This is a genomic window from Aquitalea sp. FG25, from assembly GCF_057809375.1.
This window is the reverse complement of the sequence record NZ_JBMDJV010000021.1, coordinates 57,298-98,364: the sequence shown is the minus strand read 5'-3', so window position 1 is coordinate 98,364 and position 41,067 is coordinate 57,298. Positions and strand designations below refer to the sequence as shown.

Below are 41,067 nucleotides of genomic sequence, written 5' to 3'. Positions count from 1 at the left end.
TGAATCCTGGCGTCCCCACGGGGAATCGAACCCCGGCTACCGCCGTGAAAGGGCGGTGTTCTAACCGCTAAACTATAGGGACTTTGGTGCACCCGGAGCGATTCGAACGCCCGACCCTTTGGTTCGTAGCCAAATACTCTATCCAACTGAGCTACGGGTGCAGATTCTGGCGGAGAAAGAGGGATTCGAACCCTCGATACAGGTTTAAGCCCGTATGCTTCCTTAGCAGGGAAGTGCCTTCGACCACTCGGCCATTTCTCCGTTCAGAGAGCGCCATAATAAGTAAGGCGACGCCCTCTGTCAAGCATTTGCACCAAAAATTATGCCGGCTGATCCAGACCAAATACCTTGTGCAGCACGCGTACGCCCAGCTCCAGATATTTTTCGTCAACCAGAACCGATACCTTGATTTCGGAAGTGGAGATCATCTGGATGTTGATGCCCTCTTCGGCCAGGGTACGGAACATGGTGGAAGCCACGCCACAGTGCGAACGCATGCCCACGCCGACGATGGAGATCTTGGCGACTTTTTCGTCCGCATCGATCTTGGCCGCGCCGATATGGGTTTGCACTTCGCGCAGGATGTCCATCGTGTGGTGGAATTCGCCACGCGGCACGGTGAAGGAGAAGTCGGTGGTACCGTTCTCACCCACGTTCTGGATGATCATGTCGACTTCGATGTTGGCATCGGCAATCGGGCCCAGAATCTGGTAGGCAATGCCCGGCTTGTCCGGCACACCTTTCACATTGATGCGCGCTTCATTACGGTCAAATGCAATGCCTGCAACGACGGCCTTTTCCATGTTTTCATCTTCCTCGAACGTAATCAGCGTGCCTTCCCCTTCGTCTTCGAAGCTGGACAGTACACGCAGACGTACCTTGTATTTCCCTGCGAACTCTACCGAACGGATCTGCAGAACCTTGGAACCCAGCGACGCCATCTCGATCATTTCCTCGAAGGTAATGGTCTTCAGGCGACGGGCATCGGGCACCACGCGCGGGTCGGTGGTGTAAACACCGTCCACGTCGGTATAGATCTGACATTCATCCGCCTTCAATGCGGCAGCCAGTGCCACGGCAGAAGTATCGGAACCACCACGACCCAGCGTGGTGATATTGCCGTTTTCATCCACACCCTGGAAGCCGGCCACCACCACTACCGAACCGGCAGCAAGGTCTGTCCGCATGGCGGCTTCGTCGATGGATTGAATGCGTGCCTTGTTGTGAGCGTCGTCAGTGGTAACGCGCACCTGCCAGCCACAATAGCTCTTGGCATTAACGCCAGCGTCCTTGAGCGCCATGGCCAACAGGCCGATGGTAACTTGCTCGCCGGTGGAAATGATCACGTCCAGCTCGCGCGGGTCCGGATAAGCCTGGATCTCTTTGGCAAGGGCAATCAGTCGGTTGGTTTCGCCACTCATGGCAGATACCACCACCACGACATCATGTCCCTGCGCTTTCCATTTGGCGACACGGCGGGCCACGTTCTTGATGCGCTCCGGAGAGCCCATCGAGGTACCGCCGTACTTTTGTACGATGAGTGCCATGCTTGCTTCTTATATAGAAAGGTTGATATGTCGGACTTCGATTCTGACCCGATCTTCGCCACAAAAGCAAGGCCATTGTTCGACAATGCCCACCGTCCTTTGCGCAATGCAACAAATGGCAGGGCTTCAGTGGCTATTGATCAGGAAAAACGAAGCTGAAACGGATACAGATTCAACCGCGTTCATCACACGTTCTGCAGCAGGCGTTGTGGATGCGTGTAGACATTCACTCGCCCTGGCCTGGCAAATCCCAGCAGGGTAAGGCCGTACTGCTCGGCCATCTGCACCGCCAGCGCCGTCGGTGCCGATACTGCCACCAGAATCTCAATGCCCACTGCTGCAGACTTTTGCACCATTTCATAACTGGCGCGGCTGGTCACCAGCGCAGCGCCATCCGCCCAGCCGCAACTGGCCCGACAGCCAATCAACTTATCCAGTGCCACATGCCGGCCCACGTCTTCGCACACCTGCAGCAAGTGACCATCCAAACTCAGCCAGGCTGCGGCATGGGTACAGCCGGTGGCTTGTGACAATAGCTGCTGCACCGGCAGCGCCTGCAAGGCCTGGTTCAGCGCGGGCAGACCCAGGCGAACCGTATCGGGCAGGGAACCCAGCGGACGGAAGACTTCGGCCAGTTGCTCGACACCGCAAAGACCACACCCAGTACGACCGGCCAGTTGACGTCTTCGCTCCTTGAGTGCTGCAAAACATACGCTGGCCAGCTCGACATGTACTTCGATGCCGCTGGCAGCTTCATGCAATTCGATGTCATAGATATCAGCCAGACTGCGGGCAATACCCTCAGCCAGGGTGAAGCCACGGGCAAATTCTTCCAGCTGCTGCGGACTGGCCATCATCACCACATGCGCCAACCCGTTGTAAACCAGAGCGACAGGCACTTCGCAGGCAAGCAGGTCATCACAGGGCTGCAGGGGTTGCGCATCCTGCCATTGCAGGCGCTGTACCGGAAGCTGCGAGGGGAAGACGGGGAACTGGGTGGCGCTCATCAATTTGCATTTTCAATGAATAAATTGGCATCGGCGATTTGAGCTTAGGCAAATAGCTGACGATAATGCATGCAGGCTACAACCGTCTGGTTGGTCAGGCCAGTGTTTCCTGTACCTTCCCCCTTGCCCGGCTTGCTGGCAGGCCAGGGCAGGACATCCGGAAAGACTTTACTTCATTCCCTCATAAGGAGCCCCTCCATGCAGGTTAATCGGCGACAGTTTTTCAAACTGTGTGCCGGGGGTATGACAGGTTCCACCATTGCAACACTGGGCCTCTTGCCGGAAACGGCAATGGCGGATGTGCGCAGCTACAAGCTGATGCGCGCCAGTGAAACGCGCAATACCTGTCCTTACTGCTCGGTAGGCTGTGGCATTCTGATGTACGGCCTGGGCGATGGTGCCAAGAACGCCAAGTCCGAAATTTTCCATATCGAGGGCGACCCGGACCACCCGGTGAACCGAGGTGCACTCTGCCCCAAGGGCGCAGGCCTAGTGGATTTCATCCACAGCCCCAATCGCCTGAAACACCCGGAAGTGCGCGAAGCGGGCAGCAATGAATGGAAACGCATCAGCTGGGATGAGGCTTTTGCGCGTATTGCCAAGCACATCAAACAGGACCGTGACGCCAACTTCATCGCCAAGAACGCCGATGGCGTGACGGTGAACCGCTGGCTGTCCACCGGTTTTCTGGCGGCGTCTGCTTCCAGCAATGAAGCTGGCTGGCTGACCCACAAATTCACCCGCAGCCTGGGCATGCTGGCTGTCGACAATCAGGCGCGTGTATGACACGGACCAACGGTGGCAAGTCTTGCCCCAACATTTGGTCGCGGTGCCATGACAAACCATTGGGTCGACATCAAGAACGCCAATCTGATCGTGGTGATGGGTGGCAATGCCGCCGAAGCACACCCGGTTGGCTTCCGCTGGGCCATTGAGGCCAAGACCCGCAACAAGGCCAAGCTGCTGGTCATCGACCCGCGCTTTACCCGTACTGCCTCGGTGGCAGACTTCTACGCGCCTATTCGTACCGGCACGGACATTACCCTGTTGTCCGGCGTGATCCGCTATTTGCTGGAAACCGGCAAGTACAACAAGGAATACACGCTCGCCTATACCAATGCGGCACTGCTGGTACACCCGGACTTCAGCTTTGAAGACGGCTTGTTCAGCGGCTACGACGCGGAAAAACGCAAGTACGACAAATCCACCTGGGCCTACCAGCTGGACGATAAAGGCATGGCCAAACGCGACGACACGCTGAGTGACCCGCGTTGTGTGATCAACCTGCTGAAACAGCATGTATCGCGCTATACCGCCGACGTGGTGGCCAATATCTGCGGCACGCCCAAAGAGGCCTTCCAGGCCATTTGCGAACATCTGGCGGAAACCAGCGCACCGGACAAAACCACCTCCTTCCTGTATGCACTGGGCTGGACCCAGCATTCCATTGGTGCGCAAAACATCCGCACCATGGCGATGATCCAGCTGCTATTGGGCAATATGGGCATGGCCGGTGGCGGCATCAATGCACTGCGCGGGCATTCCAATATCCAGGGGCTGACCGATCTGGGCCTGCTGTCTACCAATCTGCCTGGCTACATGAACATGCCGTCGGAGAAAGAGCCGACCCTGCAAGCCTATCTGGACAAGTACACCAGCAAGCCGCTGGCCGATGGCCAGATGAACTACTGGCAGAACACCCCCAAGTTCTTTGTTTCCTTGATGAAGGCAATGTGGGGTGACAAGGCCACGGCGGACAATAACTGGGGCTATGACCTGCTGCCCAAGTGGGACAAGGGCTACGACGTACTGCAGTACTTCGAGCTGATGCACCAGGGCAAGGTGAACGGTTACTTCTGCCAGGGCTTCAACCCGGTGGCGTCCTTCCCCAACAAGAACAAGATCGTGGCTTCGCTGTCGCGACTGAAGTTCCTGGTGATCATGGACCCGCTGGTGACGGAAACCTCCACCTTCTGGCAAAACCACGGCGAGCAGAACGATGTGAAGACGGCGGACATCAAGACCGAAGTATTCCGTCTGCCCACCACCTGCTTTGCCGAGGAAGACGGCTCCATCGTCAACTCCGGCCGCTGGCTGCAATGGCACTGGAAGGGTGCGGAAGGCCCTGGCGAGGCGCTGACCGACCCGCAAATCCTGGCGGGCATTTTCCTCAAGCTCAAGGCCATGTATGCCAAGGATGGCGGCACCTTCCCGGATGCCATCAACAGCCTGTCCTGGGCTTATGGTGACCCGCACGAGCCCAAGCCGGAAGAGCTGGCCAAGGAGCTGAACGGCAAGGCGCTGGTTGATTTGCCCGATCCGAAAAACCCCGGCCAGTTTCTGGCGAAAAAGGGCGAGTTGCTGCCCGGCTTTGCCCTGCTGCAAGCAGATGGCAGCACCGCCTCCGGTTGCTGGATTTTTGCCGGTAGCTGGACCCAGGCCGGCAACCAGATGGCGCGGCGTGACAATAGCGACCCGTCCGGTCTTGGCAATACGCTGGGCTGGGCCTGGGCGTGGCCGGCCAACCGCCGCATCCTGTACAACCGCGCCTCCTGCAAGCCCGATGGCACGCCATGGGACAAAAAGCGCACGCTGATCAAGTGGAATGGCGAAAAGTGGGTGGGTGTGGATGTGCCGGACTTCAAGGCCGACGAACCGCCTGGCAGCGCCATGGGCCCCTTCATCATGCAGGCCGAAGGGCTGGGACGCCTGTTTGCGCTGGACAAGATGGCCGAAGGCCCCTTCCCCGAGCACTACGAGCCGTTCGAGACGCCGCTGGGTACCAACCCACTGCACCCGAAGGTAATTTCCAACCCGGCAGCACGGCTGTTCAAGGACGACAAGGCGCAACTGGGCCAGCATCAGCAGTTCCCGTATGCCGCCACCACCTACCGCCTGACCGAGCACTTCCATTACTGGACCAAGCATGCACGGCTGAATGCCATCATGCAGCCGGAACAGTTTGTGGAAATTGGCGAAGAGCTGGCCAAGGAAAAAGGCATTGCCCATGGCGACCTGGTGAAAGTGTCATCCCAGCGCGGCTATATCAAGGCCAAGGCGGTGGTCACCAAGCGTATCAAGGCACTGCAGGTAAACGGCCAGTTGGTACACCATGTTGGCGTGCCGATTCACTGGGGCTTTGAAGGCTTGACCAAGAAAGGCTTCATTGCCAATACGCTGACGCCGTTTGTCGGGGATGCCAATACCCAGACGCCGGAGTTCAAGTCCTTCCTCGTCAACGTAGAAAAAGCCTAAGGAGCGACCATGTCACTGCAATCGCAAGATATCCTGCGCCGCTCCGCCAGCCCCACCCAGCCGCCGATTGCGCGTGAGCACAAGGCGGAAGTGGCCAAGCTGATCGACGTGTCCACGTGTATAGGCTGCAAAGCCTGTCAGGTGGCCTGTTCGGAGTGGAATGACCTGCGCGACGAAGTAGGCAACAACGTCGGGGTGTATGACAACCCGGCCGACCTGACCGCCGAAAGCTGGACGGTGATGCGTTACAGCGAAGTGGAGCAAAACGGCAAGCTGGAATGGCTGATCCGCAAGGATGGCTGCATGCATTGTGCCGACCCCGGCTGTCTGAAAGCCTGCCCGTCGCCCGGTGCCATCATCCAGTACGCCAATGGCATTGTGGATTTCCAGTCCGAGCATTGCATTGGCTGCGGCTACTGCATTGCCGGCTGTCCCTTCAATGTGCCGCGCATCAACCAGAAGGATAACAAGGCCTACAAATGCACCTTGTGTTCCGACCGGGTGAGCGTGGGACAGGAGCCGGCCTGTGTCAAAACCTGTCCCACCGGTGCCATCCACTTTGGCAGCAAGGAGGACATGAAGGAATACGCACAGGAACGGGTGGACGAGCTGAAAACCCGTGGCTATGCCAATGCCGGTCTGTACGATCCGCAAGGCGTGGGCGGCACGCACGTGATGTATGTGCTGCACCATGCCGATCAACCCGAGCTGTATCACGGTCTGAAGAAAGACCCGCAGATCAGCCCGGTGGTCAGCCTGTGGAAGGGCATCCTCAAGCCGCTGTCCACCATTGGTCTGGCGGCCTCGGTGCTGTTTGGCTTCTTCCACTACATCGGCGTTGGCCCCAACAAGGCCGAGGATGAAGACGAGGAGGACAAGGCATGAGCAAGGAAAAGCTGATCAAGCGCTACAGCGCGGCGGAACGCATCAACCACTGGATTGTGGCCGTGTGCTTTCTGCTGCTGGCCATCTCCGGCCTGGCGTTTTTCTACCCGGCCTTCTTCTGGCTCACCGGTGTATTTGGCACGCCACAGCTGGCGCGCATCGTGCACCCCTTTGTGGGCGTGATGATGTTTGTCGGCTTTGCCCGCCAGTTCTTCCGCTACTGGCATCACAATTTCATCGACAAGGAAGACATCAAGTGGATGAAGTCGGTGAAGTCGGTGCTGGCAGGGCAGGAGGTGGGTGATACCGGCAAATACAACGGCGGCCAGAAAGGCATGTTCTGGATGATGACCGGCTGCCTCTTGGTATTGATTTGTACCGGTGTGGTCATCTGGCGGCCCTACTTTGCCTATTCCTTCCCCATTGATGTGGTGCGCATTGCCCTGCTATTGCATGCCTGGAGCGCGCTGGCGCTGATTGCCGGCATCGTGGTGCATGTATACGCGGCCATCTGGGTACGTGGCACCATCCGCGCCATGGTGGAAGGCGTGGTCACCCATGCCTGGGCCAAGAAGCACCATCCGCGCTGGTATCGTGAAATGACAGGAGACAAGCACAAGCCATGAGCATTCGCATTGTTCCGGTCGAGCAATTGGCCGAACGTCAGGCAGCCAGCCTGGACATCACCCCGCTGCTGCTGCCGCAGCCAGCCACGCTGTATCGTCAGCGTGCAGCTAGGCTGCAGCAACTGGCGGCGGGCCATGTGATGGCCGATTACCTGCAACTGGCCAGCCGCATTGCCCAGGCCCAACACCAGCTGGTGCACAGCCAGCCGGTGCAGCTGCCTGCGCGGGAGGACTACTTCCGCCAGTGTGCCGAGCATGGCCTGCCACCACTGGGGGCCATGGCCTGGCAACGCGACGGGCAGTGGCAGCAGATTCTGCAGGCCCTGTGCCAGCAACTGCGCAGCGATGCCAACCCGGCACTGCAGCAGGTGCTGGCACAATTGACGACAGCCACAGCGGAGCAGCATGAACGCGCCGCGCAGGCACTGTTGTCCGGTGATCTGGCAGCGGTAGACAGCGCGCAGGCGCCCTTCATCTGGGCGGCCTTGTCGGTGTATTTCAGCCAGTTGGCCAGTCAGTTGCAGGTGGCCGCCGTGGCCGAGCCGGGCGATGCGCGTCACCTGTGCCCGGTGTGCGCCAGCGCCCCGGTGGCCAGCATCGTGCATCAGGGTAACGAGGCCGGTTTGCGCTATCTGCACTGCAGCCTGTGCGAAAGCGAGTGGCATATGGTGCGCGCCAAGTGCAGTAACTGCGAAGCCACGCGCGACATCTGCTACTGGTCGCTACAGGAGGCGCATGATGCTGTGCGCGGCGAGTCCTGCGGCGATTGCGGCAGCTATCTGAAAATCCTGTCGCTGGACAAGGATCAACAGGCCGAAGCCGTCGCAGATGATCTGGCCAGCCTGGCGCTGGATGCCGCCCTGGAAGAACAGGGCTTTGCCCGCAGCGGCCTCAATCCACTGCTGTTTCCCGGCTAGCCCTCCTGTCCGCACACTCAACCGGCCTCCTGGCCGGTTTTTTATTGCCTGCTCCCTGATGGAATACCGTGCGCGCCGTTTGCATTCAACCCGGCCAGCAACTAGAAAACAAGAACAACAAGCGGATGCTGTAATGACAAAAACGGCTGCCAAGGCCGGATAAATCGCCGTCAGGCCGTCATACGGCTGGTGCAGTGACAAACCTGCACCTGGACGGCAAGCACGGCGAGGGGAAGGCCATGAGCAAGACCATACTGATTGTCGACGATTCGACCAGCCTGCGGCTGGTCGTCAAGATGACGCTGGAAGGTGCCGGACATCATGTTATCCAGGCCGCTGATGGCCAGCAGGCGATGGCCCTGCTGGATGGCCGTCAGATCGACCTGGTGCTCACCGAACTCAACATGCCCGAGCTTGACGGCTTCGGCCTGCTGCACAGCATCCGCCAGCACCCCGTCTACGGACACACTCCCGTCATCATGCTGACCACACAGGATACGTCGTACCTGCAGCAACTGGGACAGCAAAAAGGCGGCTGCAGCTGGATCGTCAAGCCATTCGAACCCACCCACCTGCTGGCTGTCGTTGCCCGGCTCACTCTGGGCTGAGGTTATCCATGCCGTATCTGCTCACCCTGTCTGCCGAACAGACCATCTACCAAGCCCCGGCACTGCAGCAGCAACTGGCCGAGGCGCTGCGCCAGCACCCAGACCTGCTACTGGATCTATCCCAAGTCAGCGATATCGACTGTGCCGGTGTGCAGGTACTGCTATGGCTGCAAGCCGCAATGGACCAACAAGGCCGCCACCTGCGGCTGTGCCAGCCCAGCCAGGCAGTCAGCAACTTCCTTCAGCTGATGGGTTTTACGCAGTTGCAAGCCTGTGTGGAGAGCAGCGATGAATCTTGAACAGGCCATGCAATCCTTCCTGCTGGAATCTGCCGAACTGCTGGAGGAAATGGAAAGCATTCTGCTGGATGCCGAAGCAGACAGCATCACCGCCGAGCAGCTTGGCGCCCTGTTTCGCTGCATGCACACCATCAAGGGCTCAGCCGGGCTGTTCGGGCTGGAAGATATCGTCCACTTCAGCCATCAGGCAGAAAACCTGTTGGACCAGTTACGTGATGGCAAGCTGCAACTGGATGCAGAACTAAGCGGCCTGCTGCTGCGCAGCCACGACCATGTCAAGGCGCAGTTGGCTGCCGTAGAAGCAGGCCAGCCCCTGCCGGGCGGCGAGGAGGCCGCCATCCTTGCCGAGATTGCCCTGCGCCTGCATGCAGACACCGCATCAAGCCCGCTGCCGACTGCCGCCGCAACTGCCGAACCAGCGCCGCCTGACGACTGGCTGCTCACCCTGCGCTTTGGCCCGGATGTGCTGCGCAATGGCATGGACCCGGCATCCTTCATCCGTTATCTGGCCACACTGGGAGAAATCCGCCGCATTGCCAGCTACTGCTGCAACTTGCCCGCCGACGACAGCTTCGACCCCGAGCGTAATTACCTGCGGCTGGAGCTGCAGTTTTACGGTGCCGTGGATGCAGAACAACTGGACAGCGTGTTCGCCTTTGCCAGCGAGGGCAGCCAGTTCATCATCAGCCCGCTGGCACAATGGCAACAACATCTGCAGCAGGCATTGCAACTGGGGGATGCCGCCGAACAGCAACAGGCCAGCCAGTTATGGCAGCAATGGGGGCTATCGCCACAGCAGGCCGCCGCCATGCCTGCTCAACCAGACCAGGATCAGCCCGCCCCACCGCTTATTGCCACAGCAGCAGAGGGCGAGGGAAAAGCCGCCCGGCAGGGCGAAAGCCGTTTCATCAAGGTGGAAGCCAGCAAGCTGGACAACCTGATCAACCTGGTTGGCGAACTGGTGATTGCCGGTGCGGCCAGCAGCCTGTTGGCCCGCAGCCATGGCAATAGCCCGCTACTGGAATCCACCGCCATCCTGTCAGGCCTGATCGAGCAGATTCGCGGCCAGACCCTGGCCATGCGCATGGTTCCCATCGGAGAAACCTTCAGTCGCTTCAGCCGTGTGGTACACGACGTCAGCCATGCCTTGGGCAAGGAAATCCGCCTGCAGATCAGCGGTGCCGATACCGAACTGGACAAATCAATGGTGGACAAGCTGGCAGACCCGCTCACCCACCTGGTGCGCAATGCCATTGATCACGGCATCGAAGACGTGGCGCAGCGCCGCGCCGCTGGTAAGCCGGATGCAGGCCGGGTCTGGCTGGACGCTTATCACGAATCCGGCAGCGTGGTGATAGAAGTGGCCGATGATGGCGGCGGCTTGAGCAAGCAGCGCATTCTGGCCAAGGCCAGGCAGCGTGGCATTCTTGCCGGCGACATGCTGTCAACGGAGCAAGACGTGTTCCGGCTGATCTTTGAAGCCGGCTTTTCCACCGCCGCACAAGTCAGCAACCTGTCTGGCCGGGGTGTCGGGCTGGATGTAGTGAAAAATAACATCGAGCAACTGCGTGGCACGGTAGAGGTGGAAAGCGAAGAGGGCCTGGGCACAACCTTCCGGCTACGCTTGCCACTGACGCTGGCCATCATCGATGGCTTTCTGGTGACGGTGGGCAACGCCACCTTTGTCCTGCCGCTGGACACCGTGGTGGAATGCCTGGCCTTGCCCGAGACGCAGCCAGCCCGCAGCGCAATCAGCCGCTTCAACCTGCGCGGCGAGGTGCTGCCCCTGCTTGAGTTACGGCGCTTTCTGGAACTGGATGGCCAGCCAGGCCCGCGCCGGAACGTGGTGATCATCCAGACGGGTGACTGCAAGGTTGGCCTGGTGGTTGATGCTTTGCACGGCGAATTCCAGACTGTCATCAAACCCCTGAGCCCGCTGTTTCGCCACCTCAAAGCCATTAGCGGCTCCACCATTCTGGGCAATGGCGAAGTCGCCCTCATCCTGGATGTGCTGGCACTGACCCAGCACGCCCGCGCACAAGAGCACATGCAATACCAGACAGGCCAGGAAGCAGCCGTGACGCTGCCAGACAACTGGCCACCATATGACAATAAGCAATCGGGGAAACCAATATGAAAAATTCTGCACCCATGAGCATCACCATGCGGCTGAGCCTGGGCTTTGGCAGCATATTGCTGCTCTTGTTGCTCTGCGTCAGCGTCGCCCTGTACAGCTTTGACAGCACCGGCAGGATGCTGGATGACATGCGTATCAACGACCGGGATGCCACGCGTGTTTCCACCCTGATCGAACAGGCTCAGGAGCTCAGAGTGATGTATCGCAACATCATCATTTATCCAGACCTGCACGCCATCAACCTGGCCATCCAGAAGTACAACGAAGGCCACCAACGCTACCTGGACAGCGAACAGACCATGATGCGCGACATGTTGGCCGAGCCGGCCCTCACCCAGCATGAAAAAGATTTGCTGGGCCAGCTGCGCAAAATCCGCCCACTGGCTTTAGCGCTGGTGGATAAATCGGTAGCCCAAGCGGCCATCAACGAAAAAGAGGCTGCCATCCGGATCATGCAGGTAGAAGTCACACCGGCCATGGAACAGCTGATGGAGACCTTGCGCCAGTTGTACGACACAGAACTGCGGCTGAACGAGCAGGCCCGCCAGCAGAACACGCAGGATCTCCAGCAAGCCTACCGCATCATGCTGCTGCTCTCTGTCGGCGCACTGCTGCTGGGCAGCGTGCTGGCTGGCCTGATCATCCGCTCGCTGCGACGGACCATTGGTGGCGAGCCGCATGCCGTGGCACAGATCATGCAGCAGCTGGCAGCCGGACATCTGAATGGCCAGCTGCCGCTACGCAAGGGCGATAACAGCAGCATGATGTATTCGGTGGCGCGCACGGTCAGCACCCTGACCGGCATCATGGTAGAAGTAAAAAACGGTGCCACCAACCTGGCCTCAGCCGCCCAGCAGCTCAATGCCACCTCGCAGTCCCTATCCCAGTCAGCCAGCGAATCAGCTGCCGGTATCGAGGAAACCACCTCGGCAATCGAAGAGATGTCTGCCGCCATCAACCAGACCAATGACAACGCCCGCATCACCGAAGGCATTGCCGAGCAGGCAGCCCGCGAAGCAAGCGAGGGCGGCGAAGCCGTGCGTCAGACCGCCACCGCCATGCGCCAGATTGCCGATCGCATCGGCATCATCGATGACATTGCCTACCAAACCAATCTGCTGGCCCTGAATGCCGCCATCGAAGCCGCACGGGCCGGGGAGCATGGCAAGGGCTTTGCCGTGGTGGCTGCCGAAGTACGCAAACTGGCAGAACGCAGCCAGGTGGCCGCCCAGGAAATCAGCCAGGTGGCCACCGGCAGCGTGGGGCTGGCCGATCAGGCCGGCAAACTACTGGGAGAAATGGTGCGCTCCAGTGGCCGTACCGCAGATCTGGTACAGGAGATCGCCGCAGCATCCAGCGAACAGGCCAGCGCCGTCAACCAGATCAGCAGTGCCGTGCAACAGCAGAACGGCACTACCCAGCAAAACGCATCGGTGAGTGAAGAGCTGGCGTCCACGGCAGAACAGATGAGCAGTCAGGCCGAGAGCCTGCTGGAGCTGATGAACTACTTCCGCCTTAGCGATGAACCGTCCGGCGGCCCATCCACTCCGCATGAGCATCCGGGGCCGCAAGCAGGCCCCCCTTCTCCGCTGCGGCGCATCGGCGGCAGTCATGCCGATGATTCCGACTTCATCCGCTACTAGGCAGAACAGCATGGGCACACATGCACACTGGCGCAAACAGGCTGATGCGCTATCGCCGCTACCGGCTGCCCCGGCGGCAGCCCAGCGGCAATACCTGCGCTTCAGAACCGGAGAGGAGCAGATGGGCATCACGCTGGATGCCATCCGCGAGCTGCTGGAATACCAGCCACTGACCACCCTGCCCCGCATGTCCCCCCTGCTTGCCGGCGTCCTTAACCTGCGTGGCAACGGGGTGCCTGTGCTTAACCTTGCCCACTGCCTGGGCTTACCTGCCGGCCCGCAGCAACGCCGCAGCTGCATCATTATTCTGCAACTGGCAACGGCAGTGTCGGCCAGTGAAATCGGCATTCTGGTCGATGAAGTACATACGGTGGAAGATATTGCCGACGACACCATCGAAGCCCCACCGCAACTGGGCAAGCTGTTACCGCCCGGCCTGCTGGCTGGCATGGTGCGCGAAGCCCAGGGTTTTACCCTGCTGCTGGATGCCAGCCAGCTGCTGACGCCTGATGTGCTGTCGCAGCTGTGCCAGTCGGCGGCAACTGCAGTGGCTGATGCGCCCGACAGCCTATTGCCGGGAGACCAGCATGACTGAACCCACCGGACAGTATCTGCGCTTCCAGCTGGGTACTGAAACCTTCGCCTGCAACATCCTGCAAATCAGGGAAATCCTGGAATACCACCGCCCAACCACCGTGCCACAGATGCCGGCCTTTGTGCATGGCGTGATGAACCTGCGTGGCAGTGTGGTACCGGTCATCGACCTCGCACAGCGGCTGGGCCGTCCACCTGGCAAGGTATTGCGCCGCAGCTGCATCGTCATCTTGCAGGCAGGCTCGCAGGCACCGCCGGTTGGCATGCTGGTGGATGCTGTGCACGAAGTCGTCAGTCTCAACCATATCGACATCATGCCGCCACCGCCATTCGGCAATCAGCTGCGCACCGATTTCATTGCCGGTCTGGCCTGCCATGCGCACGATTGCCTGATGCTGTTGCAGATGGACAAGGTGCTGTCGATCGAAGAGATGGCCGCACTGGCCAACCCTGCCGCCGTGCAGATTCAGGCGGACAGCAGCAGTGTGTTGAACTAGATTGGGATAAGCAGTTACTTGCAACCATTTTTGTCTGCCGGATGCCTTTGCATCGCAGCAATCCATGAAGAAGCCATGCATAGCGACGCACGCAAAGAGATTTTCCTGCATCCGGGCGAATGGAAGTTTGCCGGTCAGGAATACATCATCAGCACCTTGCTTGGCTCCTGTGTGTCCATCGTGATGTGGCATCCACAGCTGCTGCAAGGTGGCATGTGTCATTACTTGCTGGCAAGGCGCAATGAAAGCAGCGACACCTTGTCAGGCCGCTACGGTGACGAGGCCATGCTGCTGTTGCTGCGCTCCGCTCTGGCTTGTGGCAGGCCGCTACGGGAGTTTCAGGTCAAGCTGCTGGGCGGTGCCACCGTTCTGTCACACCGGGATGGAGAACGCAGCAGCAATGACGTGGCCGCGCGTAATGTCGAGATGGCGCGGCAACTGGCACGCCAGCTGGGACTGAATGTGCAGGCGGAAGATCTGGGTGGGGTCAGCCCCCGCATGGTGGTGTTTGACGTGCAATCCGGCGATGTCTGGGTGCGCCTGTCCCAGGACGGTGACACGCAGAGCAATCTGTCGGCCAAAACAAGGAAAAAAGCATGAGCATCAAAGTCATGATCGTGGACGACTCTGCCGTGGTACGGCAGGTGCTGAGTGAAATCTTCAATGCCAGCAGCGGTATCGAGGTCATGGATGTGGCCACCGACCCCATTGTCGCCATGGAAAAAATGAGGCAGCAGTGGCCGGACGTCATCGTGCTGGATGTGGAAATGCCGCGCATGGACGGCATTACTTTCCTCAAGCAGATCATGGCCAGCCGGCCAACGCCGGTGGTCATCTGCTCCTCGCTCACCCAGAAAGGTGCCGACATCAGCATGCAGGCCATGGCCGCCGGTGCCGTAGAAGTCATTGCCAAGCCACATGCGGGCGTGAAACAGTTTTTGCAGGACAGCAACAACCTGCTGGTTCAGGCGGTAAAAGCCGCTGCGCTGGCCCGCATGAGCCGCATGCGCAGCCTGCCGCCCACGCCGCTGGAAACCCGCCCCAAGCTGTCGGCAGATGCCGTACTGGCCGCCCCCACCGGCCAGCAGATGTTCCAGACCACCGAACGCATCGTTGCCATTGGCACCTCCACCGGTGGCACCCAGGCGCTGGAGGCCATACTGACCAAGCTCCCGCGCACCTGCCCGGGGCTGGCCATCGTGCAGCACATGCCGGAAAAATTCACCGCGTCCTTTGCCGAACGGCTGGACCGGTTATCGGAAATCGAAGTCAAGGAAGCCGCCACCGGGGATCGCATTCTGCCGGGGCGTGCGCTGATCGCCCCCGGTGGCAAGCACATGATGATCAAGCGCAGCGGCGCTTTCTATCAGGTGGAAGTGGTGGACGGCCCACTGGTCAGCCGCCACAAACCCTCAGTCGATGTGCTGTTCCGCTCCGCCGCCAAGTTTGCCGGATGCAATGCACTGGGCATCATCATGACCGGCATGGGCGATGATGGCGCCAAGGGACTGAAGGAAATGCACGATGCCGGAGCCAAAACCATCGCCCAGGATGAAGATAGCTGCGTGGTGTTCGGCATGCCCAAGGAAGCCATCAAACTGGGGGCCGCCGATGAGGTGATGCCGCTGGACACCATTGCCAAGGCCATATGCCGCTAATGGAGACCGACAGCATGCTGCTTGCCGACATGCAGGATGTGTTGATCGTGGAAGACAGCAGCCTGCACCGACAACTGGCCAGCGAAATCTGCCAGGAACTGGGCTTTTCCAGTGTCCGGTTCGCGGCCAACGGCGAGGAAGGCATGGCCAGGGTACGAGAGCGCCTGCCGGATCTGATGCTGCTCGACCTGGAAATGCCACGCATGGATGGCGTGCAGGTGATGCAGCAACTGGCAGCAGAAAAGCTTGCCCCGCACATCGTGCTGACATCCGGCAAAGACTGCATGCTGATTTCCACACTGGAGCTGATGGGAACGGGCTTGGGTTTGCAAGTGCTGGGCGGCCTGAAAAAACCGCTGAACAAAAACCAGTTGCAAGATTTACTGCAACGCTTGTGCCCCCAAGCCAGAAAAAACAGCGAAGACTGCCCCTTGTTTGACCCGGCCAGCGTGCGCCAGGCACTGGAGCAAGGCCAGATCATCCCCTACTACCAACCCAAGATCGACCTGAGCACCGGCCATATCAAGGGAGCGGAAATGCTGGCCCGCTGGCAGCATCCCGAATGCGGGCTGATTGCCCCTGCCCGTTTCATTCCGGTACTTGAACAGAACGACTGGGCTACCGAACTGACGCTCAGCATGCTGGAACAGGGCTTGCGCCAATGGCAGGAGTGGGCACGCCACGGTCTGCGCCTGCCATTGTCCATCAATCTTTCGGCCCGCTCGCTGCAGGGCAACAGCCTGATCACCGCAGTGGAAAGCCGGTTGCAACGCAGCCGGGTACCGGCCCGCTACATTATTTTTGAGATTACCGAGACCGCCATTTCCGACAGCCTGACCGACGCCATCGGTATTGTCGCCCGCCTGCGGCTGGCCGGCATGGGACTGTCGATTGATGACTTTGGTACCGGCTTTGCCACCTTCCAGCAACTCACCCGCTTTCCCTTCACCGAACTAAAAATCGACCAGTCACTGGTGACTTCGATTGCCGACAAGCCTCATCTGCAGGCCATCACCGACAGCATCATCGAACTGGGCTCCCGCATGAAACTATGCACGGTGGCCGAAGGCATAGAAACACAACAGGATCTGGACATCATGCAACAACACGGTTGCCAGCTGGGACAAGGTTATTTCATTGCCCGGCCAATGGACGCCAGCCAGTTTCTGCCCTGGGCCAAGCAACACCAGCCCGGCTTCAGCCCGACTCCCCGCACCGTCAACTAGCACCGGTTAACACAGTTTCCCTGCATCCAGTTCACCGGGCCCTAGGGCAGCCGCCACAACGGTGGCTCATCCATCAGGGCAATCTGCTCGCGCAGCGAGAGAATCTGCTCCTCCCAGAAGCGCGGTTGTGCAAACCAGGGAAACGCCACCGGGAACGCCGGATCATCCCAGCGCCGTGCCAGCCAGGCGGCGTAATGCAGCAAGCGCAGCGTGCGCAGGCCTTCCAGCAGATACAGCTCGCGCAGGTCGAAATCACAGAAGTCCTCGTACCCTGCCAGCACGTCGGCCAACTGCGCCGACTGCTCATCACGCGAGCCAGACAGCAACATCCACAAATCCTGTATTGCCGGGCCCATGCGGCTATCGTCAAAATCGACAAAATGCGGGCCATCATCGGTCCACAGCATATTGCCATTATGACAATCACCATGCAGCCGCAGCTGCCGTACCGTGCCGGCACGTTCAAAGCAACGCCGCACGCCATCCAGCGCCTGGGCGGCCACGCCGCGATAGACTTCGCGCAGATCAGCCGGCAGCACATTGCCATCCAGCAGATAGGCAACCGACTCCTCACCAAAGCTGCGAATAGTCAAGGCGGGGCGGAACTGATACGGCAGAACCTGCCCCAGCGCGTGGATACGCCCCAAAAAGCGGCCTATCCACTCCAGCGTATTGCTGTCCCCCAGCTCCGGCACCCGGCCACCGCGCCGGGCAAACAGGGCAAAGCGGAAACCCTGGTAGTGATGCAGGCTGGCATTGCCAAACAACAAGGGCGGTACTACCGGGATTTCCCGCTCGGCCAGTTCCAGACTGAAAGCATGTTCCTCCATAATCTGCGCATCGCTCCAGCGACCGGGACGGTAAAACTTGGCCACCAGTGGCGGAGCATCCTCCATGCCCAACTGGTAGACACGGTTTTCATAGCTGTTGAGTGCCAGCAGGCTGCCGGAGGCGCGCAGCCCCAGGCTTTCCACTGCATCCAGCAGAACATCCGGCGTCAGGCCGGCAAAGGGGGGCGTGGATTCTTGAGTCATGCTGGCATTATACGTGTACTTCAAACATCACTATCCATTGCAGTCCTCACTCAGCTAGTATCCACATAAGAAGCATCCGCTTCGCAGGAGATTGCCATGCACACCAGCGACCCGCAGCAAAACAGGAAGCTGCTATCCCTGCCCGCCGATATTGCCGAAGCCACCTGGAATGGCTGGCAATGCATCGCCCACACCTTGCACCGTCAACGGTGCGAACCGGCAGCCAGCCGGCGTAGCCAGTTGCTGCACCTGCTGGGCTGGCTGGCCGGTAATGTACTGCTGGTGGGCCTGCTCTACCTGCTGTACCGCTTTTCCCGATTCTGAAAATACATGCCATGCCGCTGAAAAACCTGTACGCCCGCCTGCCCTCGGTAGACCGGCTGCTTAATCATCCCTTGCTGGAAAAAGTACTGGATCGTCATGGCAATGCCGCCCTGGCCGAAGCCGTGCGCCAAACGCTGGATGAGGCCCGCCAGCACATCCGCAGCAACAACAGCCTGCCACGCTGGGCCGAGGACGAATATCAACTGGCCGCGCAGGCCAGTCAGCGGGTGAGTACACGCCAGCAAGTGCAGATTCGCCCGGTATTCAACCTCAGCGGCACCGTGCTGCATACCAATCTGGGGCGGGCACCGATGGCGGAAGAGGCCGTTGCAGCGGTCAGCCGCGCCATGCGCGAAGCGGTCACCCTGGAATACGATCTGGATGGCGCAGGCCGTGGCCACCGCGATACGGCCATCAGCGAACTGCTACAGGAGCTGACCGGGGCTGAAGCCGCCTGTGTGGTCAACAACAATGCGGCAGCCGTGCTGATCATGCTGTCCACCGTAGCGGCCGGGCGTGAAGTGATTGTGTCGCGTGGCGAACTGGTGGAAATCGGCGGCGCGTTCCGCATGCCAGACGTCATGCGCCAGGCGGGCTGCCAGCTGGTGGAGGTGGGAGCCACCAACCGCACCCACTTGCGCGACTACAGCCAGGCCATCAACCCGGCTACCGGTTTGCTGATGAAAGTACACACCAGCAACTACCATATCGAGGGCTTCACCCACAGCGTCAGCGAAGCCGAGCTGGCCGAGCTGGCCCACCACCACGGCTTGCCAGCGGCCACTGACCTGGGCTCTGGTGCGCTGATCGATCTGTCCGCCTACGGCCTGCCGGCTGAACCGATGCCGCAGCAAATGATTGCCCAGGGGGTGGATCTGGTCAGCTTCTCCGGTGACAAGCTGCTGGGTGGCCCACAGGCCGGACTGATTATCGGCAAAAAGAGCTGGATAGACAAAATCCAGCAACATCCACTCAAGCGTGCACTGCGCTGCGACAAAATGACGCTGGCCGCACTAGAAGCCACGCTGCGGCTTTACCTGCAGCCGGACAGGCTGGTACGCCAGCTCCCCACACTACGCCGCCTGGTCCGCCCGCAGGCAGACATGCAGCAGCAAGCCCTGCGCTTGCTGCCGCTGCTACGTGACTTTGCCGGCAGCGATTTTGATACCGCAGACCATCCCTGCCTGTCGCAGATTGGCAGTGGCTCATTACCTGTAGACCGTCTGCCCGGCTGGGCCATTACCTTCAGCCCGCGCGATGGCCGTGGCAGCACGCTGGAAGCGCTGGCCACCCGGCTGCGCAAGCTGCCCGCCCCCGTGATTGGCCGCCTGTACGATAGCAAGCTGTGGCTGGATCTACGCTGCCTGGAGGATGAAACCGCCTTTCTGGCCAATCTGGGCCTGCCAGACTCAAGCAGCAAGCCCGCCTAGCCGTGCCAGCGGCTCCAGCCAAGGATGAGTACAAAGGCCGCCACGCCCCAGCTCAGCGTGGCGGCTGCCAGCGCCCAGGGCAGACGCAGACGGTCCAGCAGGCAATACAGGCTAAACAGGTAGATAAAATAAGGCAGCAAGGACCACATGCCAAACAGCACGGTGGTCTTGAGCGCCAGCGCACCGCGCTCGCTGCCTACAATGTAGTGGGCAATCAAGGCAAAGGTGGGAAACAGTGGCACCAGGCCGGCGATATAGTAATTGCGCGAGCGGGACAGAAGGCTGATCAGTACAACAGCCAGCGCACCCAGCAGGGACTTGAGCAACAGAGCCAAGGTCATTCCGGATCAATATAATTAACAGCTGCTATTTTGACATGATCGGCAGCGAACACCTGCGAAATGCAGATCATTCTTATTATTGTTTTTATTTACCAACCAATAAATTTCAATTAATAAAAACTTAAGCCAGCTGTGGCATACTGCACTCCCCACCCGATCCGGACCGCTTTGCCATGACCATACACACCAGCCATGCTCCACACGAAACGGTAGATGAAGCTGCACGCAATAAAGCCGCGCACCGCAGCACCATGGTTAGCGTCTGGGTCAATATCGTACTGGCCAGCGCCCAGATCCTGATCGGCGTATTTGCCAAGTCGCAAGCGCTGGTGGCCGATGGTGTCCATTCGCTGTCCGACCTGCTGTCCGACTTTGTCGTCCTCTTGGCCGGCCATCACAGCCGCAAGGCACCGGATGATGACCACCAGTATGGCCATCAGCGTTATGAAAACGCCGCCTCCCTGGTGTTGGGCGGCCTGCTGCTGGCCGTCGGCATCGGCATGCTGTGGTCCGCCGCCGTCAAGTTTCACGACCCCTCGTCCATCCCCACTGTGCACAGTATCGCCTTGTGGGTGGCCGTGGTGGCACTCATCGCCAAGGAATTGCTGTTCCGCTTCATGCTGGCGGTGGCACAGCGGGTGCGCTCCAGCATGCTGGTGGCCAATGCCTGGCATGCACGTTCGGATGCGGCATCTTCGCTGGTGGTCGCTATCGGCATCATCGGTAACCTGATGGGCTATCCGATTCTCGACCCGGTTGCCGCTCTTATCGTGGGCTTCATCGTAGGCAAGATGGGCTGGAGCTTTGCCTGGAACTCACTGCACGACCTGATGGACCGCGCTGCCGACACCGAAGAAGCCGATGCCATTCGCCACACCCTGCTGGCCACCAGCGGCGTACGCGCGCTGCATGACCTGCGCACCCGCAAAATGGGTGATTTGATCCTGGTGGATGTCCATCTGGAAGTGGATGGCCACATGAATGTCTTCGATGCCCACACCATTGCCGAGCAGGCACGCGAGCGAGTAATGGCCGCCCACCCGGTATTGAACGTGATGACGCATATCGACCCGGTTGGCCTTGAACACCCGACAGACCATTCTGTTACATGATTTTTGCGACCGCCGGCCATGTCGATCATGGCAAAACCGCCCTGCTCACCGCACTAACCGGCCAGAATGCCGACCGGCTGCCGGAAGAGAAAAAACGCGGCATGACCATAGACCTGGGTTATGTCTATCTGCCGCTGGCAGACGGGCGGGTGGCCGGTTTCATTGATGTACCCGGCCACGAAAAATTTCTCTCCAACATGCTGTGTGGCCTGTCCGGCATTCCACATGCCTTGCTGATCATTGCCGCTGACGACGGCATCATGCCGCAAACCCGGGAACACCTGGCCATCCTGCAGCTTAGCGGCATTGCGCAACTGACTGTGGTCATCAGCAAATGTGATCTGGTTGATTCGGCCCGCCAGCATGCTGTCGCCAGCGCCGCCAGCCAGCTGCTGGCCGACAGCCCGTGGCCTGCAGCACCGGTTTTCTTTGTCTCCAGCCACAACGGCGCAGGCATAGCACCGCTGCGCCAGCACCTGCTGCAACATCTGTCAGCGCCATCAGTGCCACCCGGCCAGCGTTTTCGTCTGGCCATCGACCGTGCCTTCAGCCTCAGCGGAGCCGGTCTGGTCGTTACCGGCACGGCACTGGGCGGCCAGGTAAGCGTTGGCGACCGGCTCTGGCTCAGCAGCAAGGAAACCCCGGTCAGGGTACGCAGCCTGCATGTACAAAATGCCGCAGCACAGTCCGGCCAGGCCGGGCAGCGCATTGCACTGAATCTGGCAGGCGATGTGCAAAAGCAAGACATCCAGCGCGGCGACTGGCTGTTTGATACAGCACCAGTCCCCCCCAGCAGCCGCATCAGCATCAGCGTTCAGGCCATCGCCCCCTTACGCCACTGGCAGGCGGTGCATATTCATCATGCGGCACGCCACATTACCGGACGACTGTCCCTGCTCAACCGCAGCCAACTGAGTGCTGGCGAAACTGCCCTGGCCGAGCTGGTACTGGGTCAACCCTTGTGGATGGCCAACCACGACCGGCTGATACTGCGCGATGCCAGTGCACGCGACACCATCGCTGGCGCACGCCTGCTGGAACTACAGGTTCCCGGCAGAGGCAAGCGTCAGCCCGCCCGGCTGGCCTATCTGCAGCACTTACAAACCACCAGCCTGACACCGGCAGAGCGGCTGCAGCAACAAAGCCAGCAGCAGGCCGTGGTGCTGGAAGACTTTGCCTGGGCCATGCAGTTGCATGAGCACGCCTTGCAGCAGTTGCTTGCACAAAGCCCAGGCCAGCAGGTTGCCGGCCGCTTTTATCACCCGCAACACTGGGCCGCTATGCAGGCAACCCTGCTACAGAAACTGGCCATGCTGCACCAGCAACAGCCAGACCAACTGGGAGCCAGCCGTGGCCGCCTGCGTCGGCTCGCCCTGCCCGGCGAACCCGAAGCCACGGTCAACCTGCTACTGGAACAACTGCTGCAACAAGGCCAGCTGAAACAAACCCGGGGCTGGCTACACCTGCCGCAACATGTACTGGCTTTCACTCTGCAGGAGCAGCAGCAATGGCGGCGCCTGGCACCCTGCTTTGTTGGCAGCGAACCCCACTGGGTACGCGACCTCGCCAACACACTGGGCGAGGATGAAGGAGAGATACGCCGCTTGCTGCACAAGGCAACACGACTGGGTCATGTCATGGCCGTGGTACAGGACCGCTACTTTTCCAGCGCCAATATGCATACAATGGCTGACATCATCCGTCAGCTCTGCCTGCAGCATGGTCACGCAGATGCCGCCGCCTTCCGCAACCAGCTGGGCTGTGGACGCAAGCTTGCCATTCAAATTCTGGAATTTTACGACCGCACTGGCTTCACCCGCCGTCTGGGTGATCGCCATTTGCTGCGCGAGGACCTGCTGTTTGGCAGCGCAGAATCGGCGACCAGGCAGCACACTTTCCCGCCGGGCTGAAATCGGTATAATCAGCCGACATGGAAGAGAGGCATCCCCGGTGGGGTGGCTGGTCTTCAAAACCAGAGGGGGCCGCCAGCGGTCCCGGGTGGGTTCGACTCCCATTCTCTTCCGCCAGTTTTCCTGCTCGCCAAACCAGCGATACCCGCAATAAAAAAACCCGCACACCTGCGGGTTTTGCTGTATTGGTTACCGGAAAATCCTGGCCTGGCGTTTGGACTCCTCAAGCAGCCATCCCCTTCAGTGCGCGGCGATAGTACTCAAGATAAACGCTGTAAAGATGATGCAGCACGCTGGCACTGCGACGTCCTGATTTGGACAGACATGCTTGCCGGGCAGCATTCAGCTCGCGCAACTCATACGGCATCAGCACGATCTCATCGCGGGACTGGAAAACCGAGTAGGCCGATTTCAGATTCTCAATAGCATGCTGAATCAACCTGGCTTCCGGTGAATGCACATTTACATACAGCACATGAAATGCCTTGAGCAAGGCAATCATCTGGATGATCCGGTCACCGTCCGCCTTGCCTGAACAAAGATCTGCACAGCAGGAAGTCAAATTCTGTTTGATGTTTACCATGTTGCCACACTGACCTTCACTGACTATTACCGGATGTCATGCTGCAGTTGGCATCATGATTTCACCCGGATTCACCACCTTATCCAAAACACCCAAGCAGCGGGTAGAAGAATGCATGCCTGCCGCTACGGCGGATGGCTGCCCTAACATGCATAAGCTGCCAAGGATAACACTGTTACCCGGCTTGCCAAGTGAGCGCAGCAAAGCAAAACCGCAGTAATACACAAGTCATTACATATAAGTCATAACAAGTTAGAAATACCAATCCAATTTAACTAAACAAACTAGCAGTCACCTTCCTGGCCGGAATGTGCCAGCCCCCGCTCGTGGTATTGCAAATCAGGGTTCTTTCAACGCTTTCATCATCTTGCGGCCCGCTTCCATAACAAATTATAAAAGCCCATCCGGGTTCGGCGATAAGATAACTATTCCAGCAACACCAGAAACAACAGCTTGCCAGCCTGGAGTGAGCACGTTATGCCAGCACACAGCGGGAAAACACCTTGAATCACGCCACTGCACACATCGGCCTCAGCCCGGAGGCGCTATCACCGATGCCAATCAGAACTTCCTTAACACCATGGGCTGGATCACCCGCCAGGCCAAGCGCGTTGTCGCGGCGGTAAGTCGCGGTGCCGACATCAAAAACCAGTAAAACCAGCGTCATCCCTGACGCACAAGGGTAAATCCGAATTGGCAGCAACAGCATGGACATTATCTAATGCAGGCTGAACCCTGCTCCTGCCTGTCGGAGGCCCCGCGCACCATGAAAATCGGCCTGTTCATTCCCTGCTTCATCAACGAACTGTTTCCCCATGTGGCCATGGCCACGCTCGAACTGCTGGAAAGCCTGGGTTGCGAGGTGGACTATCCGCTGCAGCAATCCTGCTGTGGTCAGCCGCTGGCCAATAACGGCGACAGCAAGGGCGCTTGTGATGCTGCCAAGCGCTTTACCGATGTCTTTCACCAGTATGACTACGTTGTTGCCCCCTCTGGCAGCTGCGTCTCCCATGTAACGCACCACTACGATTGGTATATCCCCGACAACCGCGACTATCAGCAGCTCAAGCCCAAGGTGTATGAAATCATCGAATTTCTGCAGGATGTGCTGAAAGTGGAAAAGCTGCCCAAGCCGGTTTACTTCCCGCACAAGGTATCCATCCACCAGAGCTGCCACGGCCTGCGCGAGCTGCACCACGCCAGCCCGTCCGAACTGATGATGCCCTACCACTCGCGACTGGAAGACATCCTCAAACTGGTTGATGGCGTGGAAGTGCTGCTGCCGGAACGCCGTGACGAATGCTGCGGCTTTGGTGGCACCTTCTGTGTTGACGAGCCGGAGCTATCCACCGCCATGGGCGAGGACCGCATTGCCCAGCATGAGGCCACCGGCGCGGAATATATCGTGGGCGCAGATCCTTCCTGTCTGATGCACATGGGCGGCATCATTCGCCATCAAGGCAAGCAGATCCGCCCGCTGCACATCGTGGAAATCCTCACCGGTCGGGGAGAACGCGCATGAAGGACGACAGCGTAAAACACCCGCAGGCAGCGGCAGAATTTCTCAAGGACCGCGCCCAGGCCAAATGGCACGACAGCGCCATCTGGTGGGTGCGGCAAAAGCGCGATGCCCAAGCCAAGCAACTGCCGGAATGGGAAGAACTGCGCCAGCTGGCCCGCGAGATCAAGGTACATACCCTGTCGCAGCTGGACGATTACCTGGCCCAGTTTGAAGCCAATGCACAGAAAAACGGCGTAACCGTACACTGGGCTGCCGATGCCGATGAGCACAACCGCATCGTGCACAGCATTCTGGCGGCGCGACAGGTAAAAAAGCTGGTCAAGTCCAAGTCCATGCTGACCGAAGAGTGCGGGCTGAACCCCTATCTGGAACAGCGTGGCATCGAGGTGGTGGATACCGACCTGGGCGAGCGCATCGTGCAATTGCGTCACGAAGCCCCCAGCCACATCGTGATGCCAGCCATCCACCTGAAGAAAGAGCAGATTTCCGAGCTTTTCCATAAAGAACTGGGTACCGAAGCCGGTAATAACGACCCCACCTACCTCACCCACGCGGCACGGGCCAATCTGCGCGAGCACTTTCTGACGGCAGATGCCGGTCTGACCGGGGTGAATTTTGCCATCGCCGAAACCGGTGGCGTCGTAGTGTGTACCAACGAAGGCAATGCCGACCTGGGCACCAGCCTGCCGCCCATTCACATTGCCAGCATGGGGCTGGAAAAAATCATCCCTAAACTGGAACACTTGGGCGTGTTTACCCGCCTGTTGGCACGTTCGGCCATCGGCTCGCCGGTAACCACCTACACCTCGCATTTCCATCAGGCCCGGCCCGGTGGCGAGATGCACATCGTCATCGTCGACAATGGCCGTAGCGACATCCTGGGCAATGAAGATTTCTACCAGAGCCTGCGCTGCATCCGTTGTGGTGCCTGCATGAACACCTGCCCGGTATACCGCCGCAGCAGCGGCTTCAGCTATAGCTACATCATTCCCGGCCCCATCGGCTCCACCCTGGGCCCCAGCCGTGACATGAAAAAACACGGCAGCATGGCTTTTGCCTGCAGTACTTGCGGCTCCTGTTCCAATGTCTGCCCGGTCAAGATCAATCTGCACGAGCAACTGGTACTGCATCGCAAGAAGGCTTTTGAGCAGAACCTGCTGCCCACCAGCAAGAAAATGGGCTTGCTGGCCATGCGTTTTCTCACCCAGCACCCGGCGCTGTTCGACCTAGGGGGCAAGGTGATGCGCAAGGTGGTACCCATCATTCCGGAAAGCCTTACCCGCCATAGCGCCTGGAGCCGCGCAGGCCGCGATCTTCCGCCCATGCCGACTCAAAGCTTCAAGGAGCTGTACCTGCAGCGCAATCAAGACAAGAAGGACAAGGAGGGCAAGCAATGAGCGCCCGTGACAGCATACTGGCCCGCATCCGCCAGAACCGGCCGCAAGCATCAGCCTTGCCGGATATCCATGCCGTGCCGTTTATCCGCTACGACAACCAGTTTGAGGCATTTGCCACACTCATCCGCAATCTGGGTGGCGACGCAGTCCAGTTACAGGATGGTCAGAGCGTGGCCGATGTCGTGGCTGCGCGTTGGCCGGATGCAGGCCGCACGGTTGATCTGACCGTGGCGCAGCACGAAGAGGTGGATGATCCTCACGCCTGGCATGATGTCGATGTTGCCATCGTGCCCGGCCAGCTGGCCGTGGCAGAAAACGCTACGGTCTGGGTCAGCCACCCGGACAACCGTTTTCGCTCCATCTATTTTCTCACCCAGAAGCTGGTACTGGTGGTGCCACGTGACGCCATGGTGGACACCATGCGCGATGCCTATGCCCGTATCGACATGGCAGAGCACGGCTTTGGTGCCTTTATCTCCGGCTCGTCCCGCACTGCGGATATCGAGCAGAGCCTGGTCATGGGGGCCCATGGTGCCATGGCAGCGCTGGTGATCTTTGTTTAGTTGTACGCATGGAGCATTGCTTCCTTGGGGCCCCTTACGGGGCCTTTTTTCTGCCCGTCATTTCTGCCCGTCATTTCTAGCGAGCATGAAAAAACCGCCGGTCTGATGACGGGCGGTTTTCAGCTGGCAAGAGCCAGTGCTTAGCGGTTGGCTTCCACCTTGTAGCGCGGCGGCAGCAGCAGCGCCGGAACCTCGCGCTGTGCCTTGCGACTGCGGCGGCTGCCTGCGGTTGGGTTGATGGTTTTCAGGCCTTCACCCGATTTGCCCACCATCAGGGCAGACGCTGGCAAGGACATCGGATCACGCAGGGATTCGCGCGGGGTGGAGCGCACCGGGCTGCTGCGGCCTTCGCGGCTCGCTTCGCGCGCGCCTTCACGACCGTAGTCTCGTCCACCATCGCCACGCGAAGACTCGCGACGCGGCGCGGCTTCTTCACGCGGGGCGGCTGCGCCCGGCTGGAAGCCTTCTACCACCTGCGGCGTCAGTGTCTGGCGCGTCAGTTTTTCAATGGCCTCGTGCTGGCGGGTTTCCGCCGGACTCATCAGCGAAATGGCAATACCGCTGGCACCGGCACGGCCAGTACGACCGATACGGTGCACATAGTCTTCCGGCGAATTAGGCAGCTCGTAATTCACCACGAAAGGCAGTTCGGTAATATCCAGACCGCGCGCTGCCACATCGGTGGCCACCAGCACGCGCAGGCTGCCTTCCTTGAAGGAGGACAGGATTTCCAGGCGCGAGGCCTGTGCCTTGTCACCATGGATGGCTTCTGCCACCAGGCCATCACGCTTGAGGTCACGGGCCAGTTGGTCGGCACTGAGTTTGGTCTTGCAAAATACAATGACCTGGCTCATGTCGCGGGTCTTGATCAGATGGCTCAGCAGATGACGCTTGCGACCGGCATCCACCGAATACACCAACTGTTCCACTTGCTCGTTGGTGGCGTTCTGACGGGCAACTTCAACCGTCTGCGGGTCTTTCATGAAGTCCGCAGCCAAGCGCTTGATTTCTGTGGCAAAGGTCGCCGAGAACAGCAGGGTCTGCCGCTCCTTGGGCAACATGCTCATGATCTTGCGGATATCCTGGATGAAGCCCATGTCCAGCATACGGTCGGCTTCATCCAGCACCAGCACTTCCACCTTGTTCAGCTGGATGGTTTTTTGCTGGATATGGTCAAGCAGACGGCCCGGGGTGGCGATGACGATTTCCATGCCACGGCGCAGCTCGGCTGTTTGCGGGTCCATATTCATGCCGCCAAACACGGTGGTGGCACGCAGCGGCAAATACTTGGTATAGGTTTTTACATTCACGCCAATCTGGTCGGCCAGCTCACGCGTGGGCGACAACACCAGTGCGCGCACCGGATGCATGGCTGGCGATACGCTGGTATTAGCAAATTTCTTCATGCGCTCCAGGATGGGCAGCATGAAAGCGGCAGTCTTGCCAGTGCCGGTTTGTGCGGCCGCCAGCAGATCGCGACCGGACAATACCAGCGGAATGGCCTTGGCCTGGATGGGGGTAGGTTCGGAATAACCTTGTTCTTCAATGGCACGAAGAATCTCGGGCGACAGCCCGAGTTCGGAAAACAGCATGTGTGTGCTCCTGCAATTCGGTTGGGCGATGTCATCGCAGCATGCGACGCATCCCCTTGTTCATGAACATGGCCTAGCCCAAATGGCAACGCCGCCCATCAGGGGCGGCGGTTAGCAGGCATCAGGCCATGTGGTTGGCGACACTGAGCAACAGGACGACAAACAGCCATAGCAAGGCTGAACGCCAGACCAGTCCGACGGCACTTTTCAGAAAGGCCGGATCTGCCTCGTCACCCAGGCCCAGTTCGGGCCGGAATTTGATGGTGTAATCCTGTCTGAGCGGATCGCCCAGCCTGACCCCCAGCGCACCGGCCGCCGAGGCCAGAAGAATGCCGTTGGCGTAGTTGCCCCAGGTTCTTGCCTGCGAGCGCCAACAGTAAACAGCATCTTCAAAATCGCCCATGACTGCGAAACTGGCGGCAGTAAGACGTACCGGCAGCCAATCCAGCCAAGCGGCGGCACTGCCGGCAAAGCGGCCAAAACGGTCTTCCTCCGCCTGACGACTTCCCCACTTCTGTCCCAGCATACTGCACAGACGGTACAGCAAGGCACCGGACGGTCCCGGCAACAGCACAAACCAGAACATGGTGCCAAACACATGGCGGTAGCTATCTACCACACCTTGCTCGATTGCCAGCCGGGAAATCTCGCTCACTGACAGTTCGGCAGCAGGCTGACCAGTCCAGCGCGACAGCGCGATCCGTGCGTCCAGATCACGTCCTTCCGCCAGCGCCAGCGAAATCTCGGAAAAAGCGCTGGAGAAATGGCGAAAGCCCATGGTGAGGTAAAGCACCAGCACATTCCACAGGATGGCCAGCAGCGGGTTGGCTGCATAAAGGGCGTAGTACACCCCCAGGCTTAGCAGCACGGGTGGCAGGATGGCCAGCATCCACGCAAACACGCCGTGCCGGTTGGCACCGGCATTCAGGTTGCGTTCCAGGTGGTTGGCATAGCGGGTAAACACATGCCATACGCGGTTGCGGTTGCCCAAGGGGCGCAGCTGTTCAAGTGCCAGCGCAAATATCAAGGAAATCAGGGTCATCAGATTATGGATGGTGGTTTGCTCAGGCCCAGTGGCGAAGATACCACAAAGGGACAGGTACGCCCACCACATCGCATGTACTGCGCGACATGTCAGGGGAAATGCGGATCAGGCAGAACCGAGAAAACGACGTCCGCCAACCGGCTGCGGCTGCTGGCCACCACGATCGTAACTCAGGGTGGCGGCCGCCGCCTGGCGCAGCACGGCCAGTGACTCTTCCACCTGTCCCAGTTGCTGTTCGATGAAGCTGCCATTGAGCTGATTGATACCCTGTGCGCGGTGGATCAGGTCTTCCAGCGCCAGCCAGGCCTGACGTTCTTCAGGCTTGTCAGCCAGCCAGATATAAACGGTATCGCTGTCGGAAAGACCAAACGACTTCATCAGCCGGGCACGATTCTGGGAGTGCACAGCTAACTCATCCAGCACCTTGCTTTTGCTGTCAGCCAAATCTTCCAGCAGATGCACCTGACCTGCGATCATCACCTGCTGCTCCTGCTGCAGCAGTTCCACCAGCCGGGCCACTTGCGTGGCTTCGGCACGGCACAGTTCGGCAAAACCTTGTTCTTGCGTCATCGCAGCGTGACCATCGTGCCGTTAATTACTGGTTCAGCAGCTCTTGCGTGGACGCAATCAGGCTATCAGCAATTTTTTCCGGATTAACCGAGAAGGTGCCGGATGCAATGGCATTCTTGATGGCATCCACTTTGGCAGCATCAAAAGCCGGGGCCGTGTCTGCCTGCGCTTCCAGCGCACTGATACTGCTGGCCAGCGGATTGATTTTCACGCTATCGGTCGGGGTTGATCCGACACCAGCAGCCTGCGTGCCGGCATCACGCCGGGCCAGCTTGCTCTGGCTGGCGTAGGCACCAACAGCACTACCCGAGTTGTCGATTTTCATGGCGGGACCTTCCAAACTAGCTAGGGGTTTCTCTATTATCGGCTGAAAAAGCAAACTCTTGAAATATTTATCAATAACTCAGACTAACCGTACCATCCGGCTGTACCACGCCACGGATCACCCGTCCGCTGCTCAAACGCACCGATACGGCATCGCCCACCGCAGCATTGCCATTGGCTACGCCTTCGGATAACACGCGAAAACCATCGCCCCCGGCCTCAACCTTGACCGGCTGACCAGCCCTTACCAGGTATGGCGCATGCACCATGAAGTTACGTAGCCAGCTTCCAGCCGGAGCCCCGCTGCGCATGCTCTGTCCAATCGCCAGATCAAGACTGGTAATCACATTGCGCGCCATGGCCGGGTTGGCCACATCCACCAGCTTGACGTCCCCTGCTTGCAACACTTCGCCGGCGCTAACCGAACGGGTCAGCACCACACCCAGTTGTTTCTCGTTGATGCTGACTGGCAGACGTATGCTCCAGCCGCTATCCGGGCAGGCCAGTATCAGTGCGGTATTGCCGCTGGTCTGTGCAGTGTTGGACCAATCGACCCTGGGATTCTGACAGGCGGGAAGCACCAGACGGCGATCCAGCTTACCCAGTTTGTAGCTGGCCTGACGATGGCTCACCTCTTGCTGCATGAACCGGTCGGCCAGTTTTTCCAGCACGCTCATGTCCTGGTTGCCCGCCGCCAGTACCAGACCGGGCAACAGCCAGGCCAGAATCAGATAAAGAAATTTCATCCTGTTATTGTATCCGCTACGTTTACGCATGCGTACCGGAATGCAGTTATCCGGCCGGGTGTGGTAGCTGCCTGCTGGCGAGCACAGCATTCAGAGCTGAATATCGCCCAACAGTTGCCTGCATCCATAAAAAAACAGGCCCTGTTGAGCCTGTTTTGTCCTGACTACACGATGTCCGATGCGATCAGCCGGCCAGTGTGGCTTCCACAAAGGCTTTGACCTTGGCGGCATCGGCCTCAAACACCACCACTTTTTGCGGCAGGTCTTCCAGGCCATCAAAACCAGCAGGGCGCGGCGGATCACGGTCCAGCGCTTCGCGAATGGTATCGGCAAACTTGGCGGGCAGCGCGGTTTCCAGGCAGACCACGGTTTCGCCCGGCAGGCGCAGTTCGCGCGCCACCTTGATACCGTCGGCGGTATGGGTGTCCACCACCACGCCATCGCTGGCATCCAGTGCACGGATGGTGGCCAGACGGTCGGCATGGCTGCTCTTGCCGGAAACAAAACCAAACTTTGCCGTGGCCTCGCTCAGCTTGGCCGACAGATCAAAGCCCTTGCCTGCGTCCACATCTGCCCACAATGCTTTCACAGCGGCACCGTCACGGCCCATCAGATCGAACACGAAGCGCTCGAAGTTGGATGCCTTGGAGATGTCCATCGACGGGCTGGAGGTGACATAGGTATTGGCCGTGCCGCGCGGACGGTAAGCGCCGGTGCGGAAAAATTCGTCCAGCACGTCGTTTTCGTTGGTGGCTACAATCAGGCGCTGCACTGGCAGGCCCATCTGGCGGGCGATATGGCCAGCACAGACATTACCGAAGTTACCGGACGGCACGCAGAAGCTGACTTGTTCTTCATTGCTGCTGGTGGCGTTGAAGTAGCCCTTGAAGTAGTACACCACCTGCGCCACCACACGGGCCCAGTTGATAGAGTTGACGGTGCCGATCTGGTACTTGGCCTTGAAGGCGTGATCGTTCTGCACCGCTTTCACGATGTCCTGACAGTCGTCAAACATGCCCTTGATGGCGATGTTGTGAATGTTGACATCTTGCAGGCTGAACATCTGTGCGCGCTGGAAGGGGCTCATCAGGCCATCCGGGCTGAGCATGAACACGCTGATGCCCTGCTTGCCACGCATGGCATATTCCGCCGCGCTGCCGGTGTCCCCGGAGGTGGCACCCAGAATATTCAGCGACTGGCCTTTTTTGGCCAGCACGTATTCGAACAGATTACCCAGCAACTGCATGGCCATGTCCTTGAAGGCCAGCGTCGGGCCGTTGGACAGTTCCAGAATCACCAGGCCGTCGGACAGGCGCTTGACCGGGGTGATGGCCTCGCTGCCAAACACCGCCGCAGTGTAAGTGCGGCTGACGATGTCCTTGAGGTCGGCCTCAGGAATATCAGTGGCGAACAGGCGGATGATTTCAAACGCCAGCTCGGCATAAGACAGACCACGCCAGGCGTCCAGCTGGCTGCGGCTGATTTGCGGATAGCTTTCCGGCAGCGCCAGGCCGCCGTCCGGGGCCAGGCCCATGAGCAGGATGTCGCTGAAACTTTGCGGCTGCATGCCGCCACGTGTGCTGATGTACTTCATGTGATGTGATTCAACCTGTACGAATGCAGAAGACGATGCAAGAAGGATGGCCACGGACTGATGTGCGTCAATCGGCGGCACTGGCCTCCAGATGATGACCGCAAGCAGCGGAGGCTTCGGCCAGGCGCTTTTTGCCGCGCGGGTCGTCCTTGCGGATCTGGCCGGTCAGCACCCCCATCACCTCTTCCGAGGTAAAGGTATTGGCCAGATGTTCACTGGCACACTGACAGTATTTCTGAACCTGGGTATCCGAGCGCTCGCTAGCCCCATCGGAGGCTGGCGTGCGCTTGATACAGCCACGCATCAAAAAACCCTGTAGCAGATTATGCTGACCCGGTGTCAGTGGTGTTGCGTGCAGGGCCGATGCAGTCAATGCACAGGCCATGCCCACTCCATTCATCCAGTACCTTGCCATTTGCAGCCATCCTGTCACCACCCCGCATCCAGGCGCGGGGGTGGCAACTGCTTTAGTCGTTGAGTTCTTCCATGCGCAGGCGCACCACCTTGCCCGATACGCTTTCCAGCGCTTCGATGGCGGCAATGGCTGCATTGATGGAGCGTTCCTGCACACGATGGGTGAGGATTACCACTTCAGCATTGCCCTCGCTGGCCGAACCCTTCTGGATCAGCGCCTCGATGGAAATGCCGTTTTCTGCCAGCAGGCCGGTGATATTGGCCAGCACGCCGGCGCGATCGGCAGCACCGATGCGCAGGTAGTAAGAGCTGTAAACCTCATCAATCGGCAGGATGGGCAGATTTTTCAGTTGATCCGGCTGGAAGGCCAGATGCGGCACGCGATGTTCCGGGTCTGCGGTCAGCAGGCGGGTAACATCGACAATATCAGCCACCACGGAAGAGGCGGTGGGCAGTGCGCCGGCGCCAGCACCGTAGTACAGGGTCTGGCCGACGGCATCGCCCTTGGCCAGCACGGCGTTCATCACGCCGTTGACGTTGGCGATCAGCTGGCTTTCCGGAATCAGCGTCGGGTGCACGCGCAGTTCCACGCCGGCATCGGTACGACGGGTAAAGCCCAGCAGCTTGACGCGGTAGCCCAGTTCTTCGGCGTACTTGATGTCGCGGCCATCCAGTTTGCTGATGCCTTCCAGATAACAGCTGTCAAACTGCATCGGGATACCAAAGGCCAGCGCGGCCATGATGGTGAGCTTGTGACCGGCGTCGTGGCCTTCGATGTCGAAGGTGGGGTCGGCTTCGGCATAGCCCAGGCGTTGGGCTTCGCCCAGCACGTCGGCAAAGCTGGCACCCTTGTCGCGCATTTCGGTCAGGATGAAGTTGGAAGTGCCGTTGATGATGCCGGCAATCCACTCGATGCGGTTGGCCGACAGGCCTTCACGCAGCGCCTTGATGATGGGAATGCCACCGGCTACGGCAGCTTCGAAGGCCACCATCACGCCCTTTTCCTGGGCGCGGGCAAAGATTTCATTGCCATGCACGGCCAGCAGCTTCTTGTTGGCGGTTACCACGTGCTTGCCGTTTTCGATGGCCTTGAGCACCAGTTCCTTGGCCACGGTGTCGCCACCGATCAGCTCGACCACGATGTCGACTTCCGGATCGTTGACCACGGCAAAGGCATCGGCGACCAATTTGACCTCATCGCCCACCAGCTCGCGTGCCAGCTCCAGATTGCGGCGCGAGGCAATGGTCAGCCGGATTTCGCGGCCAGCACGGCGGGCGATTTCCTCAGCATTGCGCTTGAGTACGGTGGCGACACCGCCACCGACTGTCCCCACGCCCATCAGGCCAATATTGATCGGCTTCATTACATTCTCCATGTCTGTCTCTAGTGTTTTGTCCCGGGCCGACGGCCTCTTGGCAAAACGGCGCGTGCCGGCTTGCCAGGAGGTCTTCAGGTTGATGACTCAGCCGACGGATGTGGTACGTCGGCTGAATCAAGCATCAGGCAGTACCGTGACGCTGACGGTAACGCTCCAGGAAGCGGGCGATGCGGCCTATCGCTTCGATCAGGTCATCCGAGTTAGGAAGGAATACCACGCGGAAGTGATCCGGCGCAATCCAGTTAAACCCGCTGCCCTGCACCAGCAACACTTTTTCTTCCTGCAGCAGTTCCAGGATGAACTGCTGGTCGTCGCTGATGGGATAGATCTTGGGGTCCAGTCGCGGGAACAGGTACAGCGCCCCTTGCGGCTTGACGCAAGTCACCCCCGGAATGTCGGTGAGCAGCTTGTGCGCCAGGTCGCGCTGGCGGGCCAGGCGGCCACTGGGGGCCACCAGGTCGTCAATGCTCTGATAGCCGCCCAAGGCAGTCTGGATGGCAAACTGCGCCGGCACGTTGGCACACAGGCGCATCGAGGCCAGCATGTTCAGGCCTTCGATGTAGTCACGCGCGTGTTTTTTCTCGCCGCACAGAATCATCCAGCCGGCGCGGTAGCCACAGGCACGGTAGTTCTTGGACAAACCGTTAAAGGTGACCACCAGCAGGTCCGGCGCCAGCGAGGCGATGGAGGTGTGCTTGACCTCGTCGTACAGCACCTTGTCGTAGATCTCGTCGGCATAGATGATCAACTGGTGCTGGCGCGCCAGATCGACAATTTGCTGCAACAAGGCCGGCGGATACACCGCGCCGGTGGGGTTGTTGGGGTTGATCACCACGATGGCGCGGGTGTTGGGGGTAATCTTGGCGCGGATGTCGTCGATGCTGGGGAACCAGCCCTGCTCTTCGTCACAGACATAATGCAGCGCCTTGCCACCGGCCAGGCTGACCGCCGCCGTCCACAGCGGATAGTCCGGTGCGGGCACCAGCACTTCGTCACCATTGTCCAGCAGCGCCTGCATGGCCATCACGATCAGCTCGGACACGCCGTTGCCGATGATGATGTCGTCCATGCTGACATTGGGCAGCTGTTTTTCCTGCGCGTAGTGCATGATGGACTTGCGCGCGGCGAACAGGCCCTTGGAATCGGAATAGCCGGAAGCGGATGGCAGGTTGACGATGACGTCTTCGATGATTTCATCCGGCGCAAAAAAACCGAATGGAGCCGGGTTGCCGATATTCAGCTTGATGATGCGATGGCCTTCGTCTTCCATCTTCTTGGCATGCTCAAGCACCGGGCCACGGATGTCGTAGCAGACATTGGCGAGCTTCTGCGATTTGTGTACTGGCTGCATGGTGGCCTGTTTTTCCGTCACGGACCGCGCCCCGGCTACGGCGGTATGCTGGCGGCGGCGCGGCTTGTTGTCTTTCATTGGAGTCCCTTGTCTGTCCCGGCCACGGGCAAAGCGTGCCACCGTGGCTGGTCAGGGTATAATCCTATCCCAAACCGTGTTGCACTGCATGACGGCGTGCAGCCCTGACCGGCAAGGCCGCAACAAGCTAGGTCAGCACCCCATCATTCCCTGCAGGAAATCGACTCCATGAAAATGCATCAGGCCCTGGGACTGGGCAAAAACCTGTTTACCGGCTACGGCGAAGGCCATGTGCTGATCAATGCCGAACGCCATGATGGCAACCTGATTGTCACCCCGGACAGCGTGCAGTCCTGGGGCGTGGCCGACTTTGCCAGCCTGGCCGAACCGCATTTCAGCATGCTGCTGGATTTGCAGCCGGAGGTGGTACTGTTTGGTTCTGGCGCCAGCCTGCGCTTTTTCCACCCGCGCCTGATGTCGGCGCTGACCAATGCCGGCATTGGCGTGGATGTGATGGATACCCAAGCGGCATGTCGTACTTTCAATATCCTGATGGCGGAAGACCGCCGGGTGATTGCCGCCATTCTGGCTATCTGAACGCGTTACGTCATAGACAAAGCCCCGCGCTGCGGGGCTTTTGCTTGTGTCGGGCCATTGCTCCGCTTCAGGCAGCGGCAGCTTTCTCGCCACCAAACTCTTCAAACGCCTGCAGGGCTTCGGCAGCCGTCATCAGCGACGGGCCACCGCCCATGTACACCGCCACTTGCAGCATTTCCATAAACTCGGCACGGGTACAGCCCAGCTCTACCAGCGCCTTGCTATGAAAAGCCAGACAGCCCTGGCAACGGTTGGCAATGCCGATGGCCAGGGCAATCAGCTCCTTGGTTTTGTTGGACAGCGCACCATCGGCATGGGCCGCACGGCTCATCTGGCCAAAGCCCTTCATGGTGTCAGGAATTTCGCGACGGAATTCAGCCAGCTTGCTGCCCAGCTCCTGGGCCAAACCCGTGTAGTCGTGACTCATTACTTTCTCCTTCCAGATTAAATTCATTTTTATATTATATATTTTTATATATTGAATCAAGCCTGGATAGTGGCTTGTTACAGAAAAAAACCTGCATGGTAATCTGCAGCATCGCATCGACAGCAAGGACCTGCCGTGTCCCACTCCAACAATGAGCTGGCTGATTACGACCACGTGCGCCAATGGGCAATGCAGTCGCTGTTCCAACACATGGATGACAGCTACCAGGGCACGGTGATTGTGGACGATCAGGCACGCATCATCTGGATCAATGCGCGCTATGCCGAGCGCTTTGGCTTTGCCGACCCCGCCGCCGCACTGGGGCAGCCGGTGGAAAGCGTCATTCCCAACAGCCAGATGCGCGAGGTACTGAAAACCGGCGTGCCGATGCTGCTGGACATCATGGCCACCGGCAAAGACCAGCTGGTAGTCACCCGTTTGCCGCTGAAAGACAGCAGCGGCAAGATCATCGGTGCCGTCGGCTTTGCCTTGTTCGACCAGATCCAATCACTGGCACCGCTGGTGGCCAAATTCACCCGCATGGGCGAAGAGCTGGCCGCCACGCGCGAATCGCTGGCACAGGCCCGCCGGGCCAAATACAGCTTTGACGACTTTGTCGGCCACAGCCGACAAATCACGGAAGTCAAACGCCAGGCCATGCTGGCAGCACCATTGGAAGGGGCAGTACTGCTGCTGGGCGAAACCGGCAGTGGCAAGGAAGTGCTGGCCCATGCCATTCATGCTGCGTCACCGCGCGCCGGCAAGCCGCTGGTCAGCCTGAATATGGCGGCCATTCCCGACACTCTGCTGGAAGCCGAGCTGTTTGGTGCCAGCGCCAGTGCCTATACCGGTGCGGATAAAAAGGGCCGCATCGGCAAACTACAGCTGGCCGATGGCGGTACGCTGTTTCTGGATGAAATCGGCGACATGCCGGCCAGCTTGCAGGCCAAGCTGCTGCGCGTGCTGCAGGACAAGGAGTTCGAGCAACTGGGTGCCAACCGGGTGCTGCGCGCCGATATCCGCGTCATTGCCGCCACCTCGGCCCAGCTGGAAGAAAAAGTGGCTGCCGGCAGTTTCCGTGCCGACCTGTATTACCGGCTGAATGTGCTGACCATCCGCCTGCCTGCCTTGCGGGAACACCTGCAGGATCTGCCCGAGCTGGCGGAATCGCTGCTGGAACAATTGGCCAGACATGGCCATGTCACCCGTCGCCAGATCAGCCATGCCGCGCTACAGCGCCTGGCCGCTTACGACTGGCCGGGCAATGTGCGCGAACTGCGCAATATCCTGGAGCGGGCCAGCATGCTCGGCCAGGGCAACCTGCTGAACGATACCGACATCAATGCCCTGCTGGGTGTACCAAACAAGCCGGTACTCACCCCCGGGGCAGACTATCAGCAGCAAATGGCCAGCTTCGAGGCACAACTGCTGCGCCAGGCGCTGCAGCAGGCCAATGGCCATGTGCCCACTGCGGCGCGCCAGCTGGGCATGGGACGCGCCACGCTGTACAAGAAACTGGCGGCGCGGGGGATTGTCCCTGGCCAGTCCTGAATATGGTCTGATCTTTCTGCATTAACGTCTCCAGACAGAGACTGCGTCTACAAATCGAGACACCCCTCCCCAGCGTGCAATCACAAGCCTTCTGGCGTGATTGCACGCATTTTTGCTGTCTCAAAATCGAGACGGCAAATCACCACAGCCCGCACAAATCACTGCAAGTTGTTGATTTAAAACAGCCATAAACACTGGCATGCTTCCTGCTGTTATATCTGCACCGACATGGGGCAAATCCATGATCGCCAGGCCTCATGCAGGCCATACAACAACAGAGGAGATACACCATGAGTTTCATCGTGGTTTTGCTGGCATTGTTTTTTCTGATGCTGGCCGCCTATCGCGGCTACAGCGTCATCCTGATGGCACCACTGGCAGCACTGGGCGCAGTGCTGCTGACCGACCCCTCCGCCGTGGCTCCCGCCTTCAGTGGCCTGTTCATGGACAAGATGGTGGGCTTCATCAAGCTGTACTTCCCGGTGTTTCTGCTGGGTTCGGTCTTCGGCAAACTGGTGGAACTATCCGGCTTTTCCAAGTCCATCGTCGCCGCCGTCATCCGCTTTATTGGTGAAAAGCGCGCCATTGCCGTCATCGTGGCGGTGTGTGCATTGCTAACCTATGGCGGGGTATCGCTGTTTGTGGTGGTGTTTGCCGTCTATCCCTTTGCCGCCGAACTGTTCCGCCAGAGCAACATCCCCAAGCGGCTGATTCCCGGCACCGTGGCCCTGGGTGCATTTTCCTTCACCATGGATGCGCTGCCTGGCACGCCGCAAATCCAGAACATCATCCCCACCACCTTTTTCAAAACCACCGCCTGGGCGGCTCCGGCACTGGGTATTTGCGGTGCGGTGTTCATCACCCTGGTGGGGCTGGCGTATCTGGAATGGCGTCGCCGCAGCCTGATGGCACGCGGTGAGGGCTACGGCACCGATTTGCGCAACGAGCCGGAACATGTCGACACCAGCAGTCTGCCATCGCCCTGGCTGGCTATTGCTCCCTTGCTGCTGATCGGTATCAGCAACTTCGCCTTTACCCGCTGGATTCCCGCTTGGTATGGCAGCAGCCACGACTTGCATCTGGCCGGCATGGCCAAGCCGGTCACCACGCAGATCTCCACCGTCACCGCCATCTGGTCGGTGGAAGCCGCCTTGCTGCTGGGCATTGCCTTTGTCGCACTCACCGCCTGGCCCGCCATCCGCGAGAAATTTGCCGAAGGCAGCAAAGGGGCGATTGCCGGCGCCATGCTGGCGGCTATGAACACTGCCTCGGAATACGGCTTTGGCGCGGTGATTGCCGCCCTGCCCGGCTTCATGGTGATTGGCCATGCACTGCAAAGCATTCCCAACCCGCTGGTGAATGCGGCGGTCACCGTCAGCACGCTGGCTGGCGTCACCGGCTCCGCCTCTGGCGGCATGAGCATTGCGCTGGCCGCCATGGGCGAGCAGTTCATCAGCGCCTGCCAGGCGGCAGGTATTCCGCTGGAAGTGCTGCACCGCGTAGTAGCCATGGCCAGCGGTGGCATGGATACCCTGCCGCATAACGGCGCGGTAATCACCCTGCTGGCAGTGACCGGCCTGACCCACCGCGAGGCTTACCGCGATATTTTTGCCGTCACCATGATCAAGACGCTGGCCGTGTTCTTTGTGATTACCGTGTTCTACCTCACCGGTCTGGTTTAAACCCATCCCTCACACCGGCCCTGCCCTGCGCGGGGCCAGACAGGACATTCATCATGACAACACTGGCAGGAAAGACCGCACTGGTCACCGGCTCCACCAGCGGCATCGGCCTGGGCATGGCCCGGGCACTGGCCGAGGCCGGGGCCAATATTGTGCTCAACGGCTTTGGCGATGTTGCAGCAGCACTAGCCCAGATTCGCACGACCGGCGTGCAGGCCTGGCATCATCCGGCAGACTTGTCCGACCCGGCCCAGATTGACGCGCTATGCGCCTTTGCCGCGCACGAAACCGGCGGCGTGGACATTCTGGTGAACAATGCCGGCATCCAGCATGTGGCCCCGATTGAATCATTTCCGCCTGCGCAGTGGGACAAGGTGCTGGCCATCAATCTGAGCGCGGTGTTCCACACCAGCCGCTTACTGCTGCCCACCATGCGCCAGCGCGGCTGGGGCCGCATCATCAATATCGCCTCTACTCACGGCCTGGTGGCCTCCACCGGCAAGGCCGCCTATGTGGCCGCCAAGCATGGCGTACTGGGCCTCACCAAGACGGTCGCCCTGGAGACTGCCCATAGCGCGATTACCTGCAATGCCATCTGCCCCGGCTGGGTGCTGACCCCGCTGGTGGCACAGCAGATTGCCGAGCGCGCCACCAGCCAGGGC

At 59.6% G+C, this 41,067-nt stretch carries 40 protein-coding genes and 4 tRNA genes (1 of these 44 only partly in view); 25 read left to right on the top strand and 19 right to left on the bottom strand.

The window, feature by feature from the left end:
- Positions 1-7: 7 nt before the first annotated feature.
- The 5 genes from ACODR9_RS17970 to fdhD form a co-directional block, all read right to left on the bottom strand.
- A tRNA-Glu gene (locus ACODR9_RS17970) sits at positions 8-82 on the bottom strand.
- Positions 83-84: 2 nt separating this feature from the next.
- Positions 85-161 (bottom strand) — tRNA-Arg (locus ACODR9_RS17965).
- Between the two features lie 6 nt (positions 162-167).
- A tRNA-Ser gene (locus ACODR9_RS17960) sits at positions 168-261 on the bottom strand.
- Between the two features lie 59 nt (positions 262-320).
- Entirely contained in the window at positions 321-1,547 is a 1,227-nt protein-coding gene (locus ACODR9_RS17955; RefSeq protein ID WP_488810921.1) for an aspartate kinase, read from the bottom strand.
- 185 nt (positions 1,548-1,732) lie between these two features.
- Positions 1,733-2,554, bottom strand: coding sequence for a formate dehydrogenase accessory sulfurtransferase FdhD (gene fdhD / locus ACODR9_RS17950; RefSeq protein WP_488810919.1), 822 nt, complete (start codon positions 2,552-2,554; stop codon positions 1,733-1,735).
- 198 nt (positions 2,555-2,752) lie between these two features.
- On the opposite strand from fdhD, the gene fdnG reads away from it, so the two are divergent.
- The 13 genes from fdnG (at position 2,753) to ACODR9_RS17885 (ending at position 16,899) form a co-directional block, all read left to right on the top strand.
- Entirely contained in the window at positions 2,753-5,809 is a 3,057-nt protein-coding gene (gene fdnG / locus ACODR9_RS17945; RefSeq protein ID WP_488810917.1) for a formate dehydrogenase-N subunit alpha, read from the top strand.
- Between the two features lie 9 nt (positions 5,810-5,818).
- A complete protein-coding gene (gene fdxH / locus ACODR9_RS17940; RefSeq protein ID WP_488810915.1) occupies positions 5,819-6,694 on the top strand; it encodes a formate dehydrogenase subunit beta in 876 nt (291 codons plus the stop codon).
- Entirely contained in the window at positions 6,691-7,320 is a 630-nt protein-coding gene (locus ACODR9_RS17935; protein WP_488810913.1) for a formate dehydrogenase subunit gamma, read from the top strand. Before fdxH ends, ACODR9_RS17935 begins: the two co-directional genes overlap by 4 nt.
- Complete coding sequence (fdhE, locus tag ACODR9_RS17930; protein WP_488810911.1) at positions 7,317-8,237, top strand: formate dehydrogenase accessory protein FdhE; 921 nt, start codon at positions 7,317-7,319, stop codon at positions 8,235-8,237. Before ACODR9_RS17935 ends, fdhE begins: the two co-directional genes overlap by 4 nt.
- A gap of 239 nt (positions 8,238-8,476) precedes the next feature.
- The gene (locus ACODR9_RS17925; protein WP_488810909.1) at positions 8,477-8,845 is read left to right on the top strand and encodes a response regulator; all 369 of its coding nucleotides are present in this window, start codon (positions 8,477-8,479) and stop codon (positions 8,843-8,845) included.
- An 8-nt stretch (positions 8,846-8,853) separates the two neighbouring features.
- On the top strand, positions 8,854-9,144 hold the full coding sequence (locus ACODR9_RS17920) for an STAS domain-containing protein (protein WP_488810907.1): 291 nt from the start codon (positions 8,854-8,856) through the stop codon (positions 9,142-9,144).
- Positions 9,134-11,281 carry a chemotaxis protein CheA gene (locus ACODR9_RS17915; RefSeq protein ID WP_488810905.1) on the top strand — a complete coding sequence of 716 codons (2,148 nt, stop codon included), beginning with the start codon at positions 9,134-9,136 and terminating at the stop codon, positions 11,279-11,281. The genes ACODR9_RS17920 and ACODR9_RS17915 overlap by 11 nt, the downstream gene beginning before the upstream one ends.
- Positions 11,278-12,924 (top strand): methyl-accepting chemotaxis protein, encoded by a 1,647-nt coding sequence (locus ACODR9_RS17910; protein ID WP_488810903.1) that lies wholly within the window; start codon positions 11,278-11,280, stop codon positions 12,922-12,924. The genes ACODR9_RS17915 and ACODR9_RS17910 overlap by 4 nt, the downstream gene beginning before the upstream one ends.
- Before the next feature lie 10 nt (positions 12,925-12,934).
- The gene (locus ACODR9_RS17905) at positions 12,935-13,519 is read left to right on the top strand and encodes a chemotaxis protein CheW (protein ID WP_488810901.1); all 585 of its coding nucleotides are present in this window, start codon (positions 12,935-12,937) and stop codon (positions 13,517-13,519) included.
- A complete protein-coding gene (locus ACODR9_RS17900) occupies positions 13,512-14,015 on the top strand; it encodes a chemotaxis protein CheW (RefSeq protein WP_488810899.1) in 504 nt (167 codons plus the stop codon). Before ACODR9_RS17905 ends, ACODR9_RS17900 begins: the two co-directional genes overlap by 8 nt.
- 75 nt (positions 14,016-14,090) lie before the next feature.
- The gene (locus tag ACODR9_RS17895) at positions 14,091-14,615 is read left to right on the top strand and encodes a chemotaxis protein CheD (protein ID WP_488810897.1); all 525 of its coding nucleotides are present in this window, start codon (positions 14,091-14,093) and stop codon (positions 14,613-14,615) included.
- On the top strand, positions 14,612-15,673 hold the full coding sequence (locus ACODR9_RS17890; protein ID WP_488810895.1) for a protein-glutamate methylesterase/protein-glutamine glutaminase: 1,062 nt from the start codon (positions 14,612-14,614) through the stop codon (positions 15,671-15,673). The genes ACODR9_RS17895 and ACODR9_RS17890 overlap by 4 nt, the downstream gene beginning before the upstream one ends.
- 14 nt (positions 15,674-15,687) lie before the next feature.
- Positions 15,688-16,899: an EAL domain-containing response regulator gene (locus ACODR9_RS17885; RefSeq protein ID WP_488810893.1), complete on the top strand. Its 1,212-nt coding sequence runs from the start codon at positions 15,688-15,690 to the stop codon at positions 16,897-16,899.
- Positions 16,900-16,940: 41 nt separating this feature from the next.
- Here the strand turns inward: ACODR9_RS17885 and ACODR9_RS17880 are convergent, their stop codons facing one another.
- Entirely contained in the window at positions 16,941-17,933 is a 993-nt protein-coding gene (locus ACODR9_RS17880; RefSeq protein WP_488810891.1) for a serine/threonine protein kinase, read from the bottom strand.
- A 96-nt stretch (positions 17,934-18,029) separates the two neighbouring features.
- Here ACODR9_RS17880 and ACODR9_RS17875 point away from each other — a divergent pair, with 96 nt between their 5' ends.
- Positions 18,030-18,257, top strand: coding sequence for a hypothetical protein (locus ACODR9_RS17875; protein WP_488810889.1), 228 nt, complete (start codon positions 18,030-18,032; stop codon positions 18,255-18,257).
- A gap of 11 nt (positions 18,258-18,268) precedes the next feature.
- Complete coding sequence (selA, locus tag ACODR9_RS17870) at positions 18,269-19,687, top strand: L-seryl-tRNA(Sec) selenium transferase (RefSeq protein ID WP_488810887.1); 1,419 nt, start codon at positions 18,269-18,271, stop codon at positions 19,685-19,687.
- Here the strand turns inward: selA and ACODR9_RS17865 are convergent.
- Positions 19,684-20,028, bottom strand: a complete 345-nt coding sequence (locus ACODR9_RS17865) for a GlpM family protein (RefSeq protein WP_488810885.1) — start codon at positions 20,026-20,028, stop codon at positions 19,684-19,686. The genes selA and ACODR9_RS17865 overlap by 4 nt on opposite strands.
- A 173-nt stretch (positions 20,029-20,201) precedes the next feature.
- On the opposite strand from ACODR9_RS17865, the gene ACODR9_RS17860 reads away from it, so the two are divergent.
- From ACODR9_RS17860 to ACODR9_RS17850, 3 genes are all read left to right on the top strand, one after another.
- Positions 20,202-21,140, top strand: a complete 939-nt coding sequence (locus tag ACODR9_RS17860; RefSeq protein WP_488810883.1) for a cation diffusion facilitator family transporter — start codon at positions 20,202-20,204, stop codon at positions 21,138-21,140.
- Positions 21,137-23,050 (top strand): selenocysteine-specific translation elongation factor, encoded by a 1,914-nt coding sequence (gene selB, locus ACODR9_RS17855; RefSeq protein ID WP_488810881.1) that lies wholly within the window; start codon positions 21,137-21,139, stop codon positions 23,048-23,050. Before ACODR9_RS17860 ends, selB begins: the two co-directional genes overlap by 4 nt.
- Before the next feature lie 22 nt (positions 23,051-23,072).
- Positions 23,073-23,167 (top strand) — tRNA-Sec (locus ACODR9_RS17850).
- Between the two features lie 106 nt (positions 23,168-23,273).
- On the opposite strand, the gene ACODR9_RS17845 is transcribed toward ACODR9_RS17850, so the two are convergent.
- Together ACODR9_RS17845 and ACODR9_RS17840 are read right to left on the bottom strand one after the other, a co-directional pair.
- Positions 23,274-23,552: a hypothetical protein gene (locus ACODR9_RS17845; protein ID WP_488810879.1), complete on the bottom strand. Its 279-nt coding sequence runs from the start codon at positions 23,550-23,552 to the stop codon at positions 23,274-23,276.
- 589 nt (positions 23,553-24,141) lie between these two features.
- Positions 24,142-24,348 (bottom strand): hypothetical protein, encoded by a 207-nt coding sequence (locus ACODR9_RS17840; protein WP_488810877.1) that lies wholly within the window; start codon positions 24,346-24,348, stop codon positions 24,142-24,144.
- Between the two features lie 6 nt (positions 24,349-24,354).
- Between ACODR9_RS17840 and ACODR9_RS17835 the strand changes: the two genes are divergently transcribed.
- Genes ACODR9_RS17835 through ACODR9_RS17825 form a run of 3 tightly spaced genes read left to right on the top strand, consistent with a single transcriptional unit; the run spans position 24,355 to position 27,115 of the window.
- Positions 24,355-25,155: a (Fe-S)-binding protein gene (locus ACODR9_RS17835; protein ID WP_488810875.1), complete on the top strand. Its 801-nt coding sequence runs from the start codon at positions 24,355-24,357 to the stop codon at positions 25,153-25,155.
- Complete coding sequence (locus ACODR9_RS17830; protein ID WP_488810873.1) at positions 25,152-26,552, top strand: lactate utilization protein B; 1,401 nt, start codon at positions 25,152-25,154, stop codon at positions 26,550-26,552. The genes ACODR9_RS17835 and ACODR9_RS17830 overlap by 4 nt, the downstream gene beginning before the upstream one ends.
- Positions 26,549-27,115 carry a LutC/YkgG family protein gene (locus tag ACODR9_RS17825; RefSeq protein WP_488810872.1) on the top strand — a complete coding sequence of 189 codons (567 nt, stop codon included), beginning with the start codon at positions 26,549-26,551 and terminating at the stop codon, positions 27,113-27,115. Before ACODR9_RS17830 ends, ACODR9_RS17825 begins: the two co-directional genes overlap by 4 nt.
- A gap of 140 nt (positions 27,116-27,255) precedes the next feature.
- Here the strand turns inward: ACODR9_RS17825 and ACODR9_RS17820 are convergent, their stop codons facing one another.
- The 9 genes from ACODR9_RS17820 to ACODR9_RS17780 form a co-directional block, all read right to left on the bottom strand.
- Positions 27,256-28,707, bottom strand: a complete 1,452-nt coding sequence (locus ACODR9_RS17820; protein WP_488810870.1) for a DEAD/DEAH box helicase — start codon at positions 28,705-28,707, stop codon at positions 27,256-27,258.
- Positions 28,708-28,828: 121 nt separating this feature from the next.
- Positions 28,829-29,749, bottom strand: a complete 921-nt coding sequence (locus tag ACODR9_RS17815) for a CobD/CbiB family protein (RefSeq protein ID WP_488810868.1) — start codon at positions 29,747-29,749, stop codon at positions 28,829-28,831.
- Between the two features lie 108 nt (positions 29,750-29,857).
- Positions 29,858-30,322: a flagella synthesis protein FlgN gene (locus ACODR9_RS17810; RefSeq protein ID WP_488810866.1), complete on the bottom strand. Its 465-nt coding sequence runs from the start codon at positions 30,320-30,322 to the stop codon at positions 29,858-29,860.
- Positions 30,323-30,347: 25 nt separating this feature from the next.
- Positions 30,348-30,647, bottom strand: coding sequence for a flagellar biosynthesis anti-sigma factor FlgM (gene flgM, locus ACODR9_RS17805; protein WP_488810864.1), 300 nt, complete (start codon positions 30,645-30,647; stop codon positions 30,348-30,350).
- 70 nt (positions 30,648-30,717) lie between these two features.
- Complete coding sequence (flgA, locus tag ACODR9_RS17800) at positions 30,718-31,392, bottom strand: flagellar basal body P-ring formation chaperone FlgA (RefSeq protein WP_488810862.1); 675 nt, start codon at positions 31,390-31,392, stop codon at positions 30,718-30,720.
- 184 nt (positions 31,393-31,576) lie between these two features.
- Complete coding sequence (gene thrC / locus ACODR9_RS17795; RefSeq protein WP_488810860.1) at positions 31,577-32,986, bottom strand: threonine synthase; 1,410 nt, start codon at positions 32,984-32,986, stop codon at positions 31,577-31,579.
- Between the two features lie 67 nt (positions 32,987-33,053).
- Positions 33,054-33,401, bottom strand: coding sequence for a hypothetical protein (locus tag ACODR9_RS17790; RefSeq protein ID WP_488810858.1), 348 nt, complete (start codon positions 33,399-33,401; stop codon positions 33,054-33,056).
- 52 nt (positions 33,402-33,453) lie between these two features.
- Positions 33,454-34,764 carry a homoserine dehydrogenase gene (locus ACODR9_RS17785; protein WP_488810856.1) on the bottom strand — a complete coding sequence of 437 codons (1,311 nt, stop codon included), beginning with the start codon at positions 34,762-34,764 and terminating at the stop codon, positions 33,454-33,456.
- A 136-nt stretch (positions 34,765-34,900) separates the two neighbouring features.
- Positions 34,901-36,130 (bottom strand): pyridoxal phosphate-dependent aminotransferase, encoded by a 1,230-nt coding sequence (locus ACODR9_RS17780; RefSeq protein ID WP_488810923.1) that lies wholly within the window; start codon positions 36,128-36,130, stop codon positions 34,901-34,903.
- 246 nt (positions 36,131-36,376) lie between these two features.
- Between ACODR9_RS17780 and ACODR9_RS17775 the strand changes: the two genes are divergently transcribed.
- Positions 36,377-36,745, top strand: a complete 369-nt coding sequence (locus ACODR9_RS17775) for an Mth938-like domain-containing protein (protein ID WP_488810854.1) — start codon at positions 36,377-36,379, stop codon at positions 36,743-36,745.
- A gap of 67 nt (positions 36,746-36,812) precedes the next feature.
- Here ACODR9_RS17775 and ACODR9_RS17770 read toward each other — a convergent pair whose 3' ends face one another.
- Positions 36,813-37,172: a carboxymuconolactone decarboxylase family protein gene (locus ACODR9_RS17770; protein WP_488810852.1), complete on the bottom strand. Its 360-nt coding sequence runs from the start codon at positions 37,170-37,172 to the stop codon at positions 36,813-36,815.
- A 135-nt stretch (positions 37,173-37,307) separates the two neighbouring features.
- On the opposite strand from ACODR9_RS17770, the gene ACODR9_RS17765 reads away from it, so the two are divergent.
- The 3 genes from ACODR9_RS17765 to ACODR9_RS17755 form a co-directional block, all read left to right on the top strand.
- Positions 37,308-38,723, top strand: a complete 1,416-nt coding sequence (locus ACODR9_RS17765; RefSeq protein ID WP_488810850.1) for a sigma-54 interaction domain-containing protein — start codon at positions 37,308-37,310, stop codon at positions 38,721-38,723.
- Between the two features lie 290 nt (positions 38,724-39,013).
- The gene (locus ACODR9_RS17760; RefSeq protein ID WP_488810848.1) at positions 39,014-40,405 is read left to right on the top strand and encodes a GntP family permease; all 1,392 of its coding nucleotides are present in this window, start codon (positions 39,014-39,016) and stop codon (positions 40,403-40,405) included.
- 53 nt (positions 40,406-40,458) lie between these two features.
- Positions 40,459-41,067 carry the 5' portion of a 3-hydroxybutyrate dehydrogenase gene (locus tag ACODR9_RS17755; RefSeq protein ID WP_488810846.1) on the top strand. 168 nt of this gene lie beyond the right edge of the window, so only the first 609 of its 777 coding nucleotides appear in the window; its start codon is at positions 40,459-40,461; the stop codon falls past the right edge of the window.

Coding starts and splice junctions, on each gene's coding strand:
- ACODR9_RS17840 (WP_488810877.1), bottom strand. CDS start 24,348: ATGTCCATGCTGTTGCTGCCAATTCGGATTTACCCTTGTGCGTCAGGG.
- ACODR9_RS17770 (WP_488810852.1), bottom strand. CDS start 37,172: ATGAGTCACGACTACACGGGTTTGGCCCAGGAGCTGGGCAGCAAGCTG.
- ACODR9_RS17820 (WP_488810870.1), bottom strand. CDS start 28,707: ATGCTGTTTTCCGAACTCGGGCTGTCGCCCGAGATTCTTCGTGCCATT.
- ACODR9_RS17785 (WP_488810856.1), bottom strand. CDS start 34,764: ATGAAGCCGATCAATATTGGCCTGATGGGCGTGGGGACAGTCGGTGGC.
- ACODR9_RS17815 (WP_488810868.1), bottom strand. CDS start 29,749: ATGACCCTGATTTCCTTGATATTTGCGCTGGCACTTGAACAGCTGCGC.
- flgA (WP_488810862.1), bottom strand. CDS start 31,392: ATGAAATTTCTTTATCTGATTCTGGCCTGGCTGTTGCCCGGTCTGGTA.
- ACODR9_RS17955 (WP_488810921.1), bottom strand. CDS start 1,547: ATGGCACTCATCGTACAAAAGTACGGCGGTACCTCGATGGGCTCTCCG.
- ACODR9_RS17900 (WP_488810899.1), top strand. CDS start 13,512: ATGACTGAACCCACCGGACAGTATCTGCGCTTCCAGCTGGGTACTGAA.
- ACODR9_RS17890 (WP_488810895.1), top strand. CDS start 14,612: ATGAGCATCAAAGTCATGATCGTGGACGACTCTGCCGTGGTACGGCAG.
- ACODR9_RS17920 (WP_488810907.1), top strand. CDS start 8,854: ATGCCGTATCTGCTCACCCTGTCTGCCGAACAGACCATCTACCAAGCC.
- ACODR9_RS17760 (WP_488810848.1), top strand. CDS start 39,014: ATGAGTTTCATCGTGGTTTTGCTGGCATTGTTTTTTCTGATGCTGGCC.
- ACODR9_RS17925 (WP_488810909.1), top strand. CDS start 8,477: ATGAGCAAGACCATACTGATTGTCGACGATTCGACCAGCCTGCGGCTG.
- fdhE (WP_488810911.1), top strand. CDS start 7,317: ATGAGCATTCGCATTGTTCCGGTCGAGCAATTGGCCGAACGTCAGGCA.
- ACODR9_RS17790 (WP_488810858.1), bottom strand. CDS start 33,401: ATGGCAAGGTACTGGATGAATGGAGTGGGCATGGCCTGTGCATTGACT.
- selB (WP_488810881.1), top strand. CDS start 21,137: ATGATTTTTGCGACCGCCGGCCATGTCGATCATGGCAAAACCGCCCTG.
- fdhD (WP_488810919.1), bottom strand. CDS start 2,554: ATGAGCGCCACCCAGTTCCCCGTCTTCCCCTCGCAGCTTCCGGTACAG.
- ACODR9_RS17830 (WP_488810873.1), top strand. CDS start 25,152: ATGAAGGACGACAGCGTAAAACACCCGCAGGCAGCGGCAGAATTTCTC.
- fdxH (WP_488810915.1), top strand. CDS start 5,819: ATGTCACTGCAATCGCAAGATATCCTGCGCCGCTCCGCCAGCCCCACC.
- ACODR9_RS17775 (WP_488810854.1), top strand. CDS start 36,377: ATGAAAATGCATCAGGCCCTGGGACTGGGCAAAAACCTGTTTACCGGC.
- ACODR9_RS17880 (WP_488810891.1), bottom strand. CDS start 17,933: ATGACTCAAGAATCCACGCCCCCCTTTGCCGGCCTGACGCCGGATGTT.
- ACODR9_RS17875 (WP_488810889.1), top strand. CDS start 18,030: ATGCACACCAGCGACCCGCAGCAAAACAGGAAGCTGCTATCCCTGCCC.
- thrC (WP_488810860.1), bottom strand. CDS start 32,986: ATGAAGTACATCAGCACACGTGGCGGCATGCAGCCGCAAAGTTTCAGC.
- flgM (WP_488810864.1), bottom strand. CDS start 30,647: ATGAAAATCGACAACTCGGGTAGTGCTGTTGGTGCCTACGCCAGCCAG.
- ACODR9_RS17860 (WP_488810883.1), top strand. CDS start 20,202: ATGACCATACACACCAGCCATGCTCCACACGAAACGGTAGATGAAGCT.
- ACODR9_RS17910 (WP_488810903.1), top strand. CDS start 11,278: ATGAAAAATTCTGCACCCATGAGCATCACCATGCGGCTGAGCCTGGGC.
- ACODR9_RS17835 (WP_488810875.1), top strand. CDS start 24,355: ATGCAGGCTGAACCCTGCTCCTGCCTGTCGGAGGCCCCGCGCACCATG.
- ACODR9_RS17935 (WP_488810913.1), top strand. CDS start 6,691: ATGAGCAAGGAAAAGCTGATCAAGCGCTACAGCGCGGCGGAACGCATC.
- ACODR9_RS17825 (WP_488810872.1), top strand. CDS start 26,549: ATGAGCGCCCGTGACAGCATACTGGCCCGCATCCGCCAGAACCGGCCG.
- ACODR9_RS17865 (WP_488810885.1), bottom strand. CDS start 20,028: ATGACCTTGGCTCTGTTGCTCAAGTCCCTGCTGGGTGCGCTGGCTGTT.
- ACODR9_RS17895 (WP_488810897.1), top strand. CDS start 14,091: ATGCATAGCGACGCACGCAAAGAGATTTTCCTGCATCCGGGCGAATGG.
- ACODR9_RS17780 (WP_488810923.1), bottom strand. CDS start 36,130: ATGCAGCCAGTACACAAATCGCAGAAGCTCGCCAATGTCTGCTACGAC.
- ACODR9_RS17915 (WP_488810905.1), top strand. CDS start 9,134: ATGAATCTTGAACAGGCCATGCAATCCTTCCTGCTGGAATCTGCCGAA.
- ACODR9_RS17885 (WP_488810893.1), top strand. CDS start 15,688: ATGCTGCTTGCCGACATGCAGGATGTGTTGATCGTGGAAGACAGCAGC.
- selA (WP_488810887.1), top strand. CDS start 18,269: ATGCCGCTGAAAAACCTGTACGCCCGCCTGCCCTCGGTAGACCGGCTG.
- ACODR9_RS17845 (WP_488810879.1), bottom strand. CDS start 23,552: ATGATTGCCTTGCTCAAGGCATTTCATGTGCTGTATGTAAATGTGCAT.
- ACODR9_RS17810 (WP_488810866.1), bottom strand. CDS start 30,322: ATGACGCAAGAACAAGGTTTTGCCGAACTGTGCCGTGCCGAAGCCACG.
- ACODR9_RS17905 (WP_488810901.1), top strand. CDS start 12,935: ATGGGCACACATGCACACTGGCGCAAACAGGCTGATGCGCTATCGCCG.